The sequence below is a fragment of the Marinomonas profundimaris genome (assembly GCF_000508165.1).
Lineage (GTDB): Bacteria > Pseudomonadota > Gammaproteobacteria > Pseudomonadales > Marinomonadaceae > Marinomonas > Marinomonas profundimaris.
In genome coordinates, this window is sequence record NZ_AYOZ01000062.1 from 1 (window position 1) to 57,671 (window position 57,671).

The 57,671-nt window shown below is 46.6% G+C and carries 53 protein-coding genes (1 of these 53 running past the window's edge); 19 read left to right on the plus strand and 34 right to left on the minus strand.

Annotated features, from left to right (window positions below):
- Positions 1-167: 167 nt before the first annotated feature.
- Positions 168-4,067, minus strand: coding sequence for a phosphoribosylformylglycinamidine synthase (gene purL / locus D104_RS36260; protein WP_024025590.1), 3,900 nt, complete (start codon positions 4,065-4,067; stop codon positions 168-170).
- Positions 4,068-4,183: 116 nt separating this feature from the next.
- On the minus strand, positions 4,184-4,672 hold the full coding sequence (gene tadA, locus D104_RS36265) for a tRNA adenosine(34) deaminase TadA (RefSeq protein WP_024025591.1): 489 nt from the start codon (positions 4,670-4,672) through the stop codon (positions 4,184-4,186).
- Positions 4,673-4,800: 128 nt separating this feature from the next.
- Between tadA and D104_RS36270 the strand changes: the two genes are divergently transcribed.
- Positions 4,801-5,223: a CBS domain-containing protein gene (locus tag D104_RS36270; protein WP_024025592.1), complete on the plus strand. Its 423-nt coding sequence runs from the start codon at positions 4,801-4,803 to the stop codon at positions 5,221-5,223.
- A 19-nt stretch (positions 5,224-5,242) separates the two neighbouring features.
- Here the strand turns inward: D104_RS36270 and D104_RS36275 are convergent, their stop codons facing one another.
- The 4 genes from D104_RS36275 to D104_RS36290 all read right to left on the minus strand — a co-directional run bounded on the left by D104_RS36275 (position 5,243) and on the right by D104_RS36290 (position 10,593).
- The gene (locus D104_RS36275; RefSeq protein ID WP_024025593.1) at positions 5,243-5,482 is read right to left on the minus strand and encodes a cold-shock protein; all 240 of its coding nucleotides are present in this window, start codon (positions 5,480-5,482) and stop codon (positions 5,243-5,245) included.
- Positions 5,483-5,563: 81 nt separating this feature from the next.
- Positions 5,564-8,347 (minus strand): valine--tRNA ligase, encoded by a 2,784-nt coding sequence (locus tag D104_RS36280; RefSeq protein WP_024025594.1) that lies wholly within the window; start codon positions 8,345-8,347, stop codon positions 5,564-5,566.
- Between the two features lie 136 nt (positions 8,348-8,483).
- Entirely contained in the window at positions 8,484-8,855 is a 372-nt protein-coding gene (locus D104_RS36285) for a hypothetical protein (RefSeq protein WP_036201544.1), read from the minus strand.
- A gap of 274 nt (positions 8,856-9,129) precedes the next feature.
- Positions 9,130-10,593 carry a leucyl aminopeptidase gene (locus tag D104_RS36290; RefSeq protein ID WP_024025595.1) on the minus strand — a complete coding sequence of 488 codons (1,464 nt, stop codon included), beginning with the start codon at positions 10,591-10,593 and terminating at the stop codon, positions 9,130-9,132.
- Between the two features lie 121 nt (positions 10,594-10,714).
- On the opposite strand from D104_RS36290, the gene lptF reads away from it, so the two are divergent.
- Together lptF and lptG are read left to right on the plus strand one after the other, a co-directional pair.
- Complete coding sequence (lptF, locus tag D104_RS36295) at positions 10,715-11,827, plus strand: LPS export ABC transporter permease LptF (protein ID WP_024025596.1); 1,113 nt, start codon at positions 10,715-10,717, stop codon at positions 11,825-11,827.
- Entirely contained in the window at positions 11,824-12,885 is a 1,062-nt protein-coding gene (gene lptG / locus D104_RS36300; RefSeq protein WP_024025597.1) for an LPS export ABC transporter permease LptG, read from the plus strand. Before lptF ends, lptG begins: the two co-directional genes overlap by 4 nt.
- A 19-nt stretch (positions 12,886-12,904) precedes the next feature.
- Here the strand turns inward: lptG and D104_RS36305 are convergent, their stop codons facing one another.
- Positions 12,905-14,071 (minus strand): aminotransferase class I/II-fold pyridoxal phosphate-dependent enzyme, encoded by a 1,167-nt coding sequence (locus tag D104_RS36305; protein ID WP_031215393.1) that lies wholly within the window; start codon positions 14,069-14,071, stop codon positions 12,905-12,907.
- Positions 14,072-14,229: 158 nt separating this feature from the next.
- Between D104_RS36305 and dksA the strand changes: the two genes are divergently transcribed.
- From dksA to D104_RS36355, 9 genes are all read left to right on the plus strand, one after another.
- Positions 14,230-14,664 (plus strand): RNA polymerase-binding protein DksA, encoded by a 435-nt coding sequence (dksA, locus tag D104_RS36310; RefSeq protein ID WP_031215394.1) that lies wholly within the window; start codon positions 14,230-14,232, stop codon positions 14,662-14,664.
- Between the two features lie 33 nt (positions 14,665-14,697).
- A complete protein-coding gene (gluQRS, locus tag D104_RS36315) occupies positions 14,698-15,594 on the plus strand; it encodes a tRNA glutamyl-Q(34) synthetase GluQRS (protein ID WP_084546057.1) in 897 nt (298 codons plus the stop codon).
- A gap of 90 nt (positions 15,595-15,684) precedes the next feature.
- Positions 15,685-17,091, plus strand: a complete 1,407-nt coding sequence (locus tag D104_RS36320; RefSeq protein WP_024025601.1) for a sigma-54-dependent transcriptional regulator — start codon at positions 15,685-15,687, stop codon at positions 17,089-17,091.
- A gap of 554 nt (positions 17,092-17,645) precedes the next feature.
- The gene (pcnB, locus tag D104_RS36325) at positions 17,646-19,100 is read left to right on the plus strand and encodes a polynucleotide adenylyltransferase PcnB (RefSeq protein WP_024025602.1); all 1,455 of its coding nucleotides are present in this window, start codon (positions 17,646-17,648) and stop codon (positions 19,098-19,100) included.
- Positions 19,101-19,114: 14 nt separating this feature from the next.
- On the plus strand, positions 19,115-19,597 hold the full coding sequence (gene folK, locus D104_RS36330) for a 2-amino-4-hydroxy-6-hydroxymethyldihydropteridine diphosphokinase (protein ID WP_200866783.1): 483 nt from the start codon (positions 19,115-19,117) through the stop codon (positions 19,595-19,597).
- A gap of 3 nt (positions 19,598-19,600) precedes the next feature.
- Complete coding sequence (gene panB, locus D104_RS36335; RefSeq protein WP_024025604.1) at positions 19,601-20,425, plus strand: 3-methyl-2-oxobutanoate hydroxymethyltransferase; 825 nt, start codon at positions 19,601-19,603, stop codon at positions 20,423-20,425.
- Positions 20,425-21,276 (plus strand): pantoate--beta-alanine ligase, encoded by an 852-nt coding sequence (gene panC / locus D104_RS36340; protein ID WP_024025605.1) that lies wholly within the window; start codon positions 20,425-20,427, stop codon positions 21,274-21,276. The genes panB and panC overlap by 1 nt, the downstream gene beginning before the upstream one ends.
- Positions 21,277-21,303: 27 nt before the next feature.
- Positions 21,304-22,950 carry a glucose-6-phosphate isomerase gene (gene pgi / locus D104_RS36345; protein WP_024025606.1) on the plus strand — a complete coding sequence of 549 codons (1,647 nt, stop codon included), beginning with the start codon at positions 21,304-21,306 and terminating at the stop codon, positions 22,948-22,950.
- A gap of 476 nt (positions 22,951-23,426) precedes the next feature.
- Entirely contained in the window at positions 23,427-24,083 is a 657-nt protein-coding gene (locus D104_RS36355) for a hypothetical protein (RefSeq protein WP_024025608.1), read from the plus strand.
- A 39-nt stretch (positions 24,084-24,122) separates the two neighbouring features.
- Here D104_RS36355 and D104_RS36360 read toward each other — a convergent pair whose 3' ends face one another.
- The 7 genes from D104_RS36360 to D104_RS36390 all read right to left on the minus strand — a co-directional run bounded on the left by D104_RS36360 (position 24,123) and on the right by D104_RS36390 (position 32,448).
- The gene (locus D104_RS36360; RefSeq protein ID WP_024025609.1) at positions 24,123-25,262 is read right to left on the minus strand and encodes a Fic family protein; all 1,140 of its coding nucleotides are present in this window, start codon (positions 25,260-25,262) and stop codon (positions 24,123-24,125) included.
- Between the two features lie 156 nt (positions 25,263-25,418).
- The gene (gene greA / locus D104_RS36365; RefSeq protein ID WP_024025610.1) at positions 25,419-25,895 is read right to left on the minus strand and encodes a transcription elongation factor GreA; all 477 of its coding nucleotides are present in this window, start codon (positions 25,893-25,895) and stop codon (positions 25,419-25,421) included.
- Positions 25,895-29,110 (minus strand): carbamoyl-phosphate synthase large subunit, encoded by a 3,216-nt coding sequence (gene carB / locus D104_RS36370; protein ID WP_024025611.1) that lies wholly within the window; start codon positions 29,108-29,110, stop codon positions 25,895-25,897. The genes greA and carB overlap by 1 nt, the downstream gene beginning before the upstream one ends.
- Before the next feature lie 24 nt (positions 29,111-29,134).
- Positions 29,135-30,265, minus strand: coding sequence for a glutamine-hydrolyzing carbamoyl-phosphate synthase small subunit (gene carA / locus D104_RS36375; RefSeq protein WP_031215395.1), 1,131 nt, complete (start codon positions 30,263-30,265; stop codon positions 29,135-29,137).
- Between the two features lie 262 nt (positions 30,266-30,527).
- Positions 30,528-31,079, minus strand: a complete 552-nt coding sequence (locus tag D104_RS36380; protein WP_024025613.1) for a DJ-1 family glyoxalase III — start codon at positions 31,077-31,079, stop codon at positions 30,528-30,530.
- A gap of 27 nt (positions 31,080-31,106) precedes the next feature.
- A complete protein-coding gene (locus tag D104_RS36385; protein ID WP_024025614.1) occupies positions 31,107-31,589 on the minus strand; it encodes a GNAT family N-acetyltransferase in 483 nt (160 codons plus the stop codon).
- A gap of 31 nt (positions 31,590-31,620) precedes the next feature.
- Complete coding sequence (locus tag D104_RS36390) at positions 31,621-32,448, minus strand: hypothetical protein (RefSeq protein WP_024025615.1); 828 nt, start codon at positions 32,446-32,448, stop codon at positions 31,621-31,623.
- A 179-nt stretch (positions 32,449-32,627) separates the two neighbouring features.
- Here D104_RS36390 and D104_RS36395 point away from each other — a divergent pair, with 179 nt between their 5' ends.
- Both D104_RS36395 and D104_RS36400 read left to right on the plus strand, forming a co-directional pair.
- A complete protein-coding gene (locus tag D104_RS36395) occupies positions 32,628-33,416 on the plus strand; it encodes a transporter substrate-binding domain-containing protein (RefSeq protein ID WP_024025616.1) in 789 nt (262 codons plus the stop codon).
- Positions 33,417-33,548: 132 nt separating this feature from the next.
- Positions 33,549-34,355 carry an amino acid ABC transporter permease gene (locus D104_RS36400; RefSeq protein ID WP_024025617.1) on the plus strand — a complete coding sequence of 269 codons (807 nt, stop codon included), beginning with the start codon at positions 33,549-33,551 and terminating at the stop codon, positions 34,353-34,355.
- An 83-nt stretch (positions 34,356-34,438) separates the two neighbouring features.
- Here D104_RS36400 and D104_RS36405 read toward each other — a convergent pair whose 3' ends face one another.
- The 9 genes from D104_RS36405 to D104_RS36440 all read right to left on the minus strand — a co-directional run bounded on the left by D104_RS36405 (position 34,439) and on the right by D104_RS36440 (position 42,656).
- The gene (locus tag D104_RS36405; RefSeq protein WP_024025618.1) at positions 34,439-34,885 is read right to left on the minus strand and encodes a DUF6314 family protein; all 447 of its coding nucleotides are present in this window, start codon (positions 34,883-34,885) and stop codon (positions 34,439-34,441) included.
- A gap of 286 nt (positions 34,886-35,171) precedes the next feature.
- On the minus strand, positions 35,172-36,176 hold the full coding sequence (locus tag D104_RS36410; RefSeq protein ID WP_024025619.1) for a TIGR03842 family LLM class F420-dependent oxidoreductase: 1,005 nt from the start codon (positions 36,174-36,176) through the stop codon (positions 35,172-35,174).
- Between the two features lie 106 nt (positions 36,177-36,282).
- Positions 36,283-36,981: an NADPH-dependent F420 reductase gene (npdG, locus tag D104_RS36415; protein ID WP_024025620.1), complete on the minus strand. Its 699-nt coding sequence runs from the start codon at positions 36,979-36,981 to the stop codon at positions 36,283-36,285.
- Complete coding sequence (cofE, locus tag D104_RS36420) at positions 36,978-37,751, minus strand: coenzyme F420-0:L-glutamate ligase (protein ID WP_024025621.1); 774 nt, start codon at positions 37,749-37,751, stop codon at positions 36,978-36,980. The genes npdG and cofE overlap by 4 nt, the downstream gene beginning before the upstream one ends.
- A complete protein-coding gene (gene cofC, locus D104_RS0119170; protein WP_024025622.1) occupies positions 37,744-38,430 on the minus strand; it encodes a 2-phospho-L-lactate guanylyltransferase in 687 nt (228 codons plus the stop codon). The genes cofE and cofC overlap by 8 nt, the downstream gene beginning before the upstream one ends.
- Positions 38,430-39,389, minus strand: a complete 960-nt coding sequence (gene cofD, locus D104_RS36425) for a 2-phospho-L-lactate transferase (protein WP_024025623.1) — start codon at positions 39,387-39,389, stop codon at positions 38,430-38,432. The genes cofC and cofD overlap by 1 nt, the downstream gene beginning before the upstream one ends.
- Positions 39,389-40,600 (minus strand): 5-amino-6-(D-ribitylamino)uracil--L-tyrosine 4-hydroxyphenyl transferase CofH, encoded by a 1,212-nt coding sequence (gene cofH, locus D104_RS36430; RefSeq protein WP_024025624.1) that lies wholly within the window; start codon positions 40,598-40,600, stop codon positions 39,389-39,391. Before cofH ends, cofD begins: the two co-directional genes overlap by 1 nt.
- Positions 40,597-41,736, minus strand: coding sequence for a 7,8-didemethyl-8-hydroxy-5-deazariboflavin synthase CofG (cofG, locus tag D104_RS36435; RefSeq protein ID WP_024025625.1), 1,140 nt, complete (start codon positions 41,734-41,736; stop codon positions 40,597-40,599). Before cofG ends, cofH begins: the two co-directional genes overlap by 4 nt.
- Before the next feature lie 278 nt (positions 41,737-42,014).
- Positions 42,015-42,656 (minus strand): TetR/AcrR family transcriptional regulator, encoded by a 642-nt coding sequence (locus tag D104_RS36440; RefSeq protein ID WP_024025626.1) that lies wholly within the window; start codon positions 42,654-42,656, stop codon positions 42,015-42,017.
- A 392-nt stretch (positions 42,657-43,048) separates the two neighbouring features.
- Between D104_RS36440 and D104_RS36445 the strand changes: the two genes are divergently transcribed.
- From D104_RS36445 to hydA, 3 genes are all read left to right on the plus strand, one after another.
- Positions 43,049-44,332 carry a Zn-dependent hydrolase gene (locus D104_RS36445; protein WP_024025627.1) on the plus strand — a complete coding sequence of 428 codons (1,284 nt, stop codon included), beginning with the start codon at positions 43,049-43,051 and terminating at the stop codon, positions 44,330-44,332.
- Positions 44,333-44,389: 57 nt separating this feature from the next.
- On the plus strand, positions 44,390-45,874 hold the full coding sequence (locus tag D104_RS36450) for an NCS1 family nucleobase:cation symporter-1 (protein WP_024025628.1): 1,485 nt from the start codon (positions 44,390-44,392) through the stop codon (positions 45,872-45,874).
- A gap of 116 nt (positions 45,875-45,990) precedes the next feature.
- On the plus strand, positions 45,991-47,430 hold the full coding sequence (gene hydA / locus D104_RS36455; RefSeq protein ID WP_024025629.1) for a dihydropyrimidinase: 1,440 nt from the start codon (positions 45,991-45,993) through the stop codon (positions 47,428-47,430).
- A 117-nt stretch (positions 47,431-47,547) separates the two neighbouring features.
- Here hydA and D104_RS36460 read toward each other — a convergent pair whose 3' ends face one another.
- The 6 genes from D104_RS36460 to nrdR all read right to left on the minus strand — a co-directional run bounded on the left by D104_RS36460 (position 47,548) and on the right by nrdR (position 52,104).
- Positions 47,548-48,030 (minus strand): phosphatidylglycerophosphatase A family protein, encoded by a 483-nt coding sequence (locus D104_RS36460; RefSeq protein ID WP_024025630.1) that lies wholly within the window; start codon positions 48,028-48,030, stop codon positions 47,548-47,550.
- Positions 48,031-48,061: 31 nt separating this feature from the next.
- Positions 48,062-49,012, minus strand: coding sequence for a thiamine-phosphate kinase (gene thiL, locus D104_RS36465; RefSeq protein WP_024025631.1), 951 nt, complete (start codon positions 49,010-49,012; stop codon positions 48,062-48,064).
- A gap of 159 nt (positions 49,013-49,171) precedes the next feature.
- Positions 49,172-49,468, minus strand: coding sequence for a DUF6172 family protein (locus D104_RS36470; protein WP_024025632.1), 297 nt, complete (start codon positions 49,466-49,468; stop codon positions 49,172-49,174).
- Positions 49,469-49,708: 240 nt separating this feature from the next.
- On the minus strand, positions 49,709-50,215 hold the full coding sequence (gene nusB, locus D104_RS36475) for a transcription antitermination factor NusB (protein ID WP_024025633.1): 507 nt from the start codon (positions 50,213-50,215) through the stop codon (positions 49,709-49,711).
- 234 nt (positions 50,216-50,449) lie between these two features.
- Positions 50,450-51,616, minus strand: a complete 1,167-nt coding sequence (ribD, locus tag D104_RS36480) for a bifunctional diaminohydroxyphosphoribosylaminopyrimidine deaminase/5-amino-6-(5-phosphoribosylamino)uracil reductase RibD (RefSeq protein ID WP_024025634.1) — start codon at positions 51,614-51,616, stop codon at positions 50,450-50,452.
- A complete protein-coding gene (nrdR, locus tag D104_RS36485) occupies positions 51,613-52,104 on the minus strand; it encodes a transcriptional regulator NrdR (protein WP_031215402.1) in 492 nt (163 codons plus the stop codon). Before nrdR ends, ribD begins: the two co-directional genes overlap by 4 nt.
- Positions 52,105-52,252: 148 nt before the next feature.
- On the opposite strand from nrdR, the gene D104_RS36490 reads away from it, so the two are divergent.
- Positions 52,253-52,759, plus strand: a complete 507-nt coding sequence (locus D104_RS36490; protein WP_024025636.1) for a DMT family transporter — start codon at positions 52,253-52,255, stop codon at positions 52,757-52,759.
- A 125-nt stretch (positions 52,760-52,884) separates the two neighbouring features.
- On the plus strand, positions 52,885-54,546 hold the full coding sequence (gene ettA, locus D104_RS36495) for an energy-dependent translational throttle protein EttA (RefSeq protein ID WP_024025637.1): 1,662 nt from the start codon (positions 52,885-52,887) through the stop codon (positions 54,544-54,546).
- Between the two features lie 62 nt (positions 54,547-54,608).
- Here ettA and D104_RS36500 read toward each other — a convergent pair whose 3' ends face one another.
- From D104_RS36500 to D104_RS36520, 5 genes are all read right to left on the minus strand, one after another.
- The gene (locus tag D104_RS36500; protein ID WP_024025638.1) at positions 54,609-55,283 is read right to left on the minus strand and encodes a hypothetical protein; all 675 of its coding nucleotides are present in this window, start codon (positions 55,281-55,283) and stop codon (positions 54,609-54,611) included.
- Between the two features lie 75 nt (positions 55,284-55,358).
- Positions 55,359-55,661, minus strand: a complete 303-nt coding sequence (locus D104_RS36505) for a helix-turn-helix domain-containing protein (RefSeq protein ID WP_024025639.1) — start codon at positions 55,659-55,661, stop codon at positions 55,359-55,361.
- Positions 55,654-56,043: a type II toxin-antitoxin system RelE/ParE family toxin gene (locus D104_RS36510; RefSeq protein ID WP_024025640.1), complete on the minus strand. Its 390-nt coding sequence runs from the start codon at positions 56,041-56,043 to the stop codon at positions 55,654-55,656. The genes D104_RS36505 and D104_RS36510 overlap by 8 nt, the downstream gene beginning before the upstream one ends.
- A 147-nt stretch (positions 56,044-56,190) precedes the next feature.
- On the minus strand, positions 56,191-56,874 hold the full coding sequence (locus D104_RS36515; RefSeq protein ID WP_024025641.1) for a hypothetical protein: 684 nt from the start codon (positions 56,872-56,874) through the stop codon (positions 56,191-56,193).
- Between the two features lie 142 nt (positions 56,875-57,016).
- Positions 57,017-57,671, minus strand: partial view of an amino acid aminotransferase gene (locus tag D104_RS36520; protein WP_024025642.1) — the 3' portion only. 533 nt of this gene lie beyond the right edge of the window; only the last 655 of its 1,188 coding nucleotides appear in the window; its start codon lies off the right edge, out of view — the gene reads right to left on this strand; the stop codon is at positions 57,017-57,019.

Here is a 57,671-nt window from a genome sequence, read left to right on the forward strand (position 1 = left end):
AAAACAACATCGTTCGATAAATGATCAAAAACAACCATTTGTGCCCAAAAATCAGCCAGAAATCTAAAGGCAGAAATGCTTTTTTCTAAAACTTATAACAAAAAAGCCCTCTAACCTTGCGATTAAAGAGCTTTTTGAAGTGAGCCATTACGACTTAATAAGCGATATTAGCCCAACCATTTTCTCGCGTTCTGGAACAAACGCAACCATGGTGCTTGCTCTTGCCATTCGCTTGGATGCCAGCTGTGCTGAACCGTACGATAAACACGTTCTGGATGAGGCATCATTATCGTCACACGACCATCTTCCGACGTCAGTCCCGTCACACCTTGAGCCGATCCGTTCGGATTGAAAGGATACTGCTCTGTTGCTTGGCCGTAGTTATCCACATAACGAAGGGCGATTTGAGAAGAAGACGCTAGCGCCGCCATATCCTGATCGTCACGGTACTCCGTTTGACCTTCACCATGCGCGACGGCGATTGGCATACGAGAACCTTCCATGCCAGCCAGTAAGATAGAGTTCGATTTTTGAACTTCAACTTGCACTAGACGCGCCTCAAACTGAGACGATTGGTTACGAACAAATTTTGGCCAATGCTCTGCACCTGGAATAAGCTCATGCAAGTTCGACAACATCTGACACCCATTACACACACCGAGCGTGAAAGTATCAGGACGATTGAAGAAGGATTCAAACTGCTCGCGTGCCACCGGGTTGAAAAGAATAGACTTCGCCCAACCTTCGCCCGCACCTAATACGTCACCGTATGAGAAACCACCACAAGCAACCAAACCACTGAAATCGGTCAATCTTGTACGACCAGACAAAATATCACTCATGTGAACATCAACTGGTGTGAAGCCTGCCTTATGGAATGCTGCCGCCATTTCGACTTGACCATTTACACCTTGCTCACGCAATACAGCGATTTTAGGCTTAACACCAGAAGCAATGAAAGCCGCAACAATGTCTTCGTTTTGGTCAAAACTCACCGATGCCGACAAACCGGGGTCTTTTGCATCTAGCAAGCTGTCAAATTCTTGCTGCGCAGAATCGGGGTTGTCACGCAACGCCTGAACACGGTAACTCGTTTCAGACCAAACACGCTGCCAATTAATGCGCGTTTCTTCTAACACAGTTTCGCCAGCAAAACGCACACGAATATTGTCATCACCAGAAAGTGCCGCAATAGGAGAAACGGCAACACCCACTTTTGCGTAAGCAGCCACAATACTCGCCACATCCGCTTCATTCACCTGAACCACCGCACCCAGCTCTTCACTGAATAAAGCAGGTGCCAGTTGAACTCGATCAGAAATTACGTCATCAAGATCAATATTAAGACCCAAATGACTCGCAAAAGACATTTCCGCCAAGGTTGCAAACACACCGCCGTCGGAACGGTCATGGTATGCCAACAACTTACCTTCCGCATTTAATGCTTGAGTCGTGTCAAAGAAGCCGGCCAATGTTGCGGCATCGTCCACATCTGGTGCTTGCTGCCCCAACTTATTGTAAACCTGAGCAATAACAGAACCACCAAGGCGATTCTGGCCTGCACCCAAATCGATCAACAACAAACGCGTATCGGCTTTGTTTTGAAGCTCTGGCGTCAATGTTTTACGAACATCAGAAACCGGCGCAAACGCCGTAATCACCAAAGACAATGGCGACGTCACCGCTTTTTCTTCGCCATTTTCTTTCCATACGGTTTTCATCGACATGGAGTCTTTACCAACCGGAATGGCAATGTCCAATGCAGGGCACAATTCCATACCGACGGCTTTTACCGTTTGATAAAGCTTTTCGTCTTCGCCTTCATGGCCTGCCGCGGCCATCCAGTTTGCGGACAATTTAATGTGACGACGCTTAGTCACCAATGACGCGGCCAAATTGGTTAGCGCTTCACCGACCGCCATACGACCAGATGCTGGTGCATCAAGCAATGCAATCGGCGTACGCTCGCCCATGGTCATCGCTTCACCTGTGTAGCTTTCTAATGACGACGTTGTCACAGCAACATCGGCAACAGGCACCTGCCAAGGACCGACCATTTGATCGCGAGCAACCATACCGGTAATCGAGCGGTCACCAATGGTAATCAAGAAGTTCTTACTCGCCACGGTTGGTAAGCTCAACACACGATTTGCCGCATCAGAAAGATCCACGTCCACCGCAGTGAAATCATCACCAGCGATAACCGCTTTTGTTGCTTCACGGTGCATCTTAGGTGCTTTTCCGAACAAAACAGACATTGGCAAATCAACAGGCTTATTATTGAAATGCTCATCGGCGACTTCTAAATGCATTTCTTCTTTGGCTTCACCAACAATGGCGAAAGGACAACGTTCGCGCTCACAAATGGCCGTGAATTCTGCAACCCGATCGGGAGAAACTGCCATCACGTAACGCTCTTGCGATTCGTTACACCAAATTTCTAACGGTGACATGCCCGGTTCATCATTTAACACTTTGCGCAAATCAAAACTGCCGCCACGTTCTCCGTCTTTTACTAATTCAGGCAACGCGTTAGACAAACCACCAGCACCTACATCGTGAATAAAGCTGATTGGGTTTTCGTCACCAAGCTGCCAACAACGGTCGATCACTTCCTGACAACGACGTTCCATTTCTGGATTGCCACGTTGTACAGACGCAAAATCAAGATCTTCGTTGCCATCTGCAGACGCCATAGAAGACGCTGCACCGCCACCAAGACCGATCAACATAGCGGGGCCGCCCAGCACGATCAGTTTAGCGCCGACTTTAATTTCTTTTTTCTCAACATGCTCACGACGAATATTCCCCATACCACCTGCCAACATAATCGGCTTATGGTAACCGCGTACTTCTTCTTGAGAAGCGCCTTGGATTTTTTGTTCGTAAGTACGGAAATAACCCAACAAGTTTGGGCGACCAAATTCGTTGTTGAATGCCGCGCCACCAATAGGACCTTCGATCATGATATCCAAAGGCGTGACGATACGAGAAGGCTTGCCGTAGTCGCTTTCCCAAGGCTGTTCAAAACCAGGGATCTTAAGGTCAGAAACTGTGTAACCACTCAAACCTGCTTTGGGTTTTGAGCCGATACCTGTCGCGCCTTCATCACGAATCTCACCACCAGAACCCGTAGCTGCTCCTGAAAAAGGTGAAATAGCCGTTGGGTGGTTATGCGTTTCAACCTTCATCAAGATATCGATGTTTTCTTGGCTGAAATCGTATTCACACGAACCCGGCGCTGGAAAAAAACGGCCCGCGAAGTTACCTTCCATGACCGCTGCGTTGTCTTTATAAGCCGACAAGGTGCCATCAGGATTGTGTTCGTGTGTGTTCTTGATCATTTTGAACAAAGAACGCTCTTGCTCTTCGCCATCAATGGTCCAAGACGCATTGAAGATTTTATGACGACAATGCTCTGAGTTTGCCTGAGCAAACATCATCAATTCGATGTCGATTGGGTTACGACCCAATTCAACGAATGACTCAACAAGGTAATCAATTTCGTCTTCCGCCAGTGCCAGACCCAACGTTTGGTTTGCCTCAACCAACGCTGCGCGGCCACCGCCGAGTACATCAATACTGGTCATCGGTGCTGGATCTGCATGAGAAAACATGTCAGAAGCGTCGCTCAATGCCGGAAGCACGCTTTCTGTCATACGGTCATGCAACATCATCGACAACAAATCCAACTCTTCAAGCGTTAACGCTGCCGAGCTATGAATAAAATATTCCACCCCGCGTTCAACGCGAGAGACGGCCGCTAGACCACAGTTATGAAGAATATCGGTTGCTTTCGATGACCAAGGTGAAATCGTACCCAAACGAGGAACGACTAAAACGCTTTGATCAGATGAACTGACTTGGGAGGATTTAGGACCGTAGGCCAAAGCACGTTGTAGAACAGTGTTCTGTTCAGACGTCAGCGTTTGATTATCAGCCAGCTCCACGAAATGGAGAAATTGAGCATCGACATCTGTAACAGTCGCGACAGATGCTTGCATATTGGCTAATAACTTTGCCTTGCGAAACGCAGATAGCGCAGCGGAACCATGCAGAGTTAGCATGTTGAGTATTGCCTCACTTGGTAGTTTTGGGGAAATGGTGGGGTATTTTAAATCAATGAGGCAAATAGAGGCCAGCAGAGTATGAATTTTCTACACAAAATGAGCGAATAAGTTACTTAAATCGCCTTTTTCGCTTGTTCTTTGAGCTTCTTCTTTTGCTCACGGCGGTATTGAAAGAAATGTGTCAGTTGAGCAGACGCTGTTTCCGCCAACACACCAGATGACACCGTCACCTTATGATTAAGAAAAGGCGCATCAAAAAATTGCCCCTGACTTTCCACCACGCCACTTTTCGGTTCCGTCGCGGCATACACAACGCGATCAATACGAGAGTGAATGATTGCACCGGCACACATCGAACAAGGCTCTAACGTGACATACAGAGTGGCACCCGGTAAACGATAGTTGTTCATATTTTTGCAAGCCATGCGAATCGCTTGAATTTCCGCGTGTGCCGTCGGATCACTCAAAGAGATTGGCGCATTGAACCCTTCGCCAATCACTTCATCATTTAATACGACAATCGCCCCCACTGGAATCTCACTTTCCAATGCGGCTTTCTCCGCCAGCGCCAGCGCTTGCGTCATCCAGTATTGATCTTTCATTCTTGATCTACCTCAAGGCGGCTATACTTTCTCTAAGGCATAATCGCCTTCCATACATAATTGCCATTATTGCGTAATCCGCTCTACACTAAAATTCAACGCGACAATAAAAACAAGGAGTTCTGTTTATGCGCACTGTAGCTGATTTAATGATTACCAACTTAGTGACATTGAAAGAAAATGATTCGTTAGCGAAAGCCAAAGAGTTAATGCATGAAAAAAACATTCGAAACATTCCTATCGTCGACGACGAGGGAGAATGCGTGGGCATGCTAACGCAACGAGAATATTTACGTCATGCCTTTCATTTGGTTAGTCAGTTCGGCACACAACTACTACTCAAAAAGGAACAACAAACCCCCATCGCGAATGCCATGAACAAAGACATATTAACCGTTAGCCCTGAAACAGACTTAGACATGGCAGCCGAGTTTTTCATTGAAAACAAGTACGGATGCCTACCAGTCACACAAAATGGCAAACTCGTCGGCATCCTTACTCCGGTAGATTTCGTAAAACTCGCCCACAAGATGCTAAAAGGATCTGCGTAGGCAAAGCGCTTTCAAACCATCAATGAGAGACAGAGGCCGCCAATTGCGCCTCTTTCTCTATCTGAACCTCGATCGCCTGTAATCCAAAATCTGTATCTGACAAACAAAAACTTACCGCCTGCCCTTTTCTAAGTGTTTTATGACCATCACAGGCAATCGATTTATAATGAACGAAAACATCGCTGTCTTCTTCTCTTTTAATAAACCCCAAGCCCTTAGCGTCGTTAAACCACTTAACTTTTCCGGTTAATCGTTCCATAACTTTTTCGCCTCTTTTCTTATTTTTATTAAAGTAAGCGTGAAATCAGAGAAGCGACAATCACATCTCTGATTTCTATTTTTACAAAGACTTGATGCTTGTCTTTTGTTCTTCTAGCTTATTCACTGCTAACTGCAAGTCATCACACTTAGCGCGTTCTTTATCGACCACTTCAACTGGCGCCTTCGCCACAAAGCTTGCGTTAGAAAGCTTGCCTTGTATACGCTGCAATTCTTTTGATGCTTTATCAATTTCTTTTTGCAAACGCGCCAATTCGGCGTCTTTATCAATTAAGCCGGCCATTGGAACCAATACTTCCATATCGCCCACCAAAGCCGTTGCCGACATCGGCGCTTCATCACCGACTTCTAGCCACGTTACTGTGTCCAGCTTAGCCAATGTCTGTAAGAACGTTAAGTTAGCATCAAGACGCGCTTTATCTTGATCCGATCCATTTCGACACAAAATAGCCAACGGCTTCGAAGGGGAAATGTTCATTTCACCACGAATATTACGAATACCTTCAATCACACCTTTCAGCCACTCAACATCCGCTTCAGCGTCAGCGTCTTTTTTCGCTTCTTCAGCCACAGGATACTGGCTTAGCATAATCGTCTCGCCAGTGACGCCAGCCAAAGGCGCAACGCGCTGCCAAATTTCTTCGGTTAAAAATGGCATCATAGGGTGAGCAAGGCGCAGGAAAGCTTCCAAGACACGAACCAAGGTACGACGAGTACCGGTTAATTGTGCAGCGGTTGCATTTTCATCCCAAAGTACAGGCTTAGACAATTCCAAATACCAATCACAGTATTCGTGCCACATAAATTCGTACAGCGCTTGCGCCGCTAAATCAAAGCGATGCGTATCGAAAGCGCGATTCACTGCGTCTTCCGCGTGCTGTAATCGAGAAACAATCCATTTATCAGCAAGAGACAACTCAACGTCTGCGCCGTTTTGGCCGCAATCTTGATCTTCCGTGTTCATCAAGACATAACGTGTCGCGTTCCAAATTTTGTTACAGAAATTACGGTAACCTTCTAAACGATTCAGATCGAACTTAATATCACGACCACCCGACGCCAACGAGCAAAGGGTAAAGCGCAATGCGTCCGTACCGTAAGCTTGAATGCCTTCCGGGTATGTCTCGCGGGTGTTTTTCTCAACCTTTGCCGCCAAACGTGGTTGCATCATGCCGTACGTGCGTTTTTCAACCAAAGATTCAATATCGATACCGTTAATCAAATCCAATGGATCGATCACGTTACCTTTGGACTTCGACATTTTATCGCCACGCTCATCACGTATAAGCCCCGTAATGTAGACCGTTTTAAAGGGTACTTTATTGGTAAACTTCAGTGTCATCATGATCATTCTGGCAACCCAGAAGAAAATGATATCGAAGCCTGTCACCAGCACATCAGACTCACTAAATTCAGCAAAGTCTTGAGTTTCTTCCGGCCAACCTTGTGTTGCAAAGGTCCACAATGCAGACGAAAACCACGTATCTAGCACATCTTCGTCTTGAGTAAGCTCAACGTCTGCGCCAAGACTGTATTTCGTCCGCACTTCCGCTTCGTCTTTGCCTACGTAGAATTTACCATCAGCATCGTACCAAGCGGGAATTTGATGCCCCCACCAAAGCTGACGAGAAATACACCAATCGTTTAGGTCACGCATCCAAGCAAAATAGGTGTTTTCCCACTGTTTAGGCACAAACTGAATGTCGCCATTTTCCACAGCTTCGATTGCCGGTTTGGCTAAGGTCTCAACAGCCACATACCATTGCTGTGTCAAGTAAGGTTCGATGACCGTATTACCACGTTCGCCACGAGGCACTTTTAATTTATGATCCGCGACTTTTTCTAACAACCCAAGCGCATCAAAATCCGCAACGACGGCTTTACGCGCATCAAAACGATCCATACCACGATATTTTTCTGGCGCAGTATCATTTATCGCCGCATCGTCCGTTAGAATATTAATCAACGGCATGTCGTGACGTTTGCCAACTTCATAGTCATTAAAGTCGTGTGCAGGGGTGATTTTTACACAACCCGTACCAAATTCTTTGTCTACGTATTCATCCGCCACAATCGGAATACGACGACCCACCAGTGGTAACTCAACAAATTTACCAACAAGCGCAGTGAATCGCTCATCATCTGGCGCCACAGCCACAGCCGCATCACCAAACATGGTTTCAGGACGCGTGGTTGCCACCACAATGTAATTTTTTCCGTCGGCTGTTTTTACGCCGTCCGCCAATGGGTAGCGGAAATACCACATGAAGCCATTCTCTTCTTCCGAGATCACTTCCAAATCAGAAATCGCAGTATGAAGCACTGGATCCCAGTTAACCAAGCGCTGGCCACGGTAAATAATGCCTTCGTCATAGAGGCGAACAAACACCTCTTGAACCGCAGCAGACATACCTGGGTCCATAGTGAAACGTTCTTTATCCCACGCAACAGAGTCACCTAGAACACGCATTTGATCAGAAATAGTACCGCCTGATTGCGCTTTCCAATCCCAAACTTTTTCTAGAAATTTTTCACGACCAAGATCATGGCGAGTCACATTCTGAGCGGCCAATTGGCGCTCAACGACCATTTGTGTGGCAATACCTGCATGGTCACAACCCGGTTGCCACAATGTGCGGCTGCCTTTCATTCGTTCACGACGAATCATGGCATCCATTAAGGTATGCTGAAACGCATGCCCCATGTGCAAACTGCCCGTGACGTTTGGCGGTGGAATCATGATGGAGAAAGGTGAACCGTTGCCTTGAGGGGTGAAATAGCCGCCCTCTTCCCAACGTTTATAAATAGGCTGTTCAATACTCTGAGGTTGGTAGGTCTTTTCCATTATGGTGTCTTAAAGCTCTTATGTAGCGGTCAATTTTAATTTGGGGAATTATAGCGTGTCATACCAAGATAAAGAACAACACACTCACAATTTTGCGGTCAGCGGATACACTCGCCAGACGGCTCACTGCATTCATCTAATCTTTTTTATTCGTCGCATCAGCGGCATGCAATGCCTGCATCACTTCTGCAACCAACTCAGGCAAGCGTCTTTCAAGCACGCCAGTAATTGTTTTGGCAATCAGCTCGTGCGATAAAGACACAGAGGAAACCCTGTCTTCTTTCGGCTCTTCAACGGCCTGCTTTTCACTTTTCATATTCTCTGGCTGAGCCGGAGAATCATCCAAAGACTGAGTTAAATGCCCTTCCTGACTTGTCGCCAAAGACGCATGATCCGCAACAATATCCATCAAAATAGGAATATCGTCCTGATTACGCAAGGCGGACATCAACGTTTCTTCATCTGGCTCAAAAACACCATCATCATGCTGAGTGGCTAAATCTGACATAGGAAAAACCATATAGTAAGAAAGCAAAATACAACAATTAAACAGGGATTCCTGTTCAATCCATCATTTATAGCCCTCAACTTTCGCATTGAAAAACCCAAAAGTCCACCCTATCCAATACAGACAAAGCCCCCAAAGACACAGAGATAAAAATAACCCCTTGTTCGGGCTAATTTTTCCTCAGAAACGGATCATAAAAAAAGCAGTGACGACGAATCATCACTGCTTTAAAAAACCATTTAGCCACTTATCACTAAGTCACGATCGGTTTTACTTAGGATACTTTACCCAACAAATAACGCGTCAACAAAGCAACAGGTCGACCACTTGCGCCTTTTGCCGCACCGCCAGACCACGCAGTACCTGCGATATCCAAATGTGCCCAAGGATAAGACTCAGTGAAACGAGACAAGAAACACGCCGCTGTCACAGAGCCCGCTTCAGGGCCACCAATGTTAGCGATATCGGCAAAATTGCTGTCTAGTTGCTGCTGATATTCTTCGTCTAAAGGCATTTGCCAAATTTTATCCGCTGCCGTCTGGCTGGCCACTTTTAACTCAGTCGCCAACGCATCATTATTGGCGTACATACCCGAGTTCACACTGCCTAGCGCAACAACACACGCTCCTGTCAATGTCGCAATATCCACAACGGATTTAGGCGTAAAGCGCTTAATGTATGTCAAGGCATCACACAACACCAATCGACCTTCTGCGTCAGTATTCAAGATCTCTACCGTTTGGCCCGACATGGTTTTCACGATGTCGCCCGGTTTCGTTGCACGTGCACTCGGCATGTTTTCTGCTGCCGCGATAACCGCCGTAAAGTTCAACTTAGGTTTCAATTCACAAATGGTTTTCATTGTGCCGAAAACACTCGCCGCACCACACATGTCGTACTTCATTTCGTCCATTTTTGGACCCGGCTTCAGGGAAATACCACCAGTGTCAAACGTGATACCTTTGCCTAGTAGAACATGTGGTGCATCGCCTTCTTCACCGCCGCGGTAGTTCATCACGATCAAGTAACTTGGCTGATCGCTTCCATACCCTACAGATAACAGGCAATTCATACCCAGCTCATCCATTTTACTTTCATCTAGCAACTCAACACCGATGCCATACTCTTCACCCAACTGCTGAGCCTGAGATGCCAAATAGCTTGGTGTACACACATTGCCTGGCAGGTTACCAAGTTGACGCGCAAAGGCTGAACCACTCGCGGTTGCCGTACCGATGGTTAACGCGGCTTCGTCCGCGCCTTCCAACAACAAGTTTGTCACTTTCGTGGCTTTTTCTGCGTCGTCCATTTTGAAGCCAAGGAAATTGTAAAAACCCTCATTCAACCACTGAGCAACCAAGGCCAGCGCATCGCTTTGTGAACGATTTTTCAATGCCAAACCTGTCGTTGCAACCGCCACAGAGGCAAATGGCAACCCTTTGATTTGAGCCGCAATCGCCGCAATCACTTTGCGAGCTTGCATGTCGCTTAACTGAGCCTCTTTTCCGACACCAACCAACAACACCGCCTGTGCGAAATCTTGCGTCACACCCGGCAACAATAATGTTTGCGCTACTCCGGCTTTAAATACACCAGACTCACGCAACTGAGACACTTGCCCGTTGGCATTCTCATCAATCCACGCCGTGGATTCTGGAAAAGTTCCTTCACTTGGAACAAAGGCAACAAGCAAATCAGCCTGCACTGTGGATAAGCGATCAAATAACGCCATATTCATGAAAAAACCCTCAAAAAATAACTTTTTAAAAAAAACTGGATAATGTCCTTCTTACCGCGAGATAATGGGGGCTTTAGATGTGTAATCAACTCTACGCTTACAAAGCAAGATTCATCCAGAGGTGACTTTGAGACTATTCAGATACTTAGCGAAAGAAGTGCTGGTGTCAACAGCTGGCGTGACGCTAATTTTATTGCTCGTTATTCTAAGCGGACGTTTTTCATTTTATTTAGGCCGTATTGCCGAAGGCAAAATGACCTTCGAATTTTTATTCGTGATCCTTGGCTATCACATTCCCAGCTTTATACAGATGATTTTGCCTTTGGCATTTTTCCTATCTCTTTTATTAGCGTTCGGTCGTTTATACATAGAAAATGAAATGGCCGTTCTGTTTTCCAGCGGCATAAGCAAAATGAAACTGGCCGCTTACACACTGGGCATAGCGTGCATTATCAGCCTCGCCAGCGCATCGATTAATTTTTGGCTTGCGCCATTCAGTGAATATCGAGCCGCAGAAGCTTCCCAAGAACAAAACAAACTCTCTGCTTTTGATTTTCTTTTACCGGGACGCTTCGAGGGCAGCGGACAACGCACAACTTATATAGACAGTTTCACACCAAATGAAGGCTGGATGAATCAAATATTTTTATCCGATGTAGTACGTAAAAAAGGCATCAATATACCGGTACAAACATTTGCATCCTACGCAGAACAAATACGCATCAGCTCAGAAGGCAACCAAAGCTACCTTGTTTTCAAAAATGGCACTCGCTACGAAGGAAAACCCGGCACAGCCAATTATCGTATTACCCAATTTGACACTTACGCCGTACGAATGGAAACAGAAGACAACAGCGTCATCGATGCGCCTTACACACAAAGCACGCTCAAGTTGATCAACAGCAACAATTTATTAGAACAAATAGAGTTACAGTGGCGGATCTCGTTGGTGGTCATCATCCCAATTCTTGCCATCATCGGGCTTTCTTTAAGCCAAGTGAATCCAAGGCAAGGTCGTTTCTTTAAAATGCTGCCTGCTATCTTGCTCATGATTCTATACATCGCACTCCTCATTTGGGGGAGAACAGGTTTAGAGAAAGGCAAACTACCGATTCAATTTGGCTTATGGTGGATACATGGCATCTTCGCATTGATCGCGGCGGCGCTGTTCCTCCAATACAATCAAGTCTTTGAGCGCCGCAAAGCCAAGTTACCACAGAGCAAATACAAATGAACAAAATAGACAGATACATTGGCAACAGTGTTTTATGGGCGTTTCTGATTGTCGCCGTTGTGCTGCTTGGACTGGACTTTGCGCTAACCTTCATAGAACAGATTAAACGCGTCAACGACGCTTATACCATTCAATCTTTGCTGCAAGTCATTCTCTATCGCCTTCCCGGCAAACTCGCGGAATACATTCCTATCGCATCATTGATTGGCACACTAATGGGCTTAGGGACGCTGGCCGCCACATCCGAACTCACCGTCATGCGAGCCGCTGGCATGCCAATTTGGCGCATTGGCTTCGCTGCCTGCCAACCTATCTTTCTGGTTTCTTTATTAGGAATGGGGATTTCAGAGTTTGTCGCACCAATGGCTGAACAAAAAGCCAATTTGATTGAAAAGGTCCAAGACCAAGAAAGCGGCGCATTTTCTCTCACTGGAGGCGTATGGTTAAAAGCCGACAATAATTTCGTTTATATTGACGCCGCCGACGACAAAGGAAAGCTCTATGGTATTCAAATATTTTCGCCAGACGAGCAAAAACTAAAACACATCACCAAAGCCGTCAGCGCACAACACATTGATGGCACACTATGGCAGCTTAATGGCGTCAAAAAAACACACTTCGCATCAGACCACGTAGAAACTGAAAGCATGAAAAATGCGGACTGGAATGTCAGTATCAAACCAGAACATTTATTTCTCGCATCTCAGGAACCCGATACATTATCACTCAGCCAGTTAGCAACCTACCAACAGTATTTGCACCAGCAAAACCTTGATGCTTCTCAATATGAATTAGAGTTTTGGATTACCATATTGCGACCCATCGCCTCATTGGCACTGGTGCTTGTAGCACTTTCGAGTGTGTTTGGACCGTTGCGATCTTCGACCATGGGCGGCCGTATTTTCACCGGGGTCATTATCGGCTTAGCGTTTCAAAACGCACTCAACCTATTTGGTCGAATGAGCGTTGCCGTTGACTTCCCGCCCGTTATAGGGGTTAGCATTCCCATTATTATTTGTTTGTTCGCCGGCATAATGCTTGTGAGACGCAGAGGATAACCAAAACGCCTCAACGTGATCAAGACGCCATAAAACGAGCAATTCTTGCCAAGGCCTCTTTCAATCTCGGCCCATCACAAGTGTAAGCAAATCGCACATACTTATGTGCATCTTTGACGCCAAAATCCGCACCGGGCGTCAACGCCACGTTTTCTTTCTCCAGCAAGTCTAAGCACCACGCCATGGTGTCTTGCGTCACGCCCGACACATCCACATAAACATAAAACGCACCGTGCGCTGGCGCCACCACAGGCAAACCAATCGTCCGTAAACCTTCAAGCAGAACCAAGCGGCGAGCATTCATAGTCTGGCGACGCACCTCACACTCAGCCAGCACATCGGGAGAGAAGGCACGAATCGCAGCGTACTGAGAAACACTGGGCGCGGAAATAAACAGATTCTGCGCCAACTTCGTCGCCCCCTCAATTGCCCATTCAGGCACAACCAGCCAACCTAACCGCCAACCCGTCATCGCGAAATATTTCGAAAAACTATTTATCACAAATATATCGTCATCAATGGACAGCGCCGAAAAATCTTCCCCCTCATAAACCAACCCTTGGTAAATTTCATCCACCAATAAATGTCCACCAAGCTCACGTACTTTTTCCCACGCTTCAGCAATATACGCCTTACTTAAAACCGCACCGGTTGGGTTTGAAGGCGACGCCAACCAAAGGCCAGCGGTACGCTCACTCCAATGAGTCGCCAATGTCGCCAAGTCCATTTCAAAGCCATCGCTGGCGCTGGTCTCCACCAAGCTCGCTTTCGCCCCAACTTGCACAAGAAAATGACGATTGCAGGGATAACAAGGATCCGGCATCAAAACATCGTCTTCAGGATTCACCATCAAAGACGCCATCAACAGAAGCGCGCCTGATGCACCGGGCGTGACAATAATGCGCTCCGGTGACACAACGACCTGATATTGAGAAAGGTAGTACTCACTAATGGCTTGCTTTAACTCTGGCAAACCCGTTGCGGAGGTATAACCGGTTTTTCCTTGCTGAATCGCCAACACGCCAGCATGAGCCACTTCGTCAACCGCCACAAAATCAGGCTCGCCGATTTCAAGGTGAATAACGTCCTTACCTTGAGCCGCCAATGCTTTCGCTCGAGCCAATACAGCCATCACTTGAAATGGCGAAATTTGCGCCACTCTCTGCGCCAATTTATGGTTTTTCATCCCGTTTTCTCTACCTGATTCAAAAATTTCGTAACAATTTGCGCAAAAAAAGTGGTTAAGCGTCACGTTATCTGGTAAGTTTCCCGCCGAAAATAAACCACCCAATTTTATCGTTTACAGGTTACCACAATGGAAACCTGCGAAGTGAGGCAATGCGTATGCCAAAAATGAACCCTGATTCATTAATGAAAGACTTCACTCCTTATGTAGCTAAGGATGGCGAAGAATACATGAACGAGAACCAGTTGGCGCACTTTAAGAGCATCCTACTCAACTGGAAGCAAAACCTTATGGAAGAGGTTGACCGTACGGTTCACCACCTTAAGGAAGAGGCCGTTAACTATGCCGATCCTAATGATCGTGCTAGCCAAGAGGAAGAGTTTAGCCTAGAACTTCGCGCTCGAGATCGCGAACGCAAACTGGTTAAAAAGATTTCTCAGACCGTTGAGCTCATTGATGCTGACGATTATGGCTACTGCGAAGAATGTGGTATCGAAATTGGTATTCGTCGCTTAGAAGCTCGTCCAACAGCGTCTATGTGCATTGATTGCAAGACATTGGCTGAGATCAAAGAGAGACAAATCGGCGGCTAACCATTCGCGTTTTCAGAACCGGACTTACTAACCGTGTCTAACCACGCCAATCCGATGTGTAATCTCTATCGTGGCCGTTTCGCGCCTTCGCCAACCGGCCCACTCCATTTTGGCTCGCTAGTCAGTGCTTTAGCGAGCTATCTGGACGCAAAAAAACAGCACGGCACGTGGATCATTCGCATCGAAGATGTGGATGGCACTCGCTGCAAACCCCTTTTTTCTCAGCAAATCACCGACACACTCCTCAGCTATCATTTATTTCCTGACGAAGACATTCGAATTCAAAGTCGTCATACAAATGCATACGAGCAACAATTGTCTGTATTAAAAGCGCAAAAAGCGGTTTTTCCTTGCAATTGCACGCGCCAATCTCTCGCTCAATATCATGGCAATCACCCTTTAGTGTGCGACAGTTCGATTGACCAGCCGCACTCATGGCGTTTAAAAACCAGTCTTGCGACTTATCAATATCAAGACAGCATTCAAGGCTTGCTCAATTTTGACGGCGACCTAAAAAACAATTGCCCCGTCTTAAAAAGAAAAGACGGCTATTTCTCTTACCAATTAGCGGTTGTTGTCGATGATCACTTACAGAATATTACTCACCTCGTAAGAGGCGCAGATTTAATAGACACCACCGCTCAGCAGTTACACCTTTACCACCTGCTTGGCTGGACGCCGCCATCCATCTGCCACATTCCGCTTATTACTAACGACTCGGGCGATAAAATCAGCAAGCAAAATCACGCCAAGCCTATTAAAAACAATCACCTAGCCACTCTTCTTCGCGCACTGCATTATCTAAAAATCGACATAACACCGTCATCAATTGAAGACGCTCTTTTACTGGCCATTGAGGCCTGGGACCCAAGTAAACTTAATGGCATCAAACACCTTTCGCTAGAAGAGCAGGATCAACACTTTCTCTAAGTCGTTTGTTCAATTTTATGCATCCCACCATCTCGACCAACCCCCCTCTATGTGTATAATCGTTACACTAGTTACAAGAGGTGACAATTCATGCACAGCATTATGATTATTAGCCCAGACAATTCCCCTCTCAGAGAGTCTGAAAAATGGCTGTCCCGCTATGGCTTTCACGTCAACACCAGCAATTCACTGGAACAAGCCAATCGATACTATGAGCTGACTGAATTTAACCTTCTCTTGATTGATCAAGAATCCATCAATCAGCTTGAGAACACAAAAAAAGAACTCCCCAGCACACCCAATCGCATTGTATTGGACACAAAGCCCAGCCTCACAACCGGCATCAACAGCATGGCTCAAGGGGCCGTTTACTACCTCCCTCTGCCGACGGACTCAGAAACATTATTAAAACACGTCGTGAATGCGCTGGAACAAAACGACCACCCTGATTTTGCGCCAGACCCAACACCACAAGTCTATTTCTCCAACACGGAAAAAGAAGAAACGATCACCCTTGGCACACCTGGCAGCGGCATTATTGGGCAGTGCCCTCCGATGCTAGAGTTATTTAAAGACATCAAGAAGATTGCCACGACAGAAGCCACAACACTGATTCGAGGCGAATCTGGAACCGGTAAAGAGCTGGTCGCCAAAGCCATCCATAACGCCAGCCTAAGAAAGCACAACCAGATTGTCAGTATTAACTGCGCCGCCATTCCAGAAAATCTGATTGAGTCGGAATTATTTGGTCATGAGAAAGGCGCATTTACAGGGGCCACCGCCGCCCATGACGGTTTAATCAAAACCGCCGACAAAGGCACACTGTTTCTTGATGAAATTGGTGAATTGCCCCTTGAAGCTCAGGCCAGACTGCTCCGAGTATTACAAGAAGGCGAAGTTCGTCGGGTCGGTGCAACCGAGTACAAAAAGGTCAGCATTCGCCTGATTGCCGCAACACACAGAGACCTCTTTGATATGGTGAGGAAAGGGCTATTTCGGGAAGATTTATACTACCGCCTATATGTCATGGAGTTACTTCTGCCACCACTTAGAGATCGTGGCGATGACATTTCCATGATCGCCAAAGTATTGCTTGAAAAAACCTGCCAAAAACACAACAAACCTGCTTACCATTACAATCGTGCATTTGATAAGGCCATTCGCTCACACCGCTGGCCAGGCAATGTACGAGAGCTGGAAAACGCCATTGAACGAGCCGTCATTCTCAGCCCAGCAGAAAAAGTCGAAGCCGCCAACTTAAAACTGGCCAGCCAACTAAGCGACAACAGCACAAAAAATGTCACATCACCCCCCAAAATAGATGACCAAGCCTTAACAGGCACAACACTGGACGATTATTTCAAACACTTCGTCCTCTCGCACCAACACAAGATGACAGAAACACAACTTGCACATTCTTTGGGCATATCAAGAAAAAGCCTTTGGGAAAGACGACAGAAACTGGAAATACCCAAAAAAGTAACAACAGAAAAGTAACACTTGATACGAAAATACCCAAATAAATAACGCAATATTGTAAAAAAAGTGTACAGGATTTTCTCAAACCTTAATAAAATCAGCACTTTATTGTTTTTGGCACAACAAATGCCTTATAGATGTCACAACGATAATAAGATTGACCAAGAATAAAAATAAGTTAATCGTCGTATGTAGGTTCTTAAAAATAAAAACAATAACTAAGAACACCGTGACCTCTTCAAACAAAAATAATATTTGAGGTCATGGATGGAAAATCGCTTTGGATAATTGATTTTTTTAGATATACAAGCCTTCGGGCGATGAAAACAATGCAATAATAAAAATAAAACCTGAGTAGAACTGCTGAAGCAGCACCCACTTTGTTTTCGGAACTAGTATCTTCATGTATCCAAAGCGATTATTTTATTTACCGATCGGTAAATATCAAATCGCTTCGAAATCACTCATCTTTCTCGACACATCAAATTCACCCAGACAAGTCCATTATTCGTGTAAATTTCATCCATCACGTGTAGAATGCCCTTTTCGCTAACTTTAAAATTTGTTGTCTAATGCTTACAGGATTAAAATCTCTGGTACGTAAAGCTACCTCTCTGTTTGCCTCACCACAGGCTCAGACTTACCCTATTATCATCCCTCGCAGCGATCACAGCTTATCTCGCCAAAATTTAAGCCCGAATGCAGTAAAAGTATTGTATCGCTTAAATAAAGCAGGCTACGACGCTTACCTTGTCGGCGGCTGCGTGCGAGACCACCTCATCGGTATTGATCCAAAAGACTTTGATGTCGTCACCAATGCGACGCCTGAAGAAGTCCACACGATTTTTTCGAACTCAAGACTCATTGGTCGTCGATTTAAACTGGTTCACGTGACATTTGGACGTGAAATCATCGAAGTCTCAACATTCAGAGCCAGTGCCGCTCAAGAAGACAACGACGACGAAAACACATCAACAACCTCATTGAAAGGCAAAGACTCCGCGCGATCGGCTCACGGCATCGTATTACGCGACAATGTCTACGGTAATATTGAAGAAGACGCGGAACGTCGAGACTTCACGTTCAACGCTCTTTATTACAATGTGAAAGACTTCAGTATTCACGATTACTGTGGCGGCCTAAAAGACATTGAAAACAAACAAATTCGCATTATTGGTGACGCTCGACAGCGCTATCAAGAAGACCCAGTTCGTATGCTCCGTGCCATTCGCTTTGCAGGAAAATTGGGCTTTGAACTGGAAGCAAAAACAGCCGCTCCTATTAAAGAAATGGCGCATCTGCTAGATCATATTCCGCCAGCACGCCTGTTTGAAGAAGTCTTAAAATTACTGGGCAGCGGCAACGGTATTGAAACCTTCGTCCTACTTCGTCAATACGGTTTATTCCGCTATTTATTTCCTGACGCTGAAGCCTTGCTACAAAGCGGCTGGAAACGTGACGATATCAACCCAGAAGCCTTTATCCTTCAGGGTCTAAAAAACACCGACGATCGTATCCAAAGTGGCAAAACTACGGCACCGTACTTTTTATACGCCGTTCTACTTTGGCCAAGCGTTGCATTACGCCATGAAGAGTTTCAAGCGCAAGGCATGCCAGCCACACCAGCACTGCACCAAGCAGCGAACATGGTATTGGATAATCAAGTCGCCTCGACTGCGATTCCTCGACGTTTTTCAACGCCAATGCGTGAAATTTGGGACATGCAATTCAGACTGCCAAAACGCTACGGTAAACGTGCATTTTTGCTGTTAGAGCACCCACGTTTTCGTGCCGGCTTTGATTTCTTATTAATCAGAGAGCTAAGCGGCACAAAACTAGATGGTTTAGGCGATTGGTGGGAAGCATTCCAGCATGGATCAGAAAACCAACAGCGCGAGCTTATTAAAAACATCGATGCTCGATCTAACGACAAAGAAGGCCCGAAAAAACGCCGTCCACGTCGCCGCAGAAAGAGCAATGGCAACAGTACAAGCGCAAGCACATTAAGCGAAACATCTGACGAATAAGAGGGTGCGCTGTGATACAAGCTTATATTGGCCTCGGCAGCAATCTTGAAAATCCAATAGCGCAACTTGATTGCGCTATTGATGCATTAAAGAAACACGACGATCTAAAAGATCTTCGTGTTTCTTCTATTTACGGCAGTAAACCCGTTGGTCCACAAGATCAGCCCGACTACATCAACGCCGTCGCATCCTTTAATACCGTACTTTCCCCCATCGCCCTACTCGACTTATTACAAAGCATAGAACAAGCACAACGCCGAGTCAGAGAACGCCATTGGGGCCCGCGCACCCTTGATTTAGATCTGTTATTGTATGGGGCGGAAAAAATACAACTGCCTCGGCTCACCGTGCCACACCCTTACATGCTAGAACGAGGCTTTGTCATCAAACCTCTTAACGATCTTGCTCCTGAGATGCTCTTGGAAAATGGCAACACCGTTACCGAGCAGTTACACCAACTTGATACCAGCGATTTGGTCTTTATCAAAGAAGAATAAACTATGTATTCAGATAACTCACAAAGAAAGCTTACCAAGCCCGTTACTTTATCCACTCTCAAAAAGATGAAAATCGATAAAGAAAAAATCACCTGCCTTACCGCTTATGACGCTTCATTTACCAATGTCATGAACGTAGCCGGTGTAGAAACCATTCTTGTCGGTGATTCTTTGGGCATGGTCATACAAGGCCAAGACAGCACACTACCCGTGACGATTGAAGACATGTGTTATCACACATCCGCAGTGAAACGAGGTAACACCAATGCCTTTATCCTCGCCGACATGTCATTCATGAGTTACAGCAAACCAGAACAAGCACTCGATAACGCGGCGAAGCTAATGCAAGCGGGCGCCAGCATGGTTAAATTAGAAGGCGGAAGCTGGCTTGCCGATACCATACGACTATTAAGCCAACGCGGTATTCCCGTCTGTGCGCATTTAGGGCTTACCCCTCAGTCCGTACACAAACTTGGTGGCTACAAAGTCCAAGGCAAAAGCCAAGACGCCGCAGATTTGTTATTAAAAGAGTCTCTTGAATTGGTCGAAGCGGGCGCTGATATATTGCTTTACGAATGCATACCAACGGAACTTGGCAAAAGCCTAACAGAAGCCGTTCCCGTTCCAACCATTGGCATTGGCGCTGGTCACCACACTGACGGCCAAGTATTGGTAATGCACGACATGCTCGGCATCAATCTTGGCCACACACCAAAATTCGTCAAAAACTTTTTAACCGATGGTCGCAATGTCACAGAAGCCTTTGAAGCCTATGTAAAAGAAGTAAAAGACGCGACCTTCCCAGGACCAGAGCACGGATTCAAATAATGAAAACTTTCCACACCATTGCCGAACTTCGTGCCGCGCTAAAAATTGAGCGCCTACAAGACAAAAGCATTACTTTCGTTCCCACGATGGGTAATTTACACGACGGTCACATGTCACTCATTCGCCGGGCAACCGAAGAAGGTGACGTGATTGTGTCGTCTATCTTTGTAAACCCAATGCAGTTTTCAGCGAACGAAGATTTAGAGCGCTACCCGAAAACACTTGAAGAAGACAAACGTGTTTTAGAAGCCAATGGTTGTAACTACTTATTCGCACCCGCGGCGGTAGAAATGTACCCAGATGGCAAACGCAGCCAAACGCAAATTGAAGTCATGGGCTTATCCGACATTTTGTGTGGTGCATCGCGTCCGGGTCATTTTGTTGGTGTGGCGACCGTCGTGACAAAATTGTTTAACATTGTTCAGCCAGACTGTGCCATATTCGGCAACAAAGACTTTCAGCAATTGAAAGTCATTGAAGACATGGTTCGAGACCTCAGCTCAAACGTGCGCATTATCGGTATCGATACCGCACGCAATGACGACGGCCTCGCCATGAGTTCACGAAATGGCTATTTAACCGAAGAAGAAAGACGCATTGCACCCGCGATGTATCAAACTCTGTTATGGGCGAAAGACGCTCTCATAACAAACAGTGCGAGTCACGAGGACATTCGCGAACAAGCTCAACAGAAGCTTGAAGCGGCTGGTTTCCGTCGTGATTATTTCGAAATTCGCGCACAAGATAATTTACAAACACCGTCAGAAGAAGAGAAAAGCCTGGTCATTTTGGCCGCGGCATACCTAGGCAGCGCACGTTTAATCGACAACATGCGCATCGAATTGGCCTAATTCACTTTACGACCAAGGGAGATTGTAATGCGTTCACCCACAGAATTGACGGCTTGGCAGAAGCTAACCGAACACAAACAAGAAATGGCGTCTATTGAGATGAAATCCTTGTTTGAAGCAGACCCAAAACGTGCTGAAAAATACACCACGAAAGCAGCAGGCTGGACATTGGATTACGCAAAAAACCGTGCCAATGAAAAAACCCTGTCGCTACTGAACGATCTCGCCAAAGAGGCTGGTTTAGAAAGCGCAATCACAGGCATGTTCAGCGGCGCGCACATTAACAACACAGAAGACCGCTCTGTCTTGCACATTGCGCTTCGTGCCAGCCAAGCGCAAGAAACACTAATGGTTGACGGTGTTAATGTCTTAGAAGAAGTTCGCTCAACGCTAAAACAAATGGAAAAATTTGTTGCACAACTGCACAGCGGCGAATGGAAAGGTCATACCGGAAAAACCATTTCCGATGTAGTCTCTATCGGCATTGGTGGCTCTTACCTTGGCCCAAAAGTGGTTGCAGAAGCGCTGACACCATACAAAAAAGACGACATCAACGTTCACTTCGTTGCCAACATCGATGGCTCCGACATTACTGGCAAGCTAAAACAGCTGAATCCAGAAACCACCGTTTTTGTTATCTCATCGAAAACTTTCGGCACGCTAGAAACCTTGTCCAACGCCAACGCTGCGCGCGACTGGTTCCTAAGCAATGGCGGCTCTGAAGCAGCCGTCAGCAAACACTTCGCGGCGGTTAGCTCGAACGTGAAAAAAGCCGTCGACTTCGGCATGGCGGAAGAAAATATCTTCCCAATGTGGGATTGGGTTGGCGGACGCTACTCGCTTTGGTCTGCGATTGGCTTGCCAGTGGCAATTGCCGTTGGCATGGAGAACTTCTACGAATTGCTAGACGGCGCTCACCAAATGGATGAGCATTTCCGCACCGCACCGTTTGAAGAAAATCTACCGGTCATCATGGGCGCTCTTGGCGTGTGGTACATCAACTTCCACAACGCACAAACGCACGCCTTGATTCCTTACGATCATTACTTACGTGCCATGCCAGCTCATATCCAGCAGCTCGACATGGAAAGTAACGGTAAAGCGAATCTATTGAATGGTGACGGCGTAGAAACCGACACAGGCCCAATCATCTGGGGTGGCGCTGGCACAAACGGCCAACACGCTTATCACCAATTATTGCACCAAGGCACACGCCTTGTTCCTGTGGACTTTATCGCCCCATTGGCGTCTCACAACCCGATTGGCGAACACCACACACAACTGTTTGCTAACTGCTTAAGCCAGTCGCAAGCTTTGATGGTCGGTAAAACCCTTGAGCAAGCAGAGCAAGAACTTCGTGATGCGGGCGCAACCGCAGAGCAAGTCGCCAAGATTGCACCGCACAAAGTAATCAAAGGCAACCGCCCAAGCAACACCTTATTGACCGATAAAATGACACCAGCGACCGTTGGTGCCTTGATCGCCCTCTACGAGCATCGTACTTTTGTACAAGGCACAATTTGGGGCATCAACTCATTCGACCAATGGGGCGTAGAGCTCGGCAAAGTATTGGGCACCGACATCTTCAACCGCCTTGTTAGCGACAGCGACAACAGCGCACTGGATGCTTCTACCCAAGCACTGATCAAAGCGTTCAAAAAAGCTCAAGCTTAACAGCTTAATCTTTCATACAGCGACACTAAAAACACCAGCCTCGGCTGGTGTTTTTGCTTTCTCTGTTCCCTCCCCTTCTCTCTTCAAGGGGAGGGTTAGGGAGGGGTTATTGAAAGCGAAGCTTTCATGTAAGTCGCGCCTTCAGCCCGACACAAAACAATTCACATGACACCAAATCGTAGGGCATCATAAGCGCCAGCGTAATGTGCCGAAGAAAGCGAAGCTTTCATGTGAGTCACGCCTTCAGTCCGACACAGACCTTTTTACATGACGCCAAGCCAAGCGGCGTTTCTCTCTCGAAACTATCGCCTACCTCATCAAAACGCCGCTTGCTTTTTAAATCGAGCGTTTTATACACTCGTACTGGTAGAACTTGAAAAAGCGTTTTAATATCAATGAACAATAGATAGTACGCACTGCGGATAAATGACATAACGCACACCCTATTAAAATACTATCAGTCATAGGTGAAAAAAATGAAGCTTTCTGATAAAGGATTGTTTATAAAACTGATGGATGAAAATCGAGTAGAAAGCTTCTTAAATGGTAATATTTTTTTCAATACAGATAAAAAATTTACTCAAATGGACACTACTGATATCGTTCGATTTGACCCAGATGAGAGTCTTGATGAATCTCGTCAAATAAAAGAAATTTCAATACAAGACAAAGAAACCAGAGAGTACATACCTATTGGTGGCGTAACTAGCCCAATAAAATTTAGATATGCTAACAAAGGTGCATTAAATATTTTCTGTGTTTATGTACATTTAGAAAAAAATAATTCTCATTTTGATGAGAAAAATCTTAATTTTGGCAATTCAGCTGTAGTAATACGTGACCCTATAGAATTCACTAAAAGAATTCATTATGCAGCTAACAAATTTTCATTAAATATTGAACAAAGCCCTGTCGAGTATGTAGATCAAAAAAAGTACCACGGAGTAATGGGGCCATTTCGAAAGTATGATAGCTTTAAATATCAAAATGAATTTAGATATTTACTCCAACCAGGACAAAATGAAGCAATTACACTTCCAGTTGGTGATCTAAGAGATATATGTTTCGTAATACCAAGTAAAGATATACGACAGTTAAATATAAAGGAGTCACACCCCTTAAACACCAAATGAGTGACTAAATTGCACTAGCTTAGACCTGATCTGCCCCCTTTACTCTAAACCCACCCCATACCTCGCATTCCTGCCGCCGCCTTCCAGGCGGTACAAACATTCTTTCTCAACTAAGTCACTGAGGTCTCGGGTGGCGGTGGCTTTGGAGCTGCCGGTGATGCTGATGTATTTTTTGGCGCTTAGTCCGTCTTCGAAGCCACCCGATCCTGCATTAAAGAGTTTGCTAAGCACTTTCTGTTGGCGTTCGTTCAGTTCGGTGTGTTGATGTTTTTCCCAAAATTTGGCTTTCTTCAAAACAAAATCGACTTTCTTAGCGGCTTCTTGCTGCGCCAACAAAACAGAGTCGACAAACCATGTCACCCAGTCGGTAATATCCAAATTGAGTTGACTGGCTTTGTTGAGTCCATCGTAATAGGCGTTTTTATCTTTCTCGATGATCGTCGACAAGCTTAGTAATGGCGGCCTATTTAGGTCTTGAGCCAATGCCATTTCGGCAATCGCTCGCCCTACTCGGCCGTTGCCATCGTCAAACGGGTGGATGGTTTCAAACCATAAATGCGCGATAGCCGAACGCACTGGCCCAGCAAGAACGATATCTCGCTGTGCTTTTAATGGATTAGAGCGGTTAAACCAATCTAGAAATCGGTTTATTTCTGTATCGACTTGATACGCTGGCGGCGCTTCATAATGCACTTTTTCATAGCCAATTGGGCCAGAGACGATTTGCATAGGTTCTACAGAATCTCGCCATTGACCAACCTTTAGGCTACGAGGCAGCAGGCTGTTTTCTTGTTGTGGTAGAACCAATTGATGCCAGTGAAATAAGGTGGCTTTTGTGAGTTCGCCAGCAAAGCTATTACGCACGTCGACCAACAAGGCGGCCATGCCTTCTGCTCGCGGGTCTGCAACCCGGGTTGGTGGATTACTCAAGCCTAAAAAGTTCTTGATAGATGAACGCACGTCTTCACAGTCCAAACGCTCACCTTCTATCTGGCTTGTGTTTATGGCTTCGCTCACCATGAGGTCGATATAGGCATCGTACTGCAACGTATTTTCAAGTTGACTCATTCCACCAGACAAACGACCAGCCTCTAACGCGTACTGATACAAAGCGTCTCGGCATAGAGTTTCATCAAAGGTGAAGTTTGGCCAATCAGGGTGTTGCCAGCTGTATTTCATAGTATGAGCCAGTTAAGTGAATTATTCGACTCAGAATATCACTATTTAATGAGCCGAATAAACCATTTATTCGGCTCATGCTTTTGCTTCACATTTCACAGGCATAAAAAAACCACGATGCTTTCACATCGTGGTTTTTAGAAAACGCCTAATACATTAGATATAGGCCACTTTCTCGATTTCGTAAGTCGCTTCACCGCTTGGGATTTTAACAACGACTTCATCGCCTTCTTCTTTACCAATGATGGCTTTTGCGATCGGTGAAGCGTAAGAAATTTTCTTCACTTTCACGTCCGCTTCGTCATCACCTACAATCGTATAAGTCACTGTCTCTTCTGTATCGACATTGAAAAGCGTGACCGTGGTACCGAAAATAACCTTAGTCGATGCAGGCAAGGCCTTAACATCAATAACTTGTGAATCCGACAGTTTGCCTTCAATCTCTTTAATACGACCTTCAGCAAAGCTCTGTTCTTCACGAGCAGCATGGTATTCCGCGTTTTCTTTTAAGTCGCCATGCTCACGCGCGGTTGCAATGTCTGCAATCACGCGAGGGCGGACAACAGTTTTCAAGTGATTAAGCTCTTCTCTAAGACGAGCTTCTCCCTCTACTGTCATTGGTACTTTTTTCATTATTTCCCCAAGTGCAAATCTTGCAGTCTTCTAACTTTCGTTTCACCTGTTAGGCCAATCGCCATGCTTGTCGCTTCAGCACCAGCCAATGTCGTAGTGTAACAAACCTTGCGCTGCAATGCTGTACGACGAATAACAGAAGAATCTGCAATAGCTTGCGTACCAGACGTGGTGTTAATGATGTAATCAATCTCACCATTTTTCAGCATATCAACAATGTGTGGACGACCTTCGTTCACTTTGTTGACCTTGCGGACTGATACACCGTTTTCGGTTAGGTATTTCGCAGTACCGTCTGTACCAACAAGATCGAAGCCTAGCTCAGCCAAACGACGAGCAACCGCCACTGCGCCTTCTTTGTCCATATCGCGAACACTAATGAAAGCACAGCCAGACGTTGGCAACACAGTACCTCCGCCCAGTACCGCTTTACCAAAGGCTTCGGCGAACGTATCGCCAACACCCATGACTTCACCGGTGGATTTCATTTCAGGCCCAAGAATCGGATCGACACCTTGGAACTTGTTGAACGGGAAAACCGCTTCTTTCACACTGAAGTAAGAAGGAATGATTTCTTTCGTGAAACCCAGTTCTTCCAATGTTTTACCCGCCATCACCAAGGCAGCAATTTGCGCCAAAGAGCGACCGATACATTTAGAAACAAAAGGCACAGTTCGTGATGCGCGAGGATTCACCTCGATCACGTAAATTTCTCCGTCTTGCACGGCAAGCTGAGTGTTCATCAAACCGATAACGCCAAGTTCAAGCGCCATGTTTTTGATCATCTCACGGATGTCGTTTTGCACGTCTTCAGACAAGGAGTAAGGTGGTAAAGAACACGCCGAGTCACCAGAATGAACGCCCGCTTGTTCAATGTGCTGCATAATGCCGCCGATAACCACCTGATGACCATCAGAGATACAGTCGATATCAATCTCAATCGCTGCATTCAAGAAGTGATCAAGCAATACAGGGCTGTCGTTCGACACTTTTACAGCCGTTGTCATATAACGATTAAGATCTTTCTCGTTATAAACGATTTCCATTGCGCGGCCACCCAAAACATAAGATGGACGAACCACTAGAGGATAACCAATGGCAGCAGCTTTAGACGCGGCTTGCTCTACGCTGCGCACGGTCGCGTTATGCGGCTGCTTGTAGCCCAAACGCTCGATCATGCTTTGGAAACGTTCACGGTCTTCTGCGCGGTCAATCGACTCAGGCGTTGTACCAATGATTGGCACGCCTTCGTTTTGCAAAGCACGAGCGATTTTCAGTGGTGTTTGACCACCGAATTGAACGATCACGCCTTTTGGTTTTTCTTTGCGTACGATTTCCAATACATCTTCTAGCGTCACAGGTTCGAAGTACAAACGATCCGATGTGTCGTAGTCAGTCGATACGGTTTCAGGGTTACAGTTCACCATGATGGTTTCGTAACCGTCTTCGCGTAGACCCAATGCCGCGTGAACACAGCAGTAATCAAACTCGATACCTTGACCAATACGGTTCGGGCCACCACCAAGAATGATAATTTTATCTTTGTCCGTTGGCGCTGCTTCACACTCATCTTCATAAGTGGAATACATGTACGCCGTGTTGGTTGCGAATTCTGCCGCACAAGTATCTACACGCTTGTACACAGGGTGAACATCCATCAAGTAACGACGTTCACGCATGGATTTTTCAGTGACGTTCAACAAGGTTGCAAGGCGAGCATCAGAGAAGCCTTTGCGCTTCAATCGACGAATCACATCGTATGACATGTCGACCAAACCTTTGTCAGCCAACGCCGCTTCTTCTTTGATCAAGTCTTCGATTTGCACCAAGAACCAATGATCAACACCCGTGTCTTCGTAAATTTCTTCCACGGTCATGCCAGAACGGAATGCATCACCAATGTACCAAATACGATCAGAACCTGGGTTTTGAAGCTCGTAAGCCAATTTCTCTTTGCTGTTTTCTTCAGAGAAATCCAACTGAGGGTTAAAACCGTCAGCGCCCACTTCCAAACCGCGCAATGCTTTCTGCAACGACTCTTGGAAAGTACGGCCAATCGCCATCACTTCACCCACAGACTTCATTTGCGTCGTTAGACGGTCATTCGCTGTTGGGAATTTTTCAAAGGTGAAACGAGGAATTTTTGTCACAACGTAGTCGATTGCAGGCTCAAAACTCGCTGGTGTTTGACCACCAGTAATGTCGTTTTGCAATTCGTCTAGGGTGTAACCAATCGCCAATTTCGCGGCGATTTTTGCAATCGGGAAGCCGGTTGCTTTGGATGCCAACGCCGAAGAGCGAGACACACGAGGGTTCATTTCGATAACAACCAAACGGCCTGTTTTCGGATCCATACCAAACTGTACGTTTGAACCACCGGTCTCAACACCGATCTCACGCAATACCGCCAAAGACGCGTTACGCATGATTTGATATTCTTTGTCTGTCAGCGTTTGTGCTGGTGCCACAGTGATGGAATCACCTGTGTGAACACCCATCGCGTCGAAGTTTTCGATCGCACAAACAATGATGCAGTTGTCTTTTTTGTCGCGGACAACTTCCATCTCGTATTCTTTCCAACCGATCAAAGACTCATCGATTAGCAATTCGTTGGTTGGCGACAAATCCAAACCACGCGTACAAATTTCTTCGAACTCTTCCATGTTGTATGCGATACCGCCACCGGTGCCGCCCATGGTGAAAGAAGGACGAATGATACAAGGGAAACCTAAGTCCGCTTGCACTTTCAACGCTTCTTCCATGCTGTGCGCAATGCCCGCACGAGGACATTCTAGGCCAATGGCCTTCATTGCTTGGTCGAAACGGTTGCGGTCTTCCGCTTTATCGATCGCGTCTGCTGTCGCGCCGATCATTTCAACGTTGTATTTTGCTAGTACACCGTGACGCTCAAGGTCCAACGCACAGTTCAATGCGGTTTGGCCACCCATTGTTGGTAGAACCGCGTCTGGGCGTTCTTTTTCAATGATCTTTTCAACGGTTTGCCATTCGATAGGCTCGATGTAAGTCGCGTCCGCCATGGCTGGGTCAGTCATGATGGTGGCTGGGTTTGAGTTCACCAGAATGACGCGGAAACCTTCTTCACGCAGCGCTTTACACGCTTGCGCACCAGAATAGTCAAATTCACAAGCCTGACCAATAACGATAGGGCCAGCACCTAAAATTAAGACGCTTTTTATGTCAGTACGCTTTGGCATAGTCTTCTCGTTCCGTCCTTTCGTTTAGGCTTTAGATGCTTTGATGTTTTCAATGAACTGATTGAACAGAGGCGCGACATCGTGCGGCCCTGGGCTCGCTTCCGGATGACCTTGGAAGCTGAATGCGCTCTTATCAGTACGGGAAATCCCCTGTAGAGAACCATCAAACAAAGATTTGTGTGTCATCACAAGATTAGCAGGCAACGTGTCTTCATCAACCGCAAAACCGTGGTTTTGACTGGTGATCATCACCGTGCCTTTTTCGATTGCTTGAACTGGGTGGTTCGCACCATGATGGCCGAATTTCATTTTCTTCGTTTTCGCGCCTGACGCTAATGCCAACAACTGATGGCCAAGACAAATACCAAAAACAGGAATCTCTGTTTCTAGAATCTCTTTGATCGCTTGGATCGCGTAATCACATGGCTCTGGGTCACCAGGACCGTTTGATAGGAAAACGCCATCTGGGTTCATCGCCAACACATCGCTTGCTGGCGTTTTAGCCGGTACAACCGTTAAGCGGCAACCGCGCTCAACCAACATACGAAGAATGTTACGTTTCACACCAAAGTCGTAGGCAACAACGTGGAATTCAGAAGAATCTGGTGTTGTGTGACCGTTCACAAGGTCCCAAGTCGACTCTGTCCACTCGTACGCTTTTTCAACCGTCACTTCTTTCGCAAGATCCATTCCCTTTAGACCAGGGAAGGCTTTTGCTGCGGCCACGGCAGCGGCTTCATCTAGGTTGTCGCCAGCCATGATGCAGCCCGCTTGCGCGCCTTTTTCACGTAGGATTCGAGTCAGCTTGCGCGTGTCGATGTCCGCGATGCCGACAACGCCTTTGCGCTTCAAGTAAGCGTCCAAAGACTCTTCTGAACGCCAGCTGCTTGCCACCAAAGGAAGATCACGAATGATCAGGCCTTCACACCATACTTTGTTGGATTCTTCATCTTCAGAGTTAACGCCAGTATTCCCGATGTGGGGATAGGTCAAGGTGACCATTTGTCGAGCATAGGAAGGATCAGTAAGAATTTCTTGATAACCAGTCATCGAGGTATTAAACACTACCTCGGCCGTTGAGGAGCCATCCGCTCCGATCGACACCCCTTTAAAAATCGTGCCGTCTTCCAGAGCCAGAATCGCTGATGTTGCCAAAGGAACCTCCCATTTAGAGCCTTTCAGGTTGCAAAAAAGCGAGAAGAACACATGGCTCATCTCGCTTTTAAGAAATTGCGTTTTTGCCGTTCATCTATTAATGGATGATTAATAGATCTCGCGTTCAAAAAATCTGCCCAATTCTACTCCGATACGACTTTTGCGTCCACCGAATTGCCACGAAAACAGGCAAAAACACGGCGCTGTCGTGCATTTTTTCTTGACTTCTTAGTCAGGAATAAGCAGCTATCGGGCAATCCGATTAACACAACAAATCATCGGCCACTTTTTGCGCAATTTCGTAGCCTTTTAGATTACCCAATACAGTCAATGAAAAAACCATCGCCGCCGCCGGTCCTTTGCCCGTTAATATATTACCGTCCATCACCACAGGCTGATCTGCTACATATTCAGCGCCAATCAATCCATCTTCAAAACCGGGATAACACGTAGCTTGTTTATCCACCACAAAACCGTGCTTACCAAAAACCACCGCTGGCGATGCACAAATGGCCGCCAATAAAGCGTCTTCTATGTCGTGTTTTTCCAACATGTCGATCAGCAATTCGCAATCACGAAAATGCTCTGCACCTGGCATGCCGCCCGGTAACACAATGGCATCAAACATTTGATCCGCCACGTCCGTTAGTAAAACGTCCGCTTCTAATTTACATCCGTGCGCCGCCACAATCTGTTTGGACTCATGCACACTCGCCACCGTTACAGTTAAACCGCCACGGCGCAATACATCGATAATCGTAATGGTTTCAATGTCTTCATTGCCATTGGCAACAGGAACCAACACCTTACTCATATTTCATCTCCTTAATTAGGACAGAATTCAAACTGATACTGTTAATGTGAACAAACAAGCCGCTTCGTGGCCTTGCTCTGCTTGTCCTTTTTTTTCTATTTGATAGTAATTTTTACGGCACCCCACCAGCTCAAACCCTAACGATTCATACAGACTAATCGCGCCGATGTTGGATTCTCGCACTTCCAATAGTAGCTCACAGACATTCTGCTGCTTGATGTCTTTTAACCACGTCATCATCAAGCTTCTTGCTAGACCTTGTCTACGGACAGAGGAATCAATCACAATTAATTCCAATTCGGACTGATCAAGCACGATCGATGCCGTTAACCAACCGACAATCGATTTTTGCGTCACATCACCTAATTCAATCACCCAATTCTTTCGTGTGTTTAAAGCGTCTGCGACCAAATTTTCACCCCAAGGATGAGGGTTAGACAAGGTATCGAGTTGGATAATAGGCCATAAATCTGACTCGGTCGCCAGACGAATAGAAACAGAAGGAATCATAAAGTTGAACGCCTCTTTAAAGGCAAAAAGATTAACAAAAAAGACAGGACTGCATAACTTGCCATGCGTCTTTGCGTAACTCAGGAATGCGATGCAATTCAGACAAACTCACGATTCGTGCCGTAGGATATTGTTTAATAGGACTCTCTGGTGGCAAATCGTCCACCAGCTGAGTCACTTGCGCACCCGCAAGCACCAATAAAGGCGCATCAGGAAAGCTTTGCACCAAACGGCCAACATAACTTTCTAGCGCCCCAAATAACCAATCGGTGCGCTGTAGAAAATGTGGGTTCTTCAACCCGCCCGGCCAAGAAAAAGCGCTGCCCTGCCATTCATCCACCGAGTGTTTTAGCAACGCTTGCCCCATTTTTAAAACAAGACGCTCTATTTCTTCTTCCTGCGAGAACACCGTCGGCACATCGCTGATAATAAGCAGCTTGTTCGATAACGCATAAGCGCGAATGTCTAAGCGCGTGATTTGGCTCGAAAGTGAAGGATCCGGTTCCACCACAATATCCACAGCCAACTCTTCAATCGGCTGCAAATCTTCAACGATAATTTCTGGCCCAGCGTTCAACTGTTCGCGAAGGTGATTCACCAGCGGTGTTTTTTCTTCAGGAAGCCGTTTTTCTTCTGTCACTGGTGTAGGCTCTGCCGCTTTAAACCCCGCAGAAGTCGGTTTAATGATCGCGTCTTCCGACGAAAACCCTGCCGTTACAGCGACATCGATCGGCCAAGGCTGGATCGGCATAAATACAGTGCCAGACACAGCGTCCGTAGAAGACAACCAAGACACCACGCCCATTTGCGCTAAGCAATGGGTTTGAAACGCCTGTTGAGGTGGTAATTCACGGGACATAATAACCTTAGAAACATACGCATTTATTGATTGGGATATTGGCAAACAAATATACGCGTTTACGCAACGACTTGCCACTTGATGGCAACAAGATTGCATGGTCTAGTCTTTATCGACTATGTATAATCTCTGCCATCTTGAGCAATCTCAAAAAACGTCTTCTAAAAGGTAAACACCCCATGGATTCTTTGTTTTCTCGTTTGATGCTGATCACCGCCCTTTTTATCAGTTCGCTCAGCGTTGCTGGTAACTTACCCGACTTAAAAGGCCGCACTATTTTAGCCGTGACGGAAAACGCCTACACACCGTTAAACTTTGTGGACCCAGCAACAGGCAAAGGCATTGGTTGGGAATACGACGCCATGAACGAAATAGGCAAGCGCTTGAATGCGAAAATCGAATGGCACTTAAGCAGCTGGGACACTATGATTCAGGCGATCAAACAAGGTCAATACGATGTCGGCATGGATGGCATCACCATCAATGAAGAACGCGCTCAGCAAATTGATTTCACGATTCCCTACATGACCTCTCAACAATTCATGCTAGTTCGCGCCGATGAAGACCGTTTTACAGACGCAGAATCCTTTGCCGCCAACGACGACTTCCAATTTGGCGCTCAAGCCGGCACCACCAATTTTTATGTGGCGGTTTATGATGTATTGGATGGCAACGAAGACAACCCACGCATCACGCTGCTCGAAACCTTTGGCACATCCGTCCAAGCACTTAAGTCTGGCGATGTCGACAGCGTATTAATGGACGCCGCATCGGCTCGCGGTTACATTGGCGCGAACCCAGGCGCATTTAAAATGATCGGTGGTCCACTCGGTTCAGAAGACTTCGGCTTCATACTAACGCCAAAATCTGACCTACTTACCCCAATCAATGCCGCGATCAACAGCATGAAACAAGACGGCACACTCGATGCACTAAACAAAAAATGGTTCTTCGACTTTAATCAGTAAGAAGTACAATCGATAAAATCAAAACCATTAGAGCGAAAGCAATAACCACACCCTGTAACGGATCTTCTGCTTTATAAGACGATCCGTTTTTTATTGAAAATGACCACGGAATGGTCTTGCTATGAATTGATTATGCCCTTTAAAAAAACCGTAGACCACACGCCATGGTGGCTAGTCACCATCATCATTATCGCCCTTGTTCTGTTATGGAACATGGTTGCCGACCAAAGCTACCAACGCATAGCGGGCGCACTAAGCCAAGGTCTACTCACCACATTAGGCGTCACCTTTACCGCCTTTATTCTTGCCAGTCTAATCGGGTTATTAATTGCCTTAGCTGGGTTTTCACATCATCGAATCATCCGTGAATTTGCCCGTTTTTATGTGGAAGTCTTTCGCGGCGTTCCTGTACTGGTACTGCTGTTTTACATCGCCTTTGTTGGCGCACCCGAACTGGTAAAATGCTACAACTGGGCGCTGCAAATTCCGATAGAAGCGGGCTGGTTAGAAACCGCGAGAACCCGAGACTTCACCTTACTGTGGCGCGCTATTTTTGCCTTAGCAATCAGCTACAGTGCGTTTATCGCAGAAGTATTTCGGGCGGGTATTCAAGAAGTGGGCAAAGGGCAAATAGAAGCGGCCAAAGCCTTGGGACTCTCCAACTGGCATCGATTTCGACTCATCACCTTGCCGCAAGCCATGCGTAAAATCTTACCTCCGCTCGGCAACGACCTCGTCGCTATGATCAAAGACTCCGCACTGGTGTCTGTGCTTGGAGTACAAGACATCACCCAACTTGGCAAAATTTACAGTTCATCGACCTTTCAGTTTTTTGAAACCTACAACGTCGTCGCCTTCATGTACCTTGTGCTCACGCTCAGTTTATCGCTATTAATTCGAGCCTTTGAAAGTCATTTGAGACGCAATGACCATCATTGATTAGAGACAAACCACGTAAAATCGATGGCCTAAAAATGAAAAAAGCCAACACGACGTTGGATTTTTTACTGTTACAAACAAGGTTAGATGCGAGTAAATCGAGTTCGAATCGAGTAGTCTTTCTTTGGCCCAACCACGCTAAAACTCAACTCAAACTCATCGTCTGATAAAAACGCAAACGTCGCGTCATAATGGTCTTTGATACACAAATGATGGGACGTGAGAATACTCGCTTGCGTGAAGGCAAAGCTCAGAAACAAATCGCCCTTCGTCGCGCCATCGGAAAAATAGATATCAAACCCTTCTGACGTCATCCGATATTCGTAGGTGCGAAACGCGTTTGGCTTCTGCTCCTTATTTTGAGCACTTGGCAGCACCATAGCTTCTTGAAAATCCAAATAATCATCGTGCTGATCATTAACCTGAAACGTCGCCTGCCCTGTGATCTCACCAAAGCCCGAAATCACTCGATTCGCCTTCCAGTCACCCAGAAAATACAACGACACCGCGCTTGCTTTCATTGCGTACATTCAGTTGACACTCTATTAATAAGTAAACACGCCCTAGTATATCGTTTTTCTAAAAGCAAAAAAGCCAACACTAGGCTGGCTTTTGAAGCTGGTACATGAATACAAGAACACAGCGTCAATGACCTAAACATCACGGGCGAATAACACTTCGACGAGGTAGGCGACAGTTTCGAGAAGAAATGTTATTCGTTCGATGAGAAACGATGTAGCTCAAGTAACAAGAGTAACCCCATCCTAACCTTCCCCTTGAAGAAAGGGGAAGGAAAAAAGTTACAGAAACAACAACCTAACCATTAAACACGGGAATAATGTCTCTTCCGTATTTGGCGATGATTTCTTCTTCGTCGCCACTGTCTAGGTAAATATTGAACTGTGTCGTGCCTGCCGCTTCGAGGTCTTTAATACGCGCAATGTGATCGTCAACCGTTCCCAATACACAGAAGCTTTTCACGATGTCTTCCGTGATGAAATCCAAGAATGGATTGTCGCTTTGACCATGTTTCGAGTAATCGTAACCACGGCGCTTTTCAATGTAATCGGTTAGGCTTTTTGGTACTAAACCAGAGTCTGCACCGTATTTTTCGACGATGTCCGCCACGTGGTTACCGACCATCGCCGGGAACCACTTAGTGTGTTCGATGCAATAATCCATGTCACCAAAATACGCTGGCGCAGCGGCTTGCACCTTGAAGTTGGACATATCGCGTCCGGCTTCTTCACCCGCGGTGATCGCTTGGTCTTTAAACCACTTCACCAAATCAGGATCACCAATTTGCAAGATCAAACCGTCGCCAACTTGCCCAGCCGTCGCCAAAGCTTTTGGCCCGTAAGCACCAATCCAAACAGGCAATTCATAACCCGTTGCCCAAGGTAATTTCACCGGTTCTGGGCATTCGCCATATTCCACTTCTTCACCGCGCACCATGGCTTTTACCTTGGTGGTGAACTCCGACAAACGCGCCAACGTCGCGGGTTTTTTTCCCATCACTCGCATAGACGAATCCCCTCGACCGAGTCCGATGTCAAAACGACCATTACTCTGATGCGCCAAGCTCGCGTATAAACTCGCCGCCAAAGACCAGTCGCGAATGTTCGGGTTGGTTACACAAGGACCGAATCGCATGGTCTTTGTGTGTTCCATGCACATTGCCATGGCCACAAACGACTCGCGCCACAAAATGTGTGAATCGTAAAACCAACAATAATCAAACCCCGCCGCTTCCGCCTGACGAACCAAGTTACGCGCGCGATCTGGGCTGACAAACCCTTTAAACGTAATACCGAATTCCATGATGTGTTCCTCTTATGATTGTGCTTTTTTAATATTTTTTAAGAAATTGAGTCTGTTTTTAACAAAGTATTGGTGAGCTCTGCTCTTGTCTCTAAAGCATCGAAACCTAATGATCTGGTGGGCAAATGCGTATCCCCGCATGACTAAACGGCACCTCTTTCGAAATATTCAAACGGATCAAGATCGGTGTCAGTGCTTCGATGCAGCGGGCGCTTTCCGCCAAGCCTGCGTTGTAGGCTTTGGTGCCCATTTTTTCGATCAGTGCCATGACTTTTTTCTTCGCGATTAAGTCATTGCCGCACACTAAAATGTCGCAATTAATGGCACGAGAAAGATCGTTCAAAGTGATTGCAGATACATTGTGTAATGCGCCAACCACGGGAATATCATCGCCTAATAACAACTGAGCCGATTCCGTGACCGATCCCGCTTCTGGCATCACAACGGCTTTCGGGTTGCCCGGTGCCAGCGGCACAACGATGTCGACCAAGACTTTGCCAAGCAATAACGGCGCGAGCGTTGTTAATGTGGCGTCATGTCCCGCGTACGGAACCGACAAAATGACCAAGTCGCCCGCCGCTTTGGTTGCGTCTTCCATGCTCATGCCAGAAATATCGGCGGTTGCATCACCTAACAATTCGGTCAGCGCCTTCGCCGTTTCTTGCGCTTTAGCAGGATCACGAGAACCCAGCACCACACTCACGCCCGCTTGCGCCAAACGTAACGCTAAGCCTTTCCCTTGCGGGCCGGTTCCGCCAATAATGGCGACTTTATTCATTGATTCGTCTTGCATCGAACTTTTCATCTAAAGAGATCCTCGTTATGAGCGCGAATAAGATCGCGACTGGAACTGTCGGTTTTTGGCCAATTCAGACCACGAAAAATAATCACGGGGGATTTCGCGCTTTTTTCCATCAACAAACCTGACGCCGCCGCGAGTTCGTCGGCAAAGGCGGGCGCGGTCACGCTTAACGGTCGGCCAAAGGCGTCTTCTTCACCCAACATATGCATCACGCCCGGCACGTTCGCCAAGCCAATCGCCACATTGGTTTGCCCCAATCGCCAAGGGCGACCAAAGGTGTCACTAATCACCACGCCCAAATCACAAGCAAAATGCGTTTCCAATCTTTGACACAGTTCACGAGCGCTTTTGTCTGGGTCTTCGGGCAATAAAATAAGCTGACCTGGATGATCCGCATTGGATTCATCCACCGCCGCATTGGCGCAAATGTAGCCGTTTTTATGCTCAGCAATCAGCACGCCTTCTTCTTGATCAGGTCGCTTCATCGCACGAACAATGCGATTCGACTGAGACAAAATCACTTCTACTTTTCGAGGGTCTTTATTCACCGTTTTCGCCAATTCGATCGCTTCGTCGCTTGGTGTAATGTCATCCAAATACGCGCAAGCGCCTTCGCTTTTAGAGACCACTTTGTGAGCAATGACCAGAATATCGCCTGCGACCAAGGTTTGTTTTTGTGTGATTAAGGTATCAATAATGCGTTGCGCTAAATCGTCGCCCGCTTGGAAATCCGGCAATCCCATTAAGCGAAACATACTCATCGAATCAGGCATAGTATTGCTCCTTAACGGGAGGCAGAGAGGTTTGTTTCCATGCTTTGAATTGCTCAGGTTGGCGAATCACCGCCACTTGAAGGTCTTCGCTGTGGTCAATGTCTAACGCGAGATTGGCGAAATGCAAACTGCGGCAAACCAGTCGATTTCTCAACGCATTGGCGCGATGCGCAGACGCCGAATCACAACCGTATTCAAACGGAATCGCGTCTGGTGGTGAGGTCAGTAAAGCATTGGTGCCACCGTCTTTTGCAACGGCAATCACCACTTGTGCGTCATGAATCGCCGCCATTAGGTCGATTATTTCTTGATAATCCAATAGCGCAATATCACTTGGAACAATGAGTTGGCTGTCATAGCCCGACTGTTTCACCCAGTCACAAGCAAAATCCAACGCGCCGTTTAAGCCTTTGGAACCGTCGTCAAATAACGTATTGGTTTCGTAAGATTGCGCCAAACTGAGCACGTCCAGCGACTCGCTCACTACCAACACATCCAGCATGGGAAAATGTTGTTTAAAGAACGCCAAGGTGTTTTGAAACAAGGTCAGCGACAATTTTTCACGAGACGAATCTGACAAGCTGCCGACCAATCTTTGCTTCGATCGTGAGGGCGATTTCATCGGAATCACTACGCAAAGCTTGTCTATAAAACAAGGCGCCAGTAAAAAAGAAGTCATTAGGCCGCCCTCTGCTTCTTATGAGACAGCGCAAATTCAACCACGCGGGACATCAGATCTGCTTTCTCTTCAGGGGTTTTCATCAAGGTGGGCGTGACCAACACATCCAAACCTTGCTCTGTTAGCCATGCCGTATCGGTTTGGTCTATTTCATCGATGACCAGCGCATTCAGAAAAGTGTGATAACAGTCGTAAATGCCTTTCGAATCGATACTTTTACCGGCACTTTCAAGCATTTTATCCGCAGGGCCTTTTACCGTTTTTCCGCCAATCAACGGCGACACCGCGATGACATAAGCGCCACTTTGTTCAACTGCTTGCTGAATGTCTGGCACCGCGAGAATCGCCCCAATGCTCACAATCGGATTACTTGGCGCAATAACGATCACATCGCTGTTGGCAATTTGTTCCAACGCTTCTCGCGTCGGTTTGGCGCTTTCAATTCCCTGGTATTCGATGTCGATCACATCGAGCTGGCAATGCTCGCGCACGAAGAATTCTTGAAACGACAACCAACCTTTTGGCGTTTTCACTTGGGTTTGCACCACATCGTCTGTCGGCAATAAAATCGGTAGCGTCACACCGTGACGTGCTGCCAATCGCTGCGTAATCTCACTGGCGCTCACGCCTTGGTGCTTTAAATGCGTTCGATAAATGTGCGTGGCGAGATCCAAATCCCCCAAGGTCATCCACGTGTCTTGCCCTAAGACAGTTAGCTCGTTTAATACTTGGTGAGTTTCATTCTTGCGTCCCCAACCTTGCTGCCGATCGATTTGATCGCCAAGGGAATAGATCAGGGTGTCAATGTCTGGCGAGACCCAGAGTCCATGAAATTCATCGTCGTCGGCGATGTTGCCGATGATCTTGGTCGCGCTGGCGAACGGACTGTTGGCCAAACCTTCGGCGGCTTTCGCACCGCCGACGCCGCCCGCCAATAACGTAATCGTTAATTCTGCCATTAAGCCACTCCTCGAATCGCAATGCGGTTCGTTAATGGCGTCTTAAAGAAGTTTTTGACCACCTCATATTTTGTACTACGCTGCACCGCGTTTAGGCCTGCTGCTTGGATGTTCGCAACCATGTCTTCTGGGAACACTTCTTGCCCGTGGGTTGCGCCCGCCGCACGCGAAATGCTTTCGTTCATTAAGGTGCCGCCCAAGTCATTCGCGCCAGAACGCAACATTTTGGTCGCCACGTCAGGGCCCATTTTTACCCAAGACGCTTGGATATTATCAATATGACCTTGCAACATAAGACGCGCAATCGCGTGCATTTTGAAATGCTCGTCTTGCGTTGGACCAGGGCGAACGGTGTCTGGATTGTCGTTATACAAACGGGTTTCGTAGTGGATAAAACCCAGCGGCACAAACTCGGTAAAGCCGCCCGTTTCTTTTTGAATATCACGCAATAATTTGAGGTGATTTGCCCAGTGAATCGGCTGATCCACGTGACCGTACATAATGGTGGACGTTGTCGGTACGCCGACAGAGTGCGCGGCTTTGATGATGCGAACCCATTCTTCTGTGGTGAGCTTATTCTTGGTTAATTGCTTACGCACTTCGGTGTCCAGAATCTCCGCCGCCGTGCCCGGCATTGACCCCAAACCTAGTGCTTTTAATTCGGTCAAAAACACCTCTGGCTCAAGGCGGCCTTTCTTGCAGCCATACCAAATTTCAAAAGGCGAAAAGGCGTGAATGTGAATCTCTGGCACGCGTTTTTTCACTGCAACAATCAAATCACGGTAATAATCTGGGCCAATGTCTGGGTGCAATCCACCTTGAATACACACTTCCGTCGCGCCGCGCGCCCACGCCTCTTCGGCTCGGTCTGCAACTTGCTCAACGGTTAAAAATTCTGCGTCTTCATCGCCTTTTTCTTTGGCGAAATTGCAAAAGCGGCAACCCATATAACACACATTGGTGAAGTTGATGTTTCGCGTAATCACAAAGGTTCCCGTATCGCCAACGCGCTTTTCACGCACTTTGTCAGCGGTGTCTAATACGGCTTGAGCTTCTGCGCCTTGGGTGGCAAACAACACACACGCGTCTTCTACGTTTAACTCTTCGCCCAACAGCGTTTTTTCTAAAATCGTTCGAACGGGCAAACTAATTTGTTCGCTCATCATGACTGGATAGACAGATTTTTCTGAGGTTTGATTTGATACATTCATGCGATGTCTCCCTGTAACTGACGGCTAGCGTGCGCAGCTCGGCTCACCAGTGCTGCGACGCGTTGCGTTAAATTAGGCGTTAGATATTTGTGATCTTGATGCTGGAAACGATCGTAAATGGTCAATCGTTCTGCCAAGGAATAACCCAACCCGTTGCACGCTTGCGCCACACTGCTGATCTGCGGCCATGCTCTTTCTGGGTTAATAAAATCTTTGGTCAAAGGGGAAATACCACCCCAATCGTTAATGCCCGCGTTGATGTAACTGCCGTATTCGACTTCTAAATTGGGCGGCGCTTGAATACTGATGTCATCCGGCAAGATCAAACGTGCCACGGCGATGGTGCGTTTCATGTCGTCTAAGTCCGGTTCTTGGCAACCTGCCATGGCGGTGCCTACTTTGGCGCGGAAATTTTGAATAATGACCTCTTGAATGTGACCGTAAGCCAGATGGCGATCACGAATCGCGATCAAGCTCAGCACTCGTTCTTCCCAGCTTTCACCGATGCCAATCAAAATCCCCGTGGTGAACGCAATGTCTAAACGACCCGCTTGCTCTATGGTGTCGAGTCGGCGTTTTGGTGTTTTGTCTGGGCAGGCGTAATGGGCTTGGCCTTGTTTGAGTAATTCGTTAGAGACGTTTTCCAGCATCATTCCCATGCTGGCGGCGACCGGTTTGAGCCGCTTCAATTCATCAAATGACAGCGCTCCCGCATTGACGTGCGGCAACAATGTGGTGTGTGTTAAGACGCTTTCACACTGATCGTGCAGATAATCTAAAGTGTTGTCATAACCTAATGCGGCCAACAAATCCCGCGCTTTCTGATGTCGTTCTTCGGGTCGTTCGCCCAAACTGAACAAGGCCTCTTTGCAATCGAGCGCAGCGCCTTCGTGTGCTGTTTTTAGCACTTGTTGCGGCGTCATGACATTCGAATGAGGCGAGTCCGGCGACTGCACAAAAGTGCAATACCCACAGGAATCCCGACACATATTGGTCAGTGGAATAAAGACTTTTTTTGAATAGGTAAGCTGCTTTCCCCACGCGTTGTCGCGCGCTTTCGCCGCTTGTTGGCAGAGTGCATATAAATCTGGCCCTGTGGCAAATTCATAGGATATGGCTTCAGAAACAGAGATCATATTCACTCCACACATTAGGGATTAATAAAGACGAACAATTAACTTTTTTACCATTTGGTATAAAAATTAATAGCAGTCATTAACGTGGGAGTAAATTGTTTTTTTTAGTTCACGGTGCGCACTAAAAAATAACACGATAATTAAAGCTGACTTAACTAAATAGTTAACTAACGCGTTAAGACTATGAATAAATAGATTTTTTTAATCTTTTATTCTCTTTATATTGGTTATTTTTTAATACGTTTTGAATAGTAATCAGAGAAGAATTTATTTAAAAATTATTTTTTGGCACCAAGAGCGCGCACAACAAATTCCGTCACGGCGTTTTCAGCACGCTCAAAATCCGCTTGATCTAACGTTTTCTTATCCAATAGCACTTCCATTTGAATGGAAAAATCCGCGTAGGTTTGTGTCGCAGCCCATATGGTGAAAAACAGATGCTCTGGGTCGATATCTTCAATTAACCCCTTATTTATCCACGACTTAACGACAGCCACGTCACGATCAAATTGAGGTTTCAGATGGCTAATAAGGTAATCCTTTAACACCGGCGCGCCACTGATGATTTCATGCGCGAATACCTTTGAACCATTGGGATACAGGCGAGAAAGTTGCATTTTTTCACGCACATAATGACGAATCACCGTTTCTGGCGTGGCACCATCGCTTTCGAGTAAAGACAGTTTTTCTATCCAAATATCGAGAATTTCTTTCAACACTCGTTTGTAAAGTAAGTCTTTGTTTGGAAAGTAATAAATTAGATTTTGTTTGGATATTTTGGCGATCTCGGCGATGCGTTCCATTGACGCACCACTAAAGCCTTTCGCGGCAAATATAATCTCTGCTGAGCGCAATATGCGGGATTCCAATACTTCCCTATTAACGGATTGCTTAGTACGTCTTGTTCTTTGCTCAGCCAAACTGCATGCCTACCCTGTTGAATGGTTCTAAAAGTTAACCCACTGTTTTTACTTGGTTTTGAGTTTTTATTAGACGCTAAAATAACATAAGAACAATTCTCAAACGAGCTTAATCAAAACAATTAATGAAAAGTTGGCCTACTTATTGCTGACCAAAAAGACAGAATTCATATATTTTCAAAAACAACTCATGGCAAAACATTAAATAACGGCATCCTATTTTTAATGAATAGACAAATGTTTGACTTCTTACGAAAAAAGGTTTTACCTTTTGGTCAATATTTATTCAAAATAAAAATACGTTAGCAAATATTTATTTCAATTTGATAACTGCCTATTTCGATAAAGATATAAGTAATTTCAAAGAGATATAAATTACTTAGGAGAGAGTTATGCAAGATCTTCGTATCAACGAGCAACGCCTTTGGGACACCTTAATGGAAATGGGGGAGATTGGCGGCACAGAAAAAGGCGGTTGTAATCGCCTAGCGGGAACGGATTTAGACAAACAAGCTCGTGACCTTTTTGTGGCTTGGTGTGAAGCCTGCGGCTGCACCGTTGACGTCGATAAGATTGGCAACATCTTTGCTCGCCGCCCAGGGAAATACAACGATTTACCCGCGGTCGGAACAGGAAGTCATTTAGACACCCAACCCACAGGCGGTAAGTTCGACGGTGTTTTTGGTGTGCTCTCTGGTGTCGAAGTGCTGCGAACGATTCATGAAAACAACATTGAAACCCCAACAGCGATGGAATTTTCGGTCTGGACCAACGAAGAAGGTTCGCGCTTTCAACCTGCGATGCAAGGTTCCGGCACCTATGTTGGTCGTTTTGACCTTGAAACCGAATTAAACAAAACCGATGTAAATGGCATTCGCCTTGGCGACGAGCTAGAGCGCATCGGATATTTAGGCGATATGGAACTCGGTAGCCGTAATATGGGCGCCTTTTTTGAAGCGCACATCGAGCAAGGCCCGATTTTGGAAGATGAAGAAAAAGCCATTGGCATCGTTCGATTAGGCCAAGGCATTCGCTGGTACAACGTCGAAGTGGTTGGTCGCCCTTCTCATTCTGGCACCACGCCCATGCATTTGCGCAAAGATGCCATGTTGACGGCCGCGGCGATTGTCAGCGAAATGAATGCCATCGCGCTTCGTCATGAAAATGGTTTAGGCACGGTCGGCTTTATGCAGGTCTGGCCGAATTCGCGAAATACAATTCCCGGCAATGTAAAGTTCAGCGCCGACCTTCGAAACCCTCGCCCCGATGTTTTATTAAAAATGCACGAAGAGCTCATCGCTTATTGTGAGAAAATCGCTGAAGAACACGGTTTAGACGTTAATCTTGATCCTTTCTGGTATTTCGCCCCGGTGGAATTTAATGCCTCCGACGATGTAAAAGCCGCCACCGAAAAGCTCGGTTACAGCCACATGGACATCTACGCTGGCGCAGGCCACGATGCGTGTTACATGGCAGATCTCGTGCCAACCGGAATGATCTTTACGCCTTGTCTAAATGGCATTAGTCATAACGAAGCCGAATACAGTTCGCCTGAAGAATGCGCCGCCGGCGCCAATGTTCTGCTGCATACTATGCTAGAAGCCAGCGAACGCATTGCCAAAGAGCATCAACAACATTCGAACAAGAGAAGAAAAAACGCGGGCTGTGAGTTCTAAGCAGTTCAACTTAATAAAGACGTCTACAACAGCTAACAAATAGAAGAGGTGGCAACCATGTCCAGCAAGTCAGTGAAGCAGGGTGAGTTTTATGAATTGGAAGTCGACAACGATCTCCAACAAAGTTCAGCGTATAACGACGATTTAGCACCAACCAAAATCAAAGACCGTACATGGAGCAAGTGGAACATCGCGGCGCTATGGATTGGTATGTCTATTTGTGTACCAACCTATACGCTGGGCGGAGTGCTCACCGCGTATTTTGGGTTATCCGTCATGGAAGCCTTGTTTACCATATTGATTGCTAACGTTATTTTGCTGGTTCCTCTTACTTTAAACGCCTATCCAGGCACAAAGTTCGGCATTCCCTTTCCTGTGCTATTGCGTTCGTCGTTCGGCATGGTGGGTTCCAATATTCCCTGTTTGATTCGTGCCTTGGTGGCTTGTGGTTGGTTCGGTATTCAAACCATGTTTGGTGGTTTGGCGATTCACTTATTGTTGTCCGCCGTCTCCGATGGTTGGGCGAGTTTAGGCGGCGTTGGCGAAGTGATTGGCTTCTTTATTTTCTGGGCGCTCAACATGTACGTGGTGATTCGCGGGGCGGAATCCATTAAATGGCTGGAAACCTTGTCTGCGCCTTTGTTGCTTATCGTGGCGATTGGCTTGATGTTTTGGGCCGGCGGTAAAGTGTCGTTTACGGAGATTTTAGCCACGCCTGCAAATCGCCCTGAAGACGCAGGTTTCATGGGGTATTTTCTGGGTGGCCTAACGGCAATGGTCGGTTTCTGGGCAACCTTGTCGTTGAACATCCCTGACTTTAGCCGCTATGCAAAATCACAAAAGGATCAAATCGTTGGTCAAATCATTGGCTTGCCAGCGACCATGTTTTTCTTTGCAGCGCTGGGTGTGGTGTTAACGGCCGCATCAACCACCTTGGTGGGCGAAACGATTTCTGACCCAATTTCTTTGATCGGAAAAATCGACAGCCCAGTTTGGGTCGCCATTGCCATGGTGTTGATCATCATCGCCACGCTGTCGACCAATACCGCAGCAAACGTGGTTTCTCCTACTAATGACTTTCAAAATATCGCACCGAAACTGATCAATCATACTCGTGGCGCGCTGCTTACCGGCTTGATTGGTATTCTGTTGATGGGTTGGGAATTGCTCAAAAAAATGGGCATGTTGGAATCCGATGTGAGTGTGGAAAGCATGTATTCAAACTGGCTATTAGGCTACTCCAGCTTACTCGGCCCCATCGCTGGCATCATGATCGTGGATTATTTCTTGATCAAACGTCAGCACTTGGACCTTGTCGCGCTGTACACGCCAAGCAGTTTGTACCCAGCATTCAACAGCGCTGGTCTTATCGCCTTTGCTATTCCCGTGCTGATCACACTGGTTGCTCTGAATATGCCTGCTCTGGGTTGGTTCTACAGTTATGGCTGGTTCACCGGTGCATTTACTGGTGCGTTGGCCTATTTCATTCTAGCCAACATGCAATCGACGTCTGAAAACCAGGCCGACGCATTGCAGTCTTAATTCTATTCCGTTTTGTGGGCGGTGCTTTCGAGCATCGTCGGCATTTTTAATCCATCGCGTTTTTCATCTTCTTCGAATTGATGGTAACAAAACGCGCACTTAAGAAAGGATGGTATATGACGCTTCTTATAAAGGGTGGAACCATCGTCACCCACGAAGAAACTTTCAAAGCGGACATTCTTTGCAAGAACAACAAAATCGTCGAGATTGGCGACATCAGCGACTACCCCAAAGACGTTGACGTCATTGATGCAACGGGCAAGCTCATTATGCCCGGCGGGATTGATCCTCACACTCACATGCAATTGCCTTTTATGGGCACCGTCGCCAAAGACGATTTTGCATCAGGCACCGTCGCGGCGCTTGCGGGCGGCACAACGACCATTATCGACTTTGTGATTCCGAACCCTCAGCAGTCGTTATTGGATGCGTATCATCAATGGCGTGGTTGGGCGAAAAAAGCCCATTCAAACTACAGCTTCCATGTGGCGATTACCTGGTGGGACGCCACGGTCGCAGAGGAAATGAACATACTGGTAAAAGACCACGGTGTGAACAGCTTTAAACATTTTATGGCGTACAAGAATGCCATCATGGCGACCGATGATATTCTGGTGGCAAGCTTCACAAAATGCCTAGAACTCGGCGCGATTCCAACGGTTCATGCGGAAAATGGCGAGCTGGTTTATCACCTACAAAACAAACTCATGGCCGAAGGCATGACAGGACCAGAAGCGCACCCCTTGTCTCGCCCTTCCTCTGTAGAAGGCGAAGCCGCCAACCGCGCCATCAGCATTGCCAATACGCTCGGCGCGCCGATCTACCTTGTTCACGTCTCCACAGAAGAAGCCGTCGACGCCATTCGCTACGCCAAAGATCACGGCCAAACCGTCTTTGGTGAAGTGCTCGCAGGGCATTTAACGGTGGACGACAGCGTGTATCAACACCCAGATTGGGCAACCGCTGCTGCGCACGTAATGAGCCCGCCTTTTAGACCGAAACATCATCAAGATGCGCTGTGGAAAGGCGTTCAAGCGGGCACACTGCAAACCACCGCAACGGACCACTGCGCGTTTTGTGCCGATCAAAAAGCCATGGGCAAAGACAACTTCACGCAAATCCCCAACGGCACCGCCGGAGTGGAAGAACGCATGATGGTGTTGTGGGAAAAAGGTGTGAACGAAGGCAAGATCACCATGAATGAATTTGTCGCGTTAACCTCCACCAATACGGCGAAGATCTTCAATATCTATCCGCAAAAAGGCGGTATACGCGTTGGTGCCGACGCAGATTTGGTGATTTGGAACCCTGAAGCCACCAAAACGATTTCCGCGAAGACGCATCACTCGAAGATCGAACACAGTATTTTTGAAGGCATGGAAATTCACGGCGTACCCGAAACCACGATTTGCAATGGCAAACTCGCGTGGCACAACAATACCTTGATGGCCGAATCGGGTGACGGACAATACGTGGATCGCCCGACTTATGCCCCGTTTTACGAATCGCTAAGAAAGCGCAAGGAATTGAATAAACCCAAAGCGGTTGTGCGGTAAAAATAAGCAAAAACAACCCCATCCTAGCCTTCCCCTTGAAAGACAAAAGGGGAAGGAACCGAGACGCATCATCAACAACCTAAGCGTTATTCGACCGATGAGATCTAAACGTATCCGTTATAAAACAAATTCGACCAAGGCTTGCAATACGACGAACGACATTAATCCCGCTAAAATATCGTCAAACATAATGCCGAAACCGCCGTGGACGTGTTTGTCCACCCACGAAATTGGCCACGGTTTCAAAATATCAAACAGACGAAACAGTACAAAGCCTAATACGATGTAAAACCAACCTGCAGGTGCTAGAAACATGGTGATCCAAAAGCCCACAAACTCATCCCAAACGATGCCAGAATGGTCGTGAACGCCTAAATCTTTCGAGGTTTTACCACAAAGATAAATCCCCACCAACGAAGTAACCACCAGCACGGCAAGGTACGCCATGGTGCTTAAATCTTGTAAAAGCCAGATGAATATTGGCACCGCCGCCAAGGTACCAAACGTACCCGGCGCTTTGGGTGCCGCGCCAGAACCAAGGCCAAACGCCAGAAAATGTATCGGATTACGCCATACTGACGCGGGGGCAGAATTTGCCATGAAATCATTACCTATTCGTTAAATTTAAAAATTAGAAGTGTTGCCAACCGGTTATTTCACCATGATAACCTTGGATACTAAACCCTTCCGCGACAATCTCGCCGACCTTAGTGCAAGGCAAACCCAGAGTTTGCGTAATCAGTGCGATTTCACCCGCTTGTTCTTTTGGTGCGGTAAAACACAATTCGTAATCATCGCCGCCCGTTAACGCTAACGTGACAGCGGATTCTGGCTGCCATTGTTTTAACTCGGCAGAAATAGGCAGACTCGCTGCATCAATGACGGCGCCAACGTCCGAGGCTTTCAGTATATGCTGGATATCTTGAGCAAGACCATCGGAAATGTCCATCATCGCGTGTGCAACTCGCTTGAGCGCCATGCCGACAATCAGCCTCGATTTTGGTCGCCAATAGCGATCGTAAAAATAATCAAACCGCTCGCTCGACACTTGTAATTCACCGGTCACAATCGGCACCGCAGCGGCCGCGTCGCCCAGTAATCCGGTGACATAAATATCGTCGCCGACTTTTGCTGCACTGCGTTTCACCGCCAATTCAGGTTCCACATAACCATGAACTTGTAGCGTAATGGTTAACGGGCCTTTGGTGGTATCGCCGCCAACCAAAGCCAATCCGATGGGCTCGGCCAGTTCCGCCATGCCTTGTGCTAAACCAGCAAGCCATTGCGGATCGGACTCAGGAATCGTCAAACCTAAGGTAAAAAACGCGGGTTTCGCCCCCATCGCGGCCAAGTCACTGACGCACGTTGCGACCGAGCGATAACCGATGTCTACTGGGTCGGCATCAAACGGAAAATGTCGACCCTCGACTAAGGTATCCATCGAGAATACTAAGCTTTGCCCTTGCGGCACTTGCACCTGAGCGCAATCGTCACCGATGCCCAACAAAAGATCTCCACGCCCCTGTGTACTTGCCATCACAGACGCTTGGAAAATGTTTTGTATCAACTCGAATTCTTTCAACACTCTGTCCTTTTATTGTCCCAGCGGGATGCATTCACCGCCAAAAATACTGACAAGAGGATACCGTATTGCAGGAAAGATGTCAGAAACGAAACAGGGCAGATCGCTCATCGCAGACCTGCCCTGTTTATCAATATCAATTGGCGAATTAGCTGTTAATTAATTCGCATCTGGACGCGGAGCACGTTTCTTTGGCGTTGGTACTACTTCAAGGTAAAAAGACTTCCAATGCTGGCTTTGCGCCGAGCTGATATTGGTATTAATGTCACCTTCGTGGATCACGCGTGCTTTTTCTGCCGTTTGGCCAAACTTACAGGTAAATCCCCAAAAATCAGCGCCTTCAGGCAACGCGTGTTTGCGCTCTTTTTTGATGTACTGCTTCACTTCGTTTTTCGCCGCTTCAATGATGCGCTGATAAGAAAGCTTGGGGTGAGATAGAGCAAACGTCTTTTTCATTATGATCCTAAAAATTTTGGGCAAGGCAGCGTAACAACCACCTCAATAGTGACATATGATAGCGGGTTAAGAATAAACCAGCCATCAATAAGAAAAATATTCCTAAACAAATCATTATTTTTAGGGTTAGCCAAGACGGTGTGTGAAGACATAAAAAAGCCCCGTTATTAGCAAGTAATAACGAGGCTCTTAGGGATCTCTCAAAAACGCGTTAAACAGCGCTTAAATAATTGTCTGCAATTATTTATTAGCCAATCGGCGAGCTGCAATTTCTTCGCGGCGAACACGTTGCGCTAGTTTGTCTAGAATGCCGTTTACGTATTTGTGGCTTTCTGTTGCGCCAAAGCCTTTTGCTAATTCAACGCTTTCGTTGATCGCAACACGGTATGGCACGTCTAAACGCTGAGACAATTCAAACGAACCAATGCGCATAATAGCCAATTCGATTGGGTCTAGCTCGCTCAATGGGCGATCTAGTAATTCTTCGAATAAGTTATCCAATTTTTTCGCGCTGGCAGTAACGCCTTGCAAAATTTCACGGAAGTAGGCTTTATCGCAAGAATCCATGTCCTGATCCATCACGAACTGAGTTTCAATCTCGCTAACCGCAGATTGGTTCATCTGCCATTGGTAAACCGCTTGTAATGCCAAACGACGGGAAGCACTGCGCATTTGCGAACGTGAAGGCTTTTTATCCTTACGTTTTGGTGCTGGAGTTTGGTCGTTTGTAGTGTCCACTTCGCTCATTTTTTGCCTCAGTTGTCCAGACTAGGTCGCATGGTTTGCGATCGCATTTTCGTCTGTTTGATCGTATTTTAAGTCGCTTCAACCCAAAATACGAATATACATGTCATCTTGGGCGGCGATTATAGCAATTTTTATTCTACGTTTCTCGGCAAAGTTCTCTAAATATCGCTAAGAAAATCCGGTTTTCTGTGATTTCCATGAAAAAGGCTGAGAAAGCAATCACTCACGTCTCGACTATTCTTCCAATCCATCGTCAAAGTCATCGCCAAAATCGTCGTCTAGGTAGTCTGGACGGTAAACCAAGCGCAAATCTTGGCCTATTTGTGTCACGGATTTCAGTTCTAACTCGACGGCTTCGCCCATGGTATCTAATGGCAATTGAAACAACGGACGCGCGCTGGAGCCCAGCAGTTTTGGCGCCATGTAAATCACGATCTCATCAACCAAACCGGCTTGTAAAAAACCACCTGCCAATTCTGCGCCGGTTTCTAACAAGACTTCATTAATACCGGCGTCGGCAAGTTGCTCCATCGCGTCCAACAAGTCCAAACGACCGTCTTCACCGCGCGGAGAAAATCGAACCGTGACGCCTTTTTTCTTCAATGCGTCTAGGTGTTCGTTTTCTAAATCGTCTTCCACACAAAAAACACAGGCTTGTTTCGCTGGCTGCAAAATTTTCGCTTCTGGCAGAATCGATAAAGCCGTGTCCATGACCACACGAAGCGGTTGACGTACGGTTTTGGCGTCGACGTCTTGATCATCACAATCAATGCGAACCGTCATGCTAGGGTTGTCCATAAGAACCGAGCCAATCCCCGTGACAACAGCGTCACTTTGCGCACGCAAACGCTGCACATCCAAGCGTGCTTCCGGCCCTGTAATCCATTGGCTTTCACCCGATTCCATTGCCGTTCGGCCATCCAGACTCATCGCCAATTTTACACGAATAAAAGGAAGCCCTTCGCGCATGCGTTTGATAAAACCAGGGTTGAGCGCTTCACAGTCCGCTTCTAGCACGGGACCGATCACCTCGATGCCCGCTTTTTTGATCTTAGACAAACCACGACCTGATACTTCAGGGTTTGGGTCTTGCATGCCGTAAACCACGCGAGCGACGCCCGCTTTGATCAAGGCATCGGCACAAGGTGGCGTTTTACCATGGTGACTGCAAGGCTCTAACGTGACATACGCCGTTGCGCCTACAACATCTTGCTTCGCATCCGCGAGCGCATTCACTTCGGCGTGACCTTCGCCGGCTTTCAGGTGAAAGCCTTGACCAATGATTTGCTGGTCTTTGACCAACACACAACCAACGCGTGGATTTGGGTGCGTGGTATAAAGGCCTTTTTTCGCTAGCTCAATGGCTTTCGCCATCCAATGTTCATGGTTGTTTTCGGTCATGCTTCATCTTCTTTAGTAGGTTCTAGGGCATCGGCGCTGTGGTTTTCTAAACGGTCGATTGCCTCGCGGAATTCGCTGATGTCTTTAAAGCTTCGATACACAGAAGCAAAACGCACATACGCCACTTGGTCGAGGCGCTGCAATTCTTCCATGACCGCTTCGCCCGTCCAACGAGACGGCAATTCGCGCTCGCCCGTGGCTTGCATTTTTTCTTTGATTCGAGCAATCGCGGTTTCGACGGCTTCAATGCTAACCGGACGCTTCTCAATGGCTTTAATAATGCCATTGCGCAGTTTGTCTTCATCAAAGACTTCGCGGCTGCCATCGCTTTTGATCAATTTGGGCATTTGCAGCTCCGCCACTTCGAACGTGGTAAAGCGCTCTTGGCAATGGCTGCAGGTACGACGACGGCGCACTTGTGCGCCTTCCGAGACAAGTCGAGAGTCCACTACTTTAGTATCTTGAGTTCCACAAAAAGGGCATCGCATGGCGCTTCCAATATCACTAATTAGGTGTAAAAATGCCTCAACTAAGGCCATCATTTTCTGGCACAAATGATATCAATCCAGCCATAATATAGCTACCAAGCGACGGCACGCTCGCCCTATCAAATCAAACCAATAAATAAGGATTTTTATGCCCTTCGCAGAATTATCAGGCTTAGTTGCTGCGCTTTGCTGGACCATTTCTAGCCTGATGGCTCCGGGGTTGATTCAGCGTTTTGGCACCATGCGTTTCAATACCATCCGCATCATGATTGCCAGCTCCGTTTTGTTGTTTATCTGCCTGCTGACTCAACGCTTTAACGCCTCATTATGGCAACACGCCGAGTTGATTATGCTGGCTTACGGTTTGTTTTATCGACACAAGCAACCCGCTAGCGCCATTCCCTTCTCGCAACTGACGCGACGAGACTTTATTGGCATTGGCGCGCTCGCCACCATCGGCATGGTCATTGGTATGAGTGTTTTAGTCTGGGGCGTTGGTAACGCCAATGTCGGCATCGTCACCACCTTGTCGGCCGTTGTTCCCGTACTGATCTTACCGGGATTATGGATTACCACCGGCCAACGACCCGCATTTGGCGCTTGGTTGGGCGCCATTTTAGTCGTGTCTGGTGCCGCGCTGATTATTCTTCATTAGCCACATTTGTGCTATCCTTAGCGCACTCGTTTTAATCGGCTCGTCGTCGACTGATTAGCCTTAATCAAGTTTCTACGGCGCGCTTCAACATTCATTCTTTCATTACTCAATAAGTGACTCATTTTATGGCTCAGTTTGTATACAGCATGAACCGCGTTGGGAAAGTTGTTCCTCCTAAACGCGAGATTCTTAAAGACATTTCCCTTTCCTTCTTCCCTGGCGCGAAAATCGGGGTTTTGGGTCTTAACGGTTCTGGTAAATCCACGCTACTTCGCATCATGGCGGGCGTTGATACAGAACATAACGGTGAAGCACGTCCAATGCCGGGCATTAAAATCGGCTACTTGGAGCAAGAACCTCATCTTGATCCAACCAAAAACGTTCGCGGTATTGTTGAAGAAGCCTTCGAAGACGTTATCACTGCGATGGCACGCTTAGACGCGGTTTACGCCGAATACGCTGAACCGGATGCTGACTTTGACGCATTGGCAAAAGAACAAGGTCAACTTGAAGCCTTGATCGAAGCAAAAGAAGGTCACAACCTAGAGCGCGCCCTTGAAGTCGCGGCCGATGCCCTTCGTCTTCCTCATTGGGAAGCGAGCGTTGAGCACCTTTCTGGTGGTGAACGTCGTCGTGTTGCGCTATGTCGTTTGTTGCTGAACAAACCAGACATGATCCTTCTGGACGAGCCGACTAACCATTTGGACGCAGAATCCGTTGCTTGGTTAGAGCGCTTCTTGAAAGATTACCCAGGCACCGTTGTGGCGATTACCCATGACCGTTACTTCCTAGATAACGCCGCTGGCTGGATTCTGGAATTGGACCGTGGTCACGGTATTCCATACGAAGGCAACTACTCGTCTTGGTTAGAACAAAAAGACGCTCGTCTTGCTAGCGAAGCGAAGCAACAAGCGTCCCATCAAAAAGCCATCAAATCCGAGCTTGAATGGGTTCGTCAAGGTGCCAAAGGTCGTCAATCTAAATCCAAAGCACGTTTGGCTCGATTCGAAGAAATGAACTCTCAAGAGTTCCAAGATCGTAACGAAACCAACGAATTGTACATTCCACCGGGACCGCGTCTTGGTAGCAAAGTCATCGAAATCGAAGGCGTCAGCAAAAGCTTCGAACACAAGATGCTACTAGAAGACTTCAACATGGTGGTGCCACAAGGCGCGATCGTTGGTGTTGTTGGTGGTAACGGTGCAGGTAAATCTACCCTGTTCAAAATGATTGCCGGAATCGAACAACCAGACACAGGCACAGTCACACTGGGCGAAACCGTGCAACTGGCTTACGTGGATCAAATGCGTGAACTGGATGGCGAAAAAACCGTCTTTGAAGAAATCGCCGACGGCCAAGACATGATCACAGTTCACAACTACAAGGTTGTGTCTCGTGCTTACATCGGTCGCTTTAACTTCAAAGGGTCTGATCAACAGAAATTGGTTAAACATTTGTCTGGTGGTGAGCGTAACCGTTTGCACCTTGCAAAACTGCTTAAAGAAGGCGGCAACGTCTTGCTACTGGATGAGCCGACCAACGATCTTGACGTAGAAACCTTACGTGCATTGGAAGACGCGTTATTGGCCTTCCCAGGTGCCGCGATTGTTATTTCCCATGACCGTTGGTTCCTAGACCGTATCGCAACACACATCCTAGCGTATGAAGGCGATTCTAAAGCCGTCTTCTTCGAAGGTAACTACGCAGAATACGAAGCCGACTACAAACAACGTACCGGCAACGAAGCCACACCAACGCGTATCAAATACAAACGTATTGATGCGTAATTCTATTTAATAGGGTTGGTTGGGTTGAATGGAAAACCGCTTACAGAGATGTGAGCGGTTTTTTATTTTCTATATTTTCTTAGTGTAATATTTCTACAATCTTCGAAATCATTTTTCAATTGCTCAGGAATTTCCAAAAAAGGAGAGAATGAAGTATCTAATGTTCGAATAGGATTATGTAACTGCCCTACTACATAATCCATTTCCATCGATAACAAAAATAAGGCTCTGAATGAATTGTAAAATTCGTTTTCAAAATCCGTTTTCGCTTTCTCTAATTTCACCCCAAGTTCAGGTGTTGGTATAAAGTCTCTAGATTTACTATGAACTAATTTGTTTCTAAATTTAACTAATTGCTGTAAAGCCTTAAATGCTGGTCCTGATTTGTCAATTTCACGTCCACAAACTAATTTAGGAACTACTACCCATTTTGAAATCACATCCAAGCTATAAATATGCTTATCACAATAACTATCTCCTAACTGTATACCCGCATAATCATTGATCCCAGCCTCAACACACATGCTTGCGAATACAATCGCTTTAACTGAATGCCTGTATTCCAAAGATGAAAACTCAGATTTTTCGCTCTCATCACAAGTGTTATTTAACCTCTTTCTAAGGTCATAACTCATAGCTGACTCATTTAAAGCAATATCAAAATAAGTGCTAGTCCGTGTATTTAATCTTGCCCAACTCTCTCTCGGGTGTTGTACATTGTTATAAATTCCTTCCACAAAAAAACCTCCTACTAATAGTTAAATCAAATTCAACACTTTTGAAAATACTCCATTCGAAAAATATATTCGAGCTCAAGCAATCACTTCTATGCCTTTTCGCTCCACAAGAGACAGCATTTTCAGCGCAGCGCCTCTGGGTTTGCTTTCGCCCTGTTCCCATTTTTTTACCAGCTTATCGCTGACGTTTAAATATTGTGCGAAAACGGGTTGAGAAAGGTTATTGGCTAGCCTTAGTTTTTTGACTTGTTCTGGCGTGAAGTCATGAATGGAGGTTAAACATAAAGTATCAAACTGACGCATGGTGGTTTTATCAATCGCACCCGCTTTTTTTAGGCCTTTGGCTGTCTTATGAACAGACTTTAAAATATCACTCATGGCGATCTCCTTCTTGGCAATTTTCTACTTTGATTAACTCTTTCGAAGCTATCAAACTTTCTAGTTCACTTTGGCTAAAACTAATAAATACTTGGGCTAATTCTCTTAGCGCCATTTGCTCTTTTTTAGTGATGTTAGCTCGTTTATTTTTAGCAAAGGCATACAAGAAAAAGTACTTTTCACCAATGACTGCGCCAATAATTGTTCGATAGCCACCACTCTTACCTTTGCCTTCTGTTGCCACTCTCTTTTTATAGAGAGCGCCACCTAGGTCTGCATCAACTAATCCTCTCTGGATCTCATCACATGCTTCAATGAGATCCATATCAGACAAACGATCTTTTTTAGTTAAAGAACAAAACTCTTTCGTTTTATAAATCAAAGTATACCCTCCTTGGGTAGTATTTCAACAATACTCAACACATCCTGTGCACCTCTTCCAACAATTTAACGGTAACATCAATAATTCACTAGTGGAAAAAAAACCGCTTACTTGTAGGTAAACGGCTTTGAAAAATAAGGTCGGACGCTAAATAACATCCACGTTGATTAACGTGCTGCCGGCTGCAATCACTTCATTTTTACCCAAGCAGATATCGGTTCCAATCAACCCATTCAAACTGCCAGTCATGAAGAAGAAGTCGTCTATGTAACCTCGGCGAACGCATTCTTGCACGCCTTTCAACAGCACTTTTTTCTTCTGTTTGAAGAAGTCTGGTGCACTGGTTAAGTAATCGTAAGTTTGGTTTTGGTGGCCGCTTTTAAGAGTAAAATCGCCAGCGATAGGAAGGTTAGAAACGAGGATGCCGTAGTTATAATAAAAATCACAAGATTGATAACTCTTGTCGTTGATCTTCGGGCGCAACACTTCGATGGCCACCCGCGGTTCACTGTTTTGCACCTTGTATTCAATGTCGCTCGCCAAGATAGGCACGCTACAGTGATAGCAAATTTCGACTTCTAGGCCAGAGACATCGTTTTTCGGTAATTGAGTTCCTTGATTCTCAAAAACCTGAAAATCAAAAATAGGCGAGATAATAAACACGCCGGAATCGTCGACGACTTTCCAGCCCTTGATCACCGCCCCTTTGCTCGTTAGCTCGGCAATCAATTGATCCTGCGCGTGACAAATGTCGTCGTAATTATCATGAATAGAGGCAAAAGCACCGTCTTCAAACGCACGGAGAATGGCGGAATATTCTGTAAAATTCATTCAATAATTCCTTCGGAAAAACGGATCGGTTTTCATTATCAGAAGCAAAAAATAGCGCCTCTAGAAAAAATAGAAGCGTTAATATACAAGGTTTTGAATTGAAAAAAGAGACTTGCCGTTGATCGTTTTTCGTTTTGCCTTTTTACGGCACCATCACCTCTGACAATGCGTCTGCCAAGAAAGGAACGTCGCTTTCTTTGAGCCCTGCTAGGTTCATTCGCCCGCCGTCCACAAGGTAAACACCACACGACTCCCGTAAACGAGCAACTTGGTCCGAGGTAGCGCCGATCACAGAAAACATGCCTTTGTGCTGCGCAATAAAGTCAAACTGATGCGAATCGGTTCGGTGCTGTAACGCGCTGACTAAGGAGGTTCGAACCTGTTGAATACGTTGTCTCATTTGCGTCACTTCAGACAACCAATATTCTTTTAACACCTTATCTTCCAATATGATGCGGACAATCGCAGCACCGTGATCTGGCGGCATCGTATAAGAGCTTCGGGCGCATTCCATGATGCGACTTTTAATGCATTCGCTCTGCTGTAACGTGTCGGAGGCAATGACCGCCAATCCGGTTCTCTCACGATATAAACCAAAGTTTTTTGAGCAAGAACTGGCGACCAAATAATCGGGAACCCGTTCAGCGAGATAACGAAAGCCAGCCGCGTCTTCTTCCATTCCATCGCCAAAACCTTGATACGCCATATCGATAAAGGGCAAGAAGCCTTGAACGTTCGCCATGTCCGTTATGGTTTGCCACGAAGAATAGCTCAAGTCTGCGCCTGTTGGGTTATGG

Excerpts from the sequence above, each read along its gene's own strand:
- D104_RS36270 (WP_024025592.1), top strand. The coding sequence starts at position 4,801 with ATGCGCACTGTAGCTGATTTAATGATTACCAACTTAGTGACATTGAAA.
- panC (WP_024025605.1), top strand. The coding sequence starts at position 20,425 with ATGAAAACTTTCCACACCATTGCCGAACTTCGTGCCGCGCTAAAAATT.
- cofC (WP_024025622.1), bottom strand. The coding sequence starts at position 38,430 with ATGACTTCTTTTTTACTGGCGCCTTGTTTTATAGACAAGCTTTGCGTA.
- D104_RS36380 (WP_024025613.1), bottom strand. The coding sequence starts at position 31,079 with ATGAGTAAGGTGTTGGTTCCTGTTGCCAATGGCAATGAAGACATTGAA.
- D104_RS36400 (WP_024025617.1), top strand. The coding sequence starts at position 33,549 with ATGCCCTTTAAAAAAACCGTAGACCACACGCCATGGTGGCTAGTCACC.
- D104_RS36515 (WP_024025641.1), bottom strand. The coding sequence starts at position 56,874 with ATGAATTTTACAGAATATTCCGCCATTCTCCGTGCGTTTGAAGACGGT.
- D104_RS36460 (WP_024025630.1), bottom strand. The coding sequence starts at position 48,030 with ATGGCAAATTCTGCCCCCGCGTCAGTATGGCGTAATCCGATACATTTT.
- tadA (WP_024025591.1), bottom strand. The coding sequence starts at position 4,672 with ATGAAAGATCAATACTGGATGACGCAAGCGCTGGCGCTGGCGGAGAAA.
- lptG (WP_024025597.1), top strand. The coding sequence starts at position 11,824 with ATGAACAAAATAGACAGATACATTGGCAACAGTGTTTTATGGGCGTTT.
- D104_RS36395 (WP_024025616.1), top strand. The coding sequence starts at position 32,628 with ATGGATTCTTTGTTTTCTCGTTTGATGCTGATCACCGCCCTTTTTATC.
- purL (WP_024025590.1), bottom strand. The coding sequence starts at position 4,067 with ATGCTAACTCTGCATGGTTCCGCTGCGCTATCTGCGTTTCGCAAGGCA.
- ribD (WP_024025634.1), bottom strand. The coding sequence starts at position 51,616 with ATGACCGAAAACAACCATGAACATTGGATGGCGAAAGCCATTGAGCTA.
- D104_RS36305 (WP_031215393.1), bottom strand. The coding sequence starts at position 14,071 with ATGAAAAACCATAAATTGGCGCAGAGAGTGGCGCAAATTTCGCCATTT.
- D104_RS36405 (WP_024025618.1), bottom strand. The coding sequence starts at position 34,885 with ATGTACGCAATGAAAGCAAGCGCGGTGTCGTTGTATTTTCTGGGTGAC.
- D104_RS36390 (WP_024025615.1), bottom strand. The coding sequence starts at position 32,448 with ATGTCCCGTGAATTACCACCTCAACAGGCGTTTCAAACCCATTGCTTA.
- pgi (WP_024025606.1), top strand. The coding sequence starts at position 21,304 with ATGCGTTCACCCACAGAATTGACGGCTTGGCAGAAGCTAACCGAACAC.
- ettA (WP_024025637.1), top strand. The coding sequence starts at position 52,885 with ATGGCTCAGTTTGTATACAGCATGAACCGCGTTGGGAAAGTTGTTCCT.
- hydA (WP_024025629.1), top strand. The coding sequence starts at position 45,991 with ATGACGCTTCTTATAAAGGGTGGAACCATCGTCACCCACGAAGAAACT.
- nusB (WP_024025633.1), bottom strand. The coding sequence starts at position 50,215 with ATGAGCGAAGTGGACACTACAAACGACCAAACTCCAGCACCAAAACGT.
- greA (WP_024025610.1), bottom strand. The coding sequence starts at position 25,895 with ATGAAAAAAGTACCAATGACAGTAGAGGGAGAAGCTCGTCTTAGAGAA.
- D104_RS36285 (WP_036201544.1), bottom strand. The coding sequence starts at position 8,855 with ATGTCAGATTTAGCCACTCAGCATGATGATGGTGTTTTTGAGCCAGAT.
- carB (WP_024025611.1), bottom strand. The coding sequence starts at position 29,110 with ATGCCAAAGCGTACTGACATAAAAAGCGTCTTAATTTTAGGTGCTGGC.
- D104_RS36275 (WP_024025593.1), bottom strand. The coding sequence starts at position 5,482 with ATGGAACGATTAACCGGAAAAGTTAAGTGGTTTAACGACGCTAAGGGC.
- panB (WP_024025604.1), top strand. The coding sequence starts at position 19,601 with ATGTATTCAGATAACTCACAAAGAAAGCTTACCAAGCCCGTTACTTTA.
- D104_RS36290 (WP_024025595.1), bottom strand. The coding sequence starts at position 10,593 with ATGAATATGGCGTTATTTGATCGCTTATCCACAGTGCAGGCTGATTTG.
- cofH (WP_024025624.1), bottom strand. The coding sequence starts at position 40,600 with ATGAATGTATCAAATCAAACCTCAGAAAAATCTGTCTATCCAGTCATG.
- cofE (WP_024025621.1), bottom strand. The coding sequence starts at position 37,751 with ATGCCTGATTCGATGAGTATGTTTCGCTTAATGGGATTGCCGGATTTC.
- D104_RS36505 (WP_024025639.1), bottom strand. The coding sequence starts at position 55,661 with ATGAGTGATATTTTAAAGTCTGTTCATAAGACAGCCAAAGGCCTAAAA.
- cofG (WP_024025625.1), bottom strand. The coding sequence starts at position 41,736 with ATGATCTCTGTTTCTGAAGCCATATCCTATGAATTTGCCACAGGGCCA.
- D104_RS36450 (WP_024025628.1), top strand. The coding sequence starts at position 44,390 with ATGTCCAGCAAGTCAGTGAAGCAGGGTGAGTTTTATGAATTGGAAGTC.
- D104_RS36470 (WP_024025632.1), bottom strand. The coding sequence starts at position 49,468 with ATGAAAAAGACGTTTGCTCTATCTCACCCCAAGCTTTCTTATCAGCGC.
- D104_RS36410 (WP_024025619.1), bottom strand. The coding sequence starts at position 36,176 with ATGGAATTCGGTATTACGTTTAAAGGGTTTGTCAGCCCAGATCGCGCG.
- D104_RS36320 (WP_024025601.1), top strand. The coding sequence starts at position 15,685 with ATGCACAGCATTATGATTATTAGCCCAGACAATTCCCCTCTCAGAGAG.
- cofD (WP_024025623.1), bottom strand. The coding sequence starts at position 39,389 with ATGGCAGAATTAACGATTACGTTATTGGCGGGCGGCGTCGGCGGTGCG.
- D104_RS36385 (WP_024025614.1), bottom strand. The coding sequence starts at position 31,589 with ATGATTCCTTCTGTTTCTATTCGTCTGGCGACCGAGTCAGATTTATGG.
- npdG (WP_024025620.1), bottom strand. The coding sequence starts at position 36,981 with ATGAAAAGTTCGATGCAAGACGAATCAATGAATAAAGTCGCCATTATT.
- nrdR (WP_031215402.1), bottom strand. The coding sequence starts at position 52,104 with ATGCGATGCCCTTTTTGTGGAACTCAAGATACTAAAGTAGTGGACTCT.
- dksA (WP_031215394.1), top strand. The coding sequence starts at position 14,230 with ATGCCAAAAATGAACCCTGATTCATTAATGAAAGACTTCACTCCTTAT.
- D104_RS36490 (WP_024025636.1), top strand. The coding sequence starts at position 52,253 with ATGCCCTTCGCAGAATTATCAGGCTTAGTTGCTGCGCTTTGCTGGACC.
- pcnB (WP_024025602.1), top strand. The coding sequence starts at position 17,646 with ATGCTTACAGGATTAAAATCTCTGGTACGTAAAGCTACCTCTCTGTTT.
- D104_RS36280 (WP_024025594.1), bottom strand. The coding sequence starts at position 8,347 with ATGGAAAAGACCTACCAACCTCAGAGTATTGAACAGCCTATTTATAAA.
- D104_RS36360 (WP_024025609.1), bottom strand. The coding sequence starts at position 25,262 with ATGAAATACAGCTGGCAACACCCTGATTGGCCAAACTTCACCTTTGAT.
- D104_RS36355 (WP_024025608.1), top strand. The coding sequence starts at position 23,427 with ATGAAGCTTTCTGATAAAGGATTGTTTATAAAACTGATGGATGAAAAT.
- D104_RS36445 (WP_024025627.1), top strand. The coding sequence starts at position 43,049 with ATGCAAGATCTTCGTATCAACGAGCAACGCCTTTGGGACACCTTAATG.